Annotated in this window: 50 protein-coding genes (1 of these 50 only partly in view); 33 read left to right on the forward strand and 17 right to left on the reverse strand. The window is 61.5% G+C overall.

Features of this window, described 5'->3' with window-relative positions:
• Nucleotides 1–268: 268 nt before the first annotated feature.
• The gene (locus ACIGDJ_RS19960; protein ID WP_024011478.1) at nucleotides 269–1,762 is read right to left on the reverse strand and encodes a CoA-acylating methylmalonate-semialdehyde dehydrogenase; all 1,494 of its coding nucleotides are present in this window, start codon (nucleotides 1,760–1,762) and stop codon (nucleotides 269–271) included.
• Nucleotides 1,763–1,838: 76 nt separating this feature from the next.
• Nucleotides 1,839–3,188: an aspartate aminotransferase family protein gene (locus ACIGDJ_RS19965; RefSeq protein WP_397479430.1), complete on the reverse strand. Its 1,350-nt coding sequence runs from the start codon at nucleotides 3,186–3,188 to the stop codon at nucleotides 1,839–1,841.
• A 137-nt stretch (nucleotides 3,189–3,325) separates the two neighbouring features.
• Between ACIGDJ_RS19965 and ACIGDJ_RS19970 the strand changes: the two genes are divergently transcribed.
• From ACIGDJ_RS19970 to ACIGDJ_RS20010, 9 genes are all read left to right on the forward strand, one after another.
• On the forward strand, nucleotides 3,326–4,246 hold the full coding sequence (locus tag ACIGDJ_RS19970) for a LysR family transcriptional regulator (RefSeq protein ID WP_056787796.1): 921 nt from the start codon (nucleotides 3,326–3,328) through the stop codon (nucleotides 4,244–4,246).
• Between the two features lie 126 nt (nucleotides 4,247–4,372).
• Nucleotides 4,373–5,755: a uracil-xanthine permease family protein gene (locus ACIGDJ_RS19975; protein WP_397479429.1), complete on the forward strand. Its 1,383-nt coding sequence runs from the start codon at nucleotides 4,373–4,375 to the stop codon at nucleotides 5,753–5,755.
• A gap of 88 nt (nucleotides 5,756–5,843) precedes the next feature.
• Nucleotides 5,844–6,494: a TetR/AcrR family transcriptional regulator gene (locus ACIGDJ_RS19980; protein WP_024011475.1), complete on the forward strand. Its 651-nt coding sequence runs from the start codon at nucleotides 5,844–5,846 to the stop codon at nucleotides 6,492–6,494.
• Between the two features lie 7 nt (nucleotides 6,495–6,501).
• Nucleotides 6,502–7,083 (forward strand): IMPACT family protein, encoded by a 582-nt coding sequence (locus ACIGDJ_RS19985; protein WP_397479428.1) that lies wholly within the window; start codon nucleotides 6,502–6,504, stop codon nucleotides 7,081–7,083.
• A gap of 597 nt (nucleotides 7,084–7,680) precedes the next feature.
• The gene (locus ACIGDJ_RS19990; RefSeq protein ID WP_101158210.1) at nucleotides 7,681–9,228 is read left to right on the forward strand and encodes an ABC transporter ATP-binding protein; all 1,548 of its coding nucleotides are present in this window, start codon (nucleotides 7,681–7,683) and stop codon (nucleotides 9,226–9,228) included.
• A gap of 13 nt (nucleotides 9,229–9,241) precedes the next feature.
• Nucleotides 9,242–10,348 carry an ABC transporter permease gene (locus ACIGDJ_RS19995; RefSeq protein ID WP_397479427.1) on the forward strand — a complete coding sequence of 369 codons (1,107 nt, stop codon included), beginning with the start codon at nucleotides 9,242–9,244 and terminating at the stop codon, nucleotides 10,346–10,348.
• Nucleotides 10,348–11,274 carry an ABC transporter permease gene (locus ACIGDJ_RS20000; RefSeq protein WP_397479426.1) on the forward strand — a complete coding sequence of 309 codons (927 nt, stop codon included), beginning with the start codon at nucleotides 10,348–10,350 and terminating at the stop codon, nucleotides 11,272–11,274. The genes ACIGDJ_RS19995 and ACIGDJ_RS20000 overlap by 1 nt, the downstream gene beginning before the upstream one ends.
• Before the next feature lie 148 nt (nucleotides 11,275–11,422).
• Entirely contained in the window at nucleotides 11,423–12,109 is a 687-nt protein-coding gene (locus ACIGDJ_RS20005; RefSeq protein ID WP_101158216.1) for an SDR family oxidoreductase, read from the forward strand.
• Nucleotides 12,110–12,354: 245 nt separating this feature from the next.
• Nucleotides 12,355–13,713: an 8-oxoguanine deaminase gene (locus tag ACIGDJ_RS20010; RefSeq protein WP_101158218.1), complete on the forward strand. Its 1,359-nt coding sequence runs from the start codon at nucleotides 12,355–12,357 to the stop codon at nucleotides 13,711–13,713.
• Nucleotides 13,714–13,749: 36 nt separating this feature from the next.
• Here the strand turns inward: ACIGDJ_RS20010 and ACIGDJ_RS20015 are convergent, their stop codons facing one another.
• Nucleotides 13,750–14,841: a calcium:proton antiporter gene (locus tag ACIGDJ_RS20015; RefSeq protein WP_397479425.1), complete on the reverse strand. Its 1,092-nt coding sequence runs from the start codon at nucleotides 14,839–14,841 to the stop codon at nucleotides 13,750–13,752.
• Between the two features lie 273 nt (nucleotides 14,842–15,114).
• Here ACIGDJ_RS20015 and ACIGDJ_RS20020 point away from each other — a divergent pair, with 273 nt between their 5' ends.
• The 3 genes from ACIGDJ_RS20020 to ACIGDJ_RS20030 all read left to right on the forward strand — a co-directional run bounded on the left by ACIGDJ_RS20020 (nucleotide 15,115) and on the right by ACIGDJ_RS20030 (nucleotide 18,344).
• Nucleotides 15,115–16,188, forward strand: coding sequence for a BMP family ABC transporter substrate-binding protein (locus tag ACIGDJ_RS20020; protein ID WP_397479424.1), 1,074 nt, complete (start codon nucleotides 15,115–15,117; stop codon nucleotides 16,186–16,188).
• 156 nt (nucleotides 16,189–16,344) lie between these two features.
• Nucleotides 16,345–17,310 carry a 2-oxoglutarate and iron-dependent oxygenase domain-containing protein gene (locus tag ACIGDJ_RS20025; RefSeq protein WP_101158357.1) on the forward strand — a complete coding sequence of 322 codons (966 nt, stop codon included), beginning with the start codon at nucleotides 16,345–16,347 and terminating at the stop codon, nucleotides 17,308–17,310.
• Nucleotides 17,311–17,390: 80 nt separating this feature from the next.
• A complete protein-coding gene (locus ACIGDJ_RS20030; RefSeq protein WP_065615564.1) occupies nucleotides 17,391–18,344 on the forward strand; it encodes an adenosine deaminase in 954 nt (317 codons plus the stop codon).
• Between the two features lie 121 nt (nucleotides 18,345–18,465).
• Here the strand turns inward: ACIGDJ_RS20030 and ACIGDJ_RS20035 are convergent, their stop codons facing one another.
• From ACIGDJ_RS20035 to ACIGDJ_RS20045, 3 genes are all read right to left on the reverse strand, one after another.
• Nucleotides 18,466–19,848 carry an MFS transporter gene (locus ACIGDJ_RS20035; RefSeq protein WP_397479423.1) on the reverse strand — a complete coding sequence of 461 codons (1,383 nt, stop codon included), beginning with the start codon at nucleotides 19,846–19,848 and terminating at the stop codon, nucleotides 18,466–18,468.
• A gap of 126 nt (nucleotides 19,849–19,974) precedes the next feature.
• On the reverse strand, nucleotides 19,975–20,709 hold the full coding sequence (locus ACIGDJ_RS20040) for a helix-turn-helix transcriptional regulator (protein ID WP_101158225.1): 735 nt from the start codon (nucleotides 20,707–20,709) through the stop codon (nucleotides 19,975–19,977).
• Nucleotides 20,710–21,032: 323 nt separating this feature from the next.
• Nucleotides 21,033–21,956 (reverse strand): LysR family transcriptional regulator, encoded by a 924-nt coding sequence (locus ACIGDJ_RS20045; RefSeq protein ID WP_101158227.1) that lies wholly within the window; start codon nucleotides 21,954–21,956, stop codon nucleotides 21,033–21,035.
• A gap of 119 nt (nucleotides 21,957–22,075) precedes the next feature.
• Here ACIGDJ_RS20045 and ACIGDJ_RS20050 point away from each other — a divergent pair, with 119 nt between their 5' ends.
• The 3 genes from ACIGDJ_RS20050 (at nucleotide 22,076) to ACIGDJ_RS20060 (ending at nucleotide 23,740) form a co-directional block, all read left to right on the forward strand.
• Nucleotides 22,076–22,369, forward strand: a complete 294-nt coding sequence (locus ACIGDJ_RS20050; protein WP_101158228.1) for a putative quinol monooxygenase — start codon at nucleotides 22,076–22,078, stop codon at nucleotides 22,367–22,369.
• Between the two features lie 32 nt (nucleotides 22,370–22,401).
• Nucleotides 22,402–23,415, forward strand: a complete 1,014-nt coding sequence (locus ACIGDJ_RS20055; RefSeq protein ID WP_397479422.1) for a zinc-binding alcohol dehydrogenase family protein — start codon at nucleotides 22,402–22,404, stop codon at nucleotides 23,413–23,415.
• 151 nt (nucleotides 23,416–23,566) lie between these two features.
• A complete protein-coding gene (locus tag ACIGDJ_RS20060) occupies nucleotides 23,567–23,740 on the forward strand; it encodes a hypothetical protein (RefSeq protein WP_178081170.1) in 174 nt (57 codons plus the stop codon).
• Between the two features lie 17 nt (nucleotides 23,741–23,757).
• Here ACIGDJ_RS20060 and ACIGDJ_RS20065 read toward each other — a convergent pair whose 3' ends face one another.
• On the reverse strand, nucleotides 23,758–24,954 hold the full coding sequence (locus tag ACIGDJ_RS20065) for a multidrug effflux MFS transporter (RefSeq protein WP_397479421.1): 1,197 nt from the start codon (nucleotides 24,952–24,954) through the stop codon (nucleotides 23,758–23,760).
• Nucleotides 24,955–25,041: 87 nt separating this feature from the next.
• Entirely contained in the window at nucleotides 25,042–25,239 is a 198-nt protein-coding gene (locus tag ACIGDJ_RS20070) for a cation transporter (RefSeq protein WP_101158234.1), read from the reverse strand.
• A gap of 148 nt (nucleotides 25,240–25,387) precedes the next feature.
• Between ACIGDJ_RS20070 and ACIGDJ_RS20075 the strand changes: the two genes are divergently transcribed.
• From ACIGDJ_RS20075 to cueR, 3 genes are all read left to right on the forward strand, one after another.
• Nucleotides 25,388–25,771, forward strand: a complete 384-nt coding sequence (locus tag ACIGDJ_RS20075; RefSeq protein WP_101158236.1) for a hypothetical protein — start codon at nucleotides 25,388–25,390, stop codon at nucleotides 25,769–25,771.
• A 196-nt stretch (nucleotides 25,772–25,967) separates the two neighbouring features.
• Nucleotides 25,968–28,361 carry a copper resistance metal-translocating P1-type ATPase CueA gene (cueA, locus tag ACIGDJ_RS20080; RefSeq protein ID WP_397479420.1) on the forward strand — a complete coding sequence of 798 codons (2,394 nt, stop codon included), beginning with the start codon at nucleotides 25,968–25,970 and terminating at the stop codon, nucleotides 28,359–28,361.
• Entirely contained in the window at nucleotides 28,358–28,771 is a 414-nt protein-coding gene (gene cueR / locus ACIGDJ_RS20085; protein WP_101158240.1) for a Cu(I)-responsive transcriptional regulator, read from the forward strand. Before cueA ends, cueR begins: the two co-directional genes overlap by 4 nt.
• Here cueR and ACIGDJ_RS20090 read toward each other — a convergent pair.
• The 3 genes from ACIGDJ_RS20090 to ACIGDJ_RS20100 all read right to left on the reverse strand — a co-directional run bounded on the left by ACIGDJ_RS20090 (nucleotide 28,725) and on the right by ACIGDJ_RS20100 (nucleotide 32,566).
• Nucleotides 28,725–29,933 carry an MFS transporter gene (locus ACIGDJ_RS20090; RefSeq protein WP_397479419.1) on the reverse strand — a complete coding sequence of 403 codons (1,209 nt, stop codon included), beginning with the start codon at nucleotides 29,931–29,933 and terminating at the stop codon, nucleotides 28,725–28,727. The two genes, cueR and ACIGDJ_RS20090, sit on opposite strands and share 47 nt — an antisense overlap.
• A 181-nt stretch (nucleotides 29,934–30,114) precedes the next feature.
• Nucleotides 30,115–31,011, reverse strand: coding sequence for a PA4780 family RIO1-like protein kinase (locus ACIGDJ_RS20095; RefSeq protein WP_016771829.1), 897 nt, complete (start codon nucleotides 31,009–31,011; stop codon nucleotides 30,115–30,117).
• A 277-nt stretch (nucleotides 31,012–31,288) separates the two neighbouring features.
• A complete protein-coding gene (locus tag ACIGDJ_RS20100; RefSeq protein WP_397479418.1) occupies nucleotides 31,289–32,566 on the reverse strand; it encodes an acetyl-CoA C-acetyltransferase in 1,278 nt (425 codons plus the stop codon).
• Nucleotides 32,567–32,803: 237 nt separating this feature from the next.
• Here ACIGDJ_RS20100 and ACIGDJ_RS20105 point away from each other — a divergent pair, with 237 nt between their 5' ends.
• The 5 genes from ACIGDJ_RS20105 to ACIGDJ_RS20125 all read left to right on the forward strand — a co-directional run bounded on the left by ACIGDJ_RS20105 (nucleotide 32,804) and on the right by ACIGDJ_RS20125 (nucleotide 39,512).
• On the forward strand, nucleotides 32,804–34,156 hold the full coding sequence (locus ACIGDJ_RS20105; RefSeq protein ID WP_397479417.1) for a 3-oxoacyl-ACP reductase: 1,353 nt from the start codon (nucleotides 32,804–32,806) through the stop codon (nucleotides 34,154–34,156).
• Between the two features lie 2 nt (nucleotides 34,157–34,158).
• Nucleotides 34,159–35,013: a MaoC family dehydratase gene (locus ACIGDJ_RS20110; RefSeq protein ID WP_397479416.1), complete on the forward strand. Its 855-nt coding sequence runs from the start codon at nucleotides 34,159–34,161 to the stop codon at nucleotides 35,011–35,013.
• Between the two features lie 303 nt (nucleotides 35,014–35,316).
• Nucleotides 35,317–36,924 carry a collagen-like triple helix repeat-containing protein gene (locus ACIGDJ_RS20115; protein WP_397479415.1) on the forward strand — a complete coding sequence of 536 codons (1,608 nt, stop codon included), beginning with the start codon at nucleotides 35,317–35,319 and terminating at the stop codon, nucleotides 36,922–36,924.
• A 132-nt stretch (nucleotides 36,925–37,056) separates the two neighbouring features.
• Complete coding sequence (locus ACIGDJ_RS20120) at nucleotides 37,057–38,727, forward strand: ShlB/FhaC/HecB family hemolysin secretion/activation protein (protein WP_397479414.1); 1,671 nt, start codon at nucleotides 37,057–37,059, stop codon at nucleotides 38,725–38,727.
• 437 nt (nucleotides 38,728–39,164) lie between these two features.
• Nucleotides 39,165–39,512, forward strand: coding sequence for a DUF6124 family protein (locus ACIGDJ_RS20125; protein WP_101158261.1), 348 nt, complete (start codon nucleotides 39,165–39,167; stop codon nucleotides 39,510–39,512).
• 496 nt (nucleotides 39,513–40,008) lie between these two features.
• Here ACIGDJ_RS20125 and ACIGDJ_RS20130 read toward each other — a convergent pair whose 3' ends face one another.
• Nucleotides 40,009–40,416, reverse strand: a complete 408-nt coding sequence (locus ACIGDJ_RS20130) for a response regulator (protein ID WP_101158263.1) — start codon at nucleotides 40,414–40,416, stop codon at nucleotides 40,009–40,011.
• An 80-nt stretch (nucleotides 40,417–40,496) separates the two neighbouring features.
• Nucleotides 40,497–40,697, reverse strand: coding sequence for a Flp family type IVb pilin (locus ACIGDJ_RS20135; protein WP_178081171.1), 201 nt, complete (start codon nucleotides 40,695–40,697; stop codon nucleotides 40,497–40,499).
• A gap of 328 nt (nucleotides 40,698–41,025) precedes the next feature.
• Between ACIGDJ_RS20135 and cpaB the strand changes: the two genes are divergently transcribed.
• The 8 genes from cpaB to ACIGDJ_RS20175 are packed head-to-tail and all read left to right on the forward strand — an operon-like array spanning nucleotide 41,026 to nucleotide 48,474.
• Nucleotides 41,026–41,967, forward strand: a complete 942-nt coding sequence (gene cpaB, locus ACIGDJ_RS20140; protein WP_397479413.1) for a Flp pilus assembly protein CpaB — start codon at nucleotides 41,026–41,028, stop codon at nucleotides 41,965–41,967.
• A gap of 20 nt (nucleotides 41,968–41,987) precedes the next feature.
• Nucleotides 41,988–43,205: a type II and III secretion system protein family protein gene (locus ACIGDJ_RS20145; protein ID WP_312997324.1), complete on the forward strand. Its 1,218-nt coding sequence runs from the start codon at nucleotides 41,988–41,990 to the stop codon at nucleotides 43,203–43,205.
• Nucleotides 43,202–44,392, forward strand: coding sequence for a CpaE family protein (locus ACIGDJ_RS20150; RefSeq protein ID WP_397479412.1), 1,191 nt, complete (start codon nucleotides 43,202–43,204; stop codon nucleotides 44,390–44,392). The genes ACIGDJ_RS20145 and ACIGDJ_RS20150 overlap by 4 nt, the downstream gene beginning before the upstream one ends.
• Complete coding sequence (locus ACIGDJ_RS20155) at nucleotides 44,389–45,657, forward strand: CpaF family protein (protein WP_101158271.1); 1,269 nt, start codon at nucleotides 44,389–44,391, stop codon at nucleotides 45,655–45,657. The genes ACIGDJ_RS20150 and ACIGDJ_RS20155 overlap by 4 nt, the downstream gene beginning before the upstream one ends.
• A 17-nt stretch (nucleotides 45,658–45,674) precedes the next feature.
• Nucleotides 45,675–46,559 carry a type II secretion system F family protein gene (locus ACIGDJ_RS20160; protein ID WP_397479411.1) on the forward strand — a complete coding sequence of 295 codons (885 nt, stop codon included), beginning with the start codon at nucleotides 45,675–45,677 and terminating at the stop codon, nucleotides 46,557–46,559.
• A 1-nt stretch (nucleotide 46,560) separates the two neighbouring features.
• Complete coding sequence (locus tag ACIGDJ_RS20165; RefSeq protein WP_397479410.1) at nucleotides 46,561–47,445, forward strand: type II secretion system F family protein; 885 nt, start codon at nucleotides 46,561–46,563, stop codon at nucleotides 47,443–47,445.
• Between the two features lie 23 nt (nucleotides 47,446–47,468).
• Nucleotides 47,469–48,191 carry a tetratricopeptide repeat protein gene (locus tag ACIGDJ_RS20170; RefSeq protein ID WP_397479409.1) on the forward strand — a complete coding sequence of 241 codons (723 nt, stop codon included), beginning with the start codon at nucleotides 47,469–47,471 and terminating at the stop codon, nucleotides 48,189–48,191.
• Between the two features lie 10 nt (nucleotides 48,192–48,201).
• Complete coding sequence (locus ACIGDJ_RS20175; RefSeq protein WP_101158279.1) at nucleotides 48,202–48,474, forward strand: DUF3613 domain-containing protein; 273 nt, start codon at nucleotides 48,202–48,204, stop codon at nucleotides 48,472–48,474.
• A gap of 105 nt (nucleotides 48,475–48,579) precedes the next feature.
• Here ACIGDJ_RS20175 and ACIGDJ_RS20180 read toward each other — a convergent pair whose 3' ends face one another.
• The 3 genes from ACIGDJ_RS20180 to ACIGDJ_RS20190 all read right to left on the reverse strand — a co-directional run bounded on the left by ACIGDJ_RS20180 (nucleotide 48,580) and on the right by ACIGDJ_RS20190 (nucleotide 51,157).
• A complete protein-coding gene (locus tag ACIGDJ_RS20180; RefSeq protein ID WP_397479408.1) occupies nucleotides 48,580–48,942 on the reverse strand; it encodes a DUF6124 family protein in 363 nt (120 codons plus the stop codon).
• A gap of 858 nt (nucleotides 48,943–49,800) precedes the next feature.
• Entirely contained in the window at nucleotides 49,801–50,568 is a 768-nt protein-coding gene (locus ACIGDJ_RS20185; protein WP_397479407.1) for a response regulator, read from the reverse strand.
• Nucleotides 50,569–50,686: 118 nt separating this feature from the next.
• A complete protein-coding gene (locus ACIGDJ_RS20190; protein WP_101158283.1) occupies nucleotides 50,687–51,157 on the reverse strand; it encodes a prepilin peptidase in 471 nt (156 codons plus the stop codon).
• 74 nt (nucleotides 51,158–51,231) lie between these two features.
• Between ACIGDJ_RS20190 and ACIGDJ_RS20195 the strand changes: the two genes are divergently transcribed.
• Nucleotides 51,232–51,678 carry a TadE/TadG family type IV pilus assembly protein gene (locus tag ACIGDJ_RS20195; protein ID WP_101158285.1) on the forward strand — a complete coding sequence of 149 codons (447 nt, stop codon included), beginning with the start codon at nucleotides 51,232–51,234 and terminating at the stop codon, nucleotides 51,676–51,678.
• Nucleotides 51,675–54,437 carry an ATP-binding protein gene (locus tag ACIGDJ_RS20200; protein ID WP_397479406.1) on the forward strand — a complete coding sequence of 921 codons (2,763 nt, stop codon included), beginning with the start codon at nucleotides 51,675–51,677 and terminating at the stop codon, nucleotides 54,435–54,437. The genes ACIGDJ_RS20195 and ACIGDJ_RS20200 overlap by 4 nt, the downstream gene beginning before the upstream one ends.
• Here the strand turns inward: ACIGDJ_RS20200 and ACIGDJ_RS20205 are convergent.
• Nucleotides 54,422–56,388 carry the 3' portion of a pilus assembly protein TadG-related protein gene (locus tag ACIGDJ_RS20205; protein WP_397479405.1) on the reverse strand. Its footprint extends 31 nt past the window's final position, so 1,967 of the gene's 1,998 nt are visible here — the last part of the coding sequence; its start codon lies beyond the right edge, outside the window — the gene reads right to left on this strand; its stop codon occupies nucleotides 54,422–54,424. The two genes, ACIGDJ_RS20200 and ACIGDJ_RS20205, sit on opposite strands and share 16 nt — an antisense overlap.

A 56,388-nucleotide genomic window follows, 5' to 3' on the forward strand; every position in this document is an offset into this window, starting at 1 on the left:
CGAGAAGATCGAACCGTTAAAAGAGCCAAACATCACCGCTCTTTCAACTCCTTCCAGGCTTCGATGATCTGAAGCAAGCCGCTGTCGAAAACTGCATAACTCTTTGAATCTCAAGGAGTTTTCCGTTTCGACTGCGCCGGAAGTGGGGCGAATTATAGACCTCTGGAATCTGCCGTCAACACCTATTTTCATATTTCTGTCATATCGGTCAAAAAGCCCCGAAAACACGAAGGCCGACCCTATAGGTCGGCCTCCTGCACCCTGCTCCTTATAAGCTAGGGAATGCGAACTGCGAAGCTTCATGACTCGCACGTTGTGGCCAGCGCTGAGTGATCGCCTTGCGCCGAGTATAGAAACGCACCCCATCCGGGCCATACGCATGCAGGTCGCCAAACAGCGAACGCTTCCAACCGCCGAAGCTGTGATAAGCCACCGGCACAGGCAGCGGCACGTTGACGCCAACCATGCCGACTTCGATCTCGTCGCAGAACAGACGCGCCGCTTCGCCATCACGAGTGAAGATGCAGGTGCCGTTGCCGTATTCGTGATCGTTGATCAGTTGCATCGCCTCTTCCAGGCTGTTCACTCGCACCACGCACAGCACCGGGCCGAAGATCTCTTCTTTATAGATGCGCATCTCCGGGGTGACGTTGTCGAACAGGCAGCCACCGAGGAAGAAGCCCTCTTCGTGACCGGCCACACTCAGACCACGACCATCGACCACCAGGGTCGCGCCCGCCGCCACACCGTCATCGACATAACCGCTGACCTTGTCACGCGCCTGCCCGGTAACCAACGGACCCATGTCCAGACCGCACGACGTGCCTGCGCCGATTTTCAGCGCTTTGATCTGTGGAACCAGTTTCGCCACCAGCGCGTCCGCGACCTGATCGCCAACACACACGGCAACGGAGATCGCCATGCAGCGTTCGCCGCAGGAACCGTACGCCGCGCCCATCAATGCACTGACCGCGTTGTCCAGATCAGCATCGGGCATCAGCACCGCGTGGTTCTTCGCGCCGCCCAGTGCCTGAACGCGTTTGCCGCGCTTGGTGCCTTCGGCGTAGATGTATTCGGCAATCGGCGTCGAGCCCACGAAGCTCAGCGCTTTGACTTCCGGCGCTTCGATCAGCGCGTCCACCGCAGTCTTGTCACCATGGACCACGCTCATCACGCCTTTCGGCAAGCCCGCTTCCAACAGCAACTGAGCGATCAGTAGCGTCGAGCTTGGATCGCGCTCGGATGGCTTGAGGATGAAGCAGTTGCCGCAGACGATCGCCAGCGGGTACATCCACAGCGGCACCATCGCCGGGAAGTTGAACGGGGTGATACCGGCAACAATCCCCAACGGCTGAAAGTCCGACCAGGCGTCGATGTTCGGGCCGACGTTGCGGCTGTACTCGCCCTTGAGGATTTCCGGGGCGGCGCAGGCGAACTCTACGTTCTCGATACCGCGCTTCAATTCACCGGCGGCGTCTTCCAGGGTCTTGCCGTGCTCTTCGCTGATCAACTGCGAGATGCGTGCTTCGTTCTGCTCCAGCAGTTGCTTGAAACGGAACATGACCTGGGCGCGTTTGGCCGGCGGCGTGTTGCGCCAGGCTGGGAACGCGGCCTTGGCGGCATCGATGGCTTTCTGAATAGTTGCTTGACTGGCCAATGGCAGTTTATGGATCGCCTGGCCGGTAGACGGGTTGAACACATCCACTGCGCGACCGGTTTCGGTCACCAGTTCTCCATTGATCAAATGCGGGATAACGCTCATCGAACACTCCTGAATTCTGGTCCGCAGGCGCCGCAACAGGCGCCCGCATTTTTGTACATATATAAAGAGAGAAAAATCAGTCGAGCTTGTTCAGCACTTCGCCGACCGCGTCGAACAGGCGATCAAGGTCTTGCTGCTTGCTGTTGAAGGTTGGGCCGAACTGCAGGGTGTCGCCGCCGAAGCGCACGTAGAACCCGGCTTTCCACAAGGCCATGCCCGCTTCGAACGGACGCACGATGGCATCACCGTCGCGCCCGGCAATCTGGATCGCGCCGGCCAGACCGTAGTTGCGGATATCGATGACGTTCTTCGAGCCTTTCAGACCGTGCAGTGCGTTTTCGAAATGCGGCGCGACTTCCGCGACGCTCTGCACCAGGTTTTCCTTTTGCAGCAGGTCGAGTGCTGCAAGGCCGGCGGCACAGGCCACCGGGTGCGCCGAATAGGTGTAGCCATGGGGGAATTCCACGGCGTACTCCGGCGTCGGCTGGTTCATGAAGGTCTGATAAATCTCGGAACTGGCAATCACCGCGCCCATCGGAATCGCGCCGTTGGTGACTTGCTTGGCGATGCACATCAGGTCCGGGGTCACGCCGAAGCTGTCGGCACCGAACATCGAACCGGTGCGACCGAAGCCGGTGATTACTTCGTCGAACACCAGCAGGATGTTGTGCTGATCGCAGATCTCGCGCAGACGCTTGAGGTAACCCTGCGGTGGAACCAGTACTCCGGCAGACCCGGCCATCGGCTCAACGAACACGGCAGCGATGTTGGAGGCGTCGTGCAACTCGATCAACTTCAGCAGCTCATCGGCCAACGCGATACCGCCCTGCTCCGGCATGCCACGGGAAAAGGCATTGCTCGCCAGCAACGTGTGCGGCAGGTGATCGACATCCATCATCGCCTGACCGAACAGCTTGCGGTTGCCGTTCACGCCGCCGAGGCTGGTGCCGGCGATGTTCACGCCGTGGTAGCCACGAGCACGGCCGATCATCTTGGTCTTGGTCGCCTGGCCCTTCAGGCGCCAATAAGCACGGACCATTTTCACCGCAGTATCGGCGCACTCGGAACCAGAGTCGGTGAAGAACACGTGGTTCAGATTGCCAGGCGTCAGTTCGGTGATTTTCTCTGCCAACTGGAACGACAACGGATGGCCGTACTGGAAGCCTGGCGAGTAATCGAGAGTGCCCAGTTGTTTCGAAACGGCTTCCTGAATTTCCTTGCGGGTGTGCCCGGCGCCGCAGGTCCACAAACCGGACAGCGAATCGTAGATCTTGCGGCCCTTGTCGTCGAACAGCCAGCTGCCTTCTGCGCCGACAATCAGCCGCGGGTCGCGCTGAAAGTTGCGGTTGGCGGTGTACGGCATCCAGTGCGCATCCAGCTTCAATTGGCTGGCCAGTGGCGACGGCGCGTTTTCAGGCATGTTCATCGGGCAAAACCTCGCAGGGCATAAGCGTCAGGGAGATGGAAAGCGTTGTTGCGGCTAAGTTGCCATGGCGATAAAGTCGGTGAAATCCAACTCTTCTAACCTTCAGTTAGATCAATGCTAAACAAAGAGAACAAAAAATGAGCAGCCGCCGCGCCGATCCGCTGGCCCAGGTCAGTGATTTTGATATTCGCCTGCTGCGGATTTTTCGCAGCGTCGTGGAGTGTGGCGGCTTCTCCGCAGCGGAGACCGTGCTCGGTATCGGGCGTTCGGCGATCAGCCAGCAGATGAGCGATCTGGAGCAGCGCCTCGGATTGCGCTTGTGCCAGCGTGGGCGGGCCGGGTTTTCGCTGACCGAGGAAGGTCGTGAGGTGTATCAATCAGCGCTGCAATTATTGAGCGCGCTGGAAAGTTTCCGCACTGAGGTAAACGGTCTGCATCAACACCTGCGCGGCGAGTTGATCATCGGCCTGACCGACAATCTGGTCACCCTGCCCCACATGCGCATCACCCACGCCCTCGCGCAGTTGAAAGAGCGTGGGCCGGACGTGCAGATTCAGATTCGCATGATCGCGCCAAACGAAGTTGAACAAGGTGTACTCGATGGGCGCTTGCATGTGGGTGTGGTGCCGCAGGCCAGTGCATTGTCGGGTCTGGAGTATCAGCCGTTGTACAGCGAGCGTTCGCTGCTGTACTGCGCCGTTGGTCATCCGCTGTTTTATGTCGATGACAAACAGCTCGATGATCAACGCCTCGACAGTCAGGACGCGATTGCACCGACCTTTCGTTTGCCGGCGGAGATTCAGGCGCATTATCAGGCGCTCAACTGCACCGCCAGCGCGTCGGATCGCGAGGGCATGGCGTTTCTGATTCTGACCGGGCGTTATATCGGCTATTTGCCGGATCATTACGCCAGCCTTTGGGTGCAGCAAGGACGGTTGCGGGCGCTCAAGGCCGGCACGCGCTTTTACGATTTGAGTCTGGCATCGGTCACGCGCAAGGGCCGGCGCCCTCATTTGGTGCTGGAAAGCTTTTTGGAGAGTCTGGCGGCGACGCGCTGAACGCGAGATCAAAAGATCGCAGCCTTCGGCAGCTCCTACTTCTGACGGTCGTTATTCACGAAAGCTGAGCAAGTGGACAGGTTTTTGCAGAGAAGGCGTAACTCGATCCTTCAAGAAGCCAAAGCCATGCAGCCAGACTCCGATTCGTTCAGTGAACTGATCTACGGCCTCAACGACCGTCCCAAACCTCCCGCCGCGATCCTCGCCGCGTTGCAACACGTGCTCGCCAGTTTCGTCGGCATCATCACCCCGCCGCTGGTGATCGGCTCCGCGCTCGGGCTGACCGCGCATCTACCGTACCTGATCAGCATGGCGCTGATGGTCTCGGGCGTCGGCACCTTTATCCAGGCGCGGCGGCCGTTCGGCATTGGCGCGGGGATGATCTGTCTGCAAGGCACCAGTTTCGCGTTTCTCGGTGCGGTGCTGTCGGCCGGGTTTCTGGTCAAGCAGCGCGGCGGCAGCCCGGAAGATATTCTGGCGATGATTTTCGGCGTGTGCTTTTTCGGCGCAATCGTGCAGATCGTGCTCAGCCGCTTCATCGGTCAGTTGCGCCGAGTGGTGACACCGCTGGTGACCGGCATCGTCATCACGCTGATCGGCATCAGCCTGATCAAGGTCGGCATCACCGATCTGGGTGGCGGCTTCAACGCGCCGGACTTCGGCGCGCCGGGCAATCTGGCCTTGGGCGTGTTCGTGCTGCTGACAATCATTCTGCTCAACCGCTCGAATACGCCGTGGGTACGGCTGTCGGCGATCATTATCGGTTTGCTGCTGGGTAGTCTGGCGGCGTGGTTCAGCGGGAAATTCGTCCCGCAGCCGCTGCCTGACTTGCCGCTGGTGAGTTTTCCTACGCCGTTCAAGTTTGGTTTCAACTTCGACTGGACGGCTTTCCTGCCGGTCGCGCTGATTTATCTGATCAGCACCATCGAAACCGTCGGCGACCTCACCGCCAATTGCATGCTCGCCCGCCAACCGATCTACGGCCCTTCTTATATAAGTCGCTTGCGCGGTGGCGTGCTTGGCGATGGCGTGAGCTGCATGATCGCGGCGACCTTCAGCGCGTTCCCTAATACGACGTTCGCGCAGAACAACGGCGTGATCCAGCTGACCGGCGTTGCCAGCCGCTACGTCGGCCTCTACATCGGCGCGATTCTGTTCTGCCTCGGCCTGTTCCCGATGATCGGCGCGGTGTTGCAACAGATCCCAAAACCGGTGCTAGGCGGTGCGACGCTGGTGATGTTCGGCGCCGTCGCGGCGGCCGGAGTGCGCATCCTTGCGCAGTCGCCGCTGGACCGGCGCAGCATGTTGATCATCGCCACTTCGTTCGGCCTCGGCATCGCCGCGCAACCGAACCTGCTGCACCTGCTGCCGAAACTGGTGCAGAACCTGTTCGACTCGGCGATCACCAGCGGCGGGCTGACAGCAATCTTCCTCTGTCTGTTGTTGCCCGAAGGCAAAACCGCAGCAGCGCAAAACCCCGCATCATTGAACAAGATCGAACAGGCGTAACTGTTTTTCTGCGCAAGGACTTGTCGGATGCCTGTGGGTGCGCTATCAACGCAACTGGTTGCACCCACAGACAATCCCGGAAGTGCCTATGACCTTTGAAGTCCCAGCCCACGGCGGCAAACCCGCCAGCCGCATTCGTCAGAAGAACGAAGAGACCATCCTCAAAGCCGCTGAAGACGAGTTCGCCCGTCACGGGTTCAAAGGCACCAGCATGAACACCATCGCGCAGAATGCCGGACTGCCCAAGGCCAACCTGCATTACTACTTCACCAACAAACTCGGTTTGTATGTGGCAGTGCTGAGCAACATCATCGAGTTGTGGGACAGCACCTTCAACACCCTCACCGCCGAGGATGATCCGGCCGAAGCGCTGACCCGCTACATCCGCGCGAAGATGGAATTTTCCCGGCGCCAGCCACAGGCCTCGCGAATCTTCGCCATGGAAGTGATCAGCGGCGGCGAATGCCTGAGCGAATACTTCAATCAGGATTACCGCGCCTGGTTCACCGGGCGTGCTGCGGTGTTTCAGGCGTGGATCGATGCGGGCAAAATGGACCCGGTCGATCCGGTGCACCTGATCTTCCTACTGTGGGGCAGCACCCAGCATTACGCCGACTTCGCCACGCAGATCTGCCGCGTCACCGGGCGCAGCAAGTTGACCAAGCAGGACATGGAAGACGCCGGCAACAACCTGATCCGCATCATTCTCAAAGGCTGCGGCCTCACTCCTTCTCTATAAGACGTTTATGCCTTTCACACTCAGCGGTTTTTGCGAGTACCGCGAAGAGATTCGCAAAAGCCGTTTCATCACTCTGGCGACGCCGATCAGCAGCCCCGCCGATGCGCAGGCGTTTTTCGAGCAGCACAGCGATTTGAATGCCACGCACAATTGCTGGGCGTGGAAACTCGGCGCGCAATACCGCAGCACTGACGACGGCGAGCCCGGCGGCACTGCCGGGCGCCCGATTCTGGCGGCGATCGAAGCGCAGGATTGCGATCAGGTCGCGGTGCTGGTGATTCGCTGGTACGGCGGCATTCAACTGGGCACCGGCGGCTTGGCCAGGGCCTACGGCGGCGGCGCCAATAAATGCCTGCAAGCGGCGGAAAAAGTCGAGCTGATCAGCCGGGTGCCGCTGAGTTGCGCCTGTGGCTTCGCCGAACTGGCGCTGGTGAAGCTGCGCGTGGCGGATCTGGGTGGGTTGGTGGTGGAGGAAAACTTCACGGCAAATGGCGTGGAGTTGAAGTTGGCGGTGGGGGAAGCGCAGATCGACGTCTTGCAAACGCAACTTGCTGATCTGAGCCGTGGACGGATTTTGTTGCAGCGATAAATTCAAGATCAATAGATCGCAGCGTTCGGCAGCTCCTACAGTTGAAATGCGTTCCCCTGCAGGAGCTGCCGAAGGCTGCGATCTTTTAGGGCATCCCCGATTGGCAAGTTGCCCACACCTGCTGTGCACCCGCTTGTGGATAACCTGAGCACATACCGCTGTAACCCTTCTGTCATGCGGCTTTGCGCGATTTGTTCACTTTTCGTTCAAATGACCCGACGAAACGGAAATTCGTCGCAAAAACAAGAAGTTAACTGCGTATATCACCAATAGAACAAAGCATTACAGTGCTTATGCCCGACCTCAACGCTTGCGCACAATTACTGTGGAGCAATCTGTGGATAAGCCGTTCATGACCGCCGCAGTCGCTGGATCTGCCTAGCCCCCAAGTGATTGCTCGTTTTTTAACCAACTGCTCACGGGCAAAACTGGAGCCGGATCAACGGCGTTGCGCTGAAATGGTGCTCGATCATGAAACAAATCGAGCGCCGATGCGCTGCAATCAGCGTTTGGCAACGGGTTGGGCCGGCGTTCCTGACTCAATGGCCAGGAAATTGCTTTATCCACAGGCACAACTCCGAGCCAGTCGAGCCTGTCATGTCCATCGCCTCTTCACCACCGCGCCTGCAACTGCGCCAGATCAGCAAACGCTACCCCGGATGTCTGGCCAACGATGACATCGACCTGAACATCGCGCCGGGTGAAATCCACGCTTTGCTCGGTGAAAACGGCGCGGGCAAAAGTACGTTGATGAAGATCATTTACGGTGTCACCCAGTGCGATAGCGGTGAAATGCTATGGCAGGGTCAACGCGTGCATATCCGCAATCCGGCGCAGGCGCGGCAGTTGGGCATTGGCATGGTGTTCCAGCATTTCTCGTTGTTCGAAACCCTTAGCGTGGCGCAGAACATCGCGCTGGCGATGGGTGCGAAAGCCGGAACGCCGAAGCAACTGGAGCCGAAGATTCGCGAAGTATCCCGCCGTTATGGCATGGCACTGGAGCCGGAGCGACTTGTTCACAGCCTGTCGATCGGCGAGCGCCAGCGCGTGGAAATCATTCGTTGCCTGATGCAAGACATCCGCCTGCTGATTCTCGACGAGCCGACCTCGGTGCTGACGCCGCAAGAGGCTGACGAGTTGTTCATTACCCTGCGGCACTTGGCTGCCGAGGGCTGCAGCATTCTGTTTATCAGCCACAAACTCGGCGAAGTGCGCGCCTTGTGCCACAACGCCACGGTGCTGCGCGGCGGTCGGGTAGCGGGGCATTGCGTGCCGGCCCAGTGTTCGGATCAGCAACTGGCGCAACTGATGGTCGGCGAAGCGGCGGCATTGATTGGCGAGTATCGGAAAGTCAGCGGTGGCGCGGCGTTTCTGCAGGTGAGCGGTTTGAGTTGGCACAACCCGGATCCTTTTGGCTGCTCGCTGCATGACATCAATGTGCAAGTGCGCAGCGGTGAAATCGTTGGCATCGCTGGCGTCGCCGGCAATGGCCAGGATGAGTTGCTCGCCCTGCTCAGCGGCGAACAGCCCTTGCCTGGTGCGCAATCGGCGAGCATTCGCTTCGCTGAGCGAAACGTTGCTCATCTGCGCCCGGATGCGCGACGCAAACTGGGCCTGGCCTTCGTGCCGGCCGAACGACTCGGCCACGGTGCGGTGCCGGAGTTGAGTCTGGCCGATAACGCCCTGCTCAGTGCATTCCAGCAAGGACTGGTCAGCAGCGGGCTGATTCAACGCGGCAAAGTCGAGGCGCTGGCGCGGCAGATCATCCAGCGTTTCGGCGTTAAAACACCAGGCACGCAAACCGCTGCGCGCAGCCTGTCGGGCGGCAATCTGCAGAAATTCATTCTCGGCCGGGAAATTCTGCAGCAACCGAAACTGCTGATCGCCGCGCACCCGACCTGGGGCGTCGACGTTGGCGCAGCCGCGACCATCCATAGCGCCTTGATTGCCCTGCGTGATGCCGGCGCGGCGATCCTGGTGATTTCCGAAGACCTTGATGAATTGTTCCAGATCAGCGATCGCCTCGGTGCGCTGTGCGGCGGGCGTCTGTCGGCACTGCAAGCAACGTGCGCGACACAACTGAGCGATGTCGGCGCGTGGATGGCCGGCCAGTTCGATCACTCACCTTGCGCCGCCTCGGTTTAACGGAGTTCCAACCATGCTGCTTTCTCTCGAACCTCGTGGCCAGCAATCGCGCGTGATGCTGTGGTGCTCGCCCTTATTGGCGGCGGTGCTGACCCTCGGCTGCGGCTCGCTGTTGTTCGTCGCGCTGGGCCACGACCCACTGCAAACCTTGCACACCCTGCTGATCGCACCGGTCAGCGATTTGTATGGCGTGTCTGAATTGCTGGTCAAAGCGCTGCCGATTCTGCTCTGCGCACTCGGTCTGGCGGTGGCTTATCAGGCGCGGATATGGAACATCGGAGCCGAAGGTCAACTGCTGCTCGGCGCATTGGCCGGCAGTGCTTTGGCGGTGAATATTATCGATGTGCAAAGTCGCTGGGCGCTGGTGCTGATCCTGTTGACCGGCACCTTCGCCGGCGCCGCGTGGGCCGGACTCACCGCATGGCTGCGAACGCGCTTCAACGCCAACGAAATCCTCACCAGCATCATGCTTAATTACATCGCGTTGAACCTGCTGCTGTTTTGCGTGCATGGCCCATTGAAAGATCCTGCGGGCTTCAATTTCCCCGAGTCGGCGATGTTCGGCGACGCCAGTCGCTTGCCACTGCTGCTGGAGGACGGCCGCGTGCACGCTGGGGTGTATTTCGCCCTGCTCGCGCTAGTGGCGGTGTGGGTGCTGTTGCAGAAAAGCTTTATCGGTTTCCAGATCAAAGTGCTGGGTCTGGACAAGCGTGCGGCAGGCTTCGTCGGCTTTCGCGAGAAACGCCTGATCTGGCTGGTGCTGTTGATCAGCGGTGGCCTGGCCGGGCTCGCCGGGGTCTGCGAAGTGACCGGACCGATTGGCCAACTGGTGCCGCAGGTGTCGCCAGGTTATGGCTACGCGGCCATTACCGTGGCGTTTCTCGGACGGTTGAATCCGATCGGCATTCTGTTCTCCAGTCTGCTGATGGCGCTGCTGTACATCGGCGGCGAGAGCGCGCAGATGTCGCTCAATCTGCCGCAGGCAATCACTCAATTATTTCAAGGCATGATGCTGTTTTTCCTGCTCGCCTGCGACGTGCTGATTCTCTATCGGCCACGCCTGAAACGGCGCTGGACCCGGCGCGCCTCGACCACTGCCGTAACCGCCGGAGCGCTGTGATGGATATCGATCTGCTGAGCAACATTTTCTACGCCATGGTCCGCTGCGGCACGCCGCTGTTGCTGGTGGCATTGGGTGAACTGATCTGCGAGAAAAGCGGCGTCCTCAATCTTGGCCAGGAAGGCATGATGCTGTTCGGCGCGGTGATCGGTTTTATCGTCGCCCTCAACAGCGGCAACCTGTGGCTGGGCGTGCTGTTGGCGATGCTCGCCGGCATGCTGCTGTCGTCGCTGTTTGCCTTGGTCGCGCTGGTGTTCAACGCCAACCAGGTGGCAACCGGGTTGGCGTTGACGATTTTCGGTGTCGGGCTTTCGACCTTTGTCGGCTCGGCTTGGGTCGGTAAGCCGCTGGCGGGTTTCGAGCCATTGGCGATTCCCTATTTGAGTGAAATTCCGCTGCTGGGGCGGATGCTGTTTGCCCAAGATCTGCTGGTGTATCTGTCGTTCGCGCTGTTTGCGCTGGTGGCGTGGGTGATCATCAAAAGTCGTGTCGGGTTGATAATTCAGGCAGTCGGCGAGAACCCGGATGCAGCGAGCGCAATGGGCGTGCCGGTGTTGACCGTGCGCACATTGGCGGTGCTGTTTGGCGGGGCGATGTCCGGGTTGGCGGGGGCGTATCTGTCGCTGGCCTATACGCCGATGTGGGCAGAAAACATGACCGCCGGCCGCGGCTGGATCGCCCTGGCGCTGGTGGTGTTTGCCAGCTGGCGCGTATGGCGATTGTTGCTCGGCGCGTATCTGTTCGGCCTTGCCAGCATCCTGCATTTGGTGGCGCAGGGATTGGGGTTGGCGATTCCTTCGAGCCTGCTGGCGATGCTGCCGTATGTGGCAACGATCGTAGTGCTGGTGTTGCTGTCCCGCGATGCCGTGCGCACACGACTGTATGCGCCGGTGTCGTTGGGGCAGCCTTGGCAATCGGGGCATTAAGAGGTGAATTCGCTGGCCTCTTCGCGAGCAAGCACGGCAAGGGCTGGGGTATGCTCCGGTCGCTGCCTCTTTTGCGCCGGACGTTGCAACTTCGGCGCGGGCAGGTCGGTCCACTGAATCCTGAACGTTGACTATCAAGGTACCCATCATGTCTCAGGCAAAAAACGCACTGATCATCGGCGCCTCCCGGGGCCTGGGCCTCGGTCTGGTGAAGACCCTGCTGGCCGACGGCTGGCAAGTCACTGCTACCGTGCGCAATCCTGCCAATGCCGATGCGCTTCAAGCATTAGGCAAAGTGCGCATCGAGAAGCTCGACATGGACGACCAGCAAGCGGTGATCGCTCTGAGCCAGAAACTCAAGGGCGAAACCTTCGATCTGTTGTTCGTCAACGCCGGGGTCAAAGGCCCGGAAGTACAGACGCCGGGCGGCGCGACCCTGGCCGAAGTCGGACAGCTGTTTTTCACCAACGCAGTGGCGCCGATCAATCTGGCCCAGCGTTTCGTCGGGCAGATCCGCGACGGCAGCGGCGTGCTGGCGTTCATGAGTTCGGTGCTCGGCAGCGTGACCATGCCCGACGCGCCGGAACTGGCACTGTACAAGGCGAGCAAGGCGGCGCTGAATTCCATGACCAACAGTTTCGTCACGCAACTGGGCGAGCAGAAACTGACCGTGCTGTCGTTGCACCCGGGCTGGGTGAAGACCGACATGGGTGGCGAAGGCGCCGATCTCGACGTCGACACCAGCACCCGCGGGCTGATCGATCAGGTCAATGCGTTTACCGGCAAGGGCGGGCATCACTTCGTCAACTACAAAGGTGAAACGATTCCCTGGTAAGCACTGAAGATCCCCTGCAGGAGTTGCCCAAGGCTGGGATCTTTTGAATCTGAAAAACAAGATCAAAAGATCGCAGCCTTCGGCAGCTCCTACACAGGGATCGTGGTGAATGGTCGGGTGGCGCTTGCCCGGCGCTGCGATTTGTTTGAAACTGCGCGCCTCGTCCTCGCGACGACCCTGGATCAGCAGACAGGGCAACACTGAGCTGGCAACCCTGAACCCGATTTTCAGAGGAGCCGGCCACAATGCCTGCGACCCGTACCTGGTTAAAAAATCCCCTCGCCATTTTCACCTCCAACGAGCTTGATGCCCGTGGCGGTCTAGTCGTGCAAGACGGTGTCATCGTCGAAGTGCTCGCTGCCGGTCAGCAGCCGTCGGCGCCGTGCAATGAAGTGTTCGAAGCCCGCGAGCATGTGATCCTGCCGGGCCTGATCAACACTCACCATCACTTCTATCAAACCCTGACCCGCGCCTGGGCGCCGGTGGTCAATCAGCCGCTGTTCCCGTGGCTGAAAACCCTGTACCCGGTATGGGCGCGGCTGACCCCGGAAAAACTCGCCCTCGCCACCAAAGTGGCGCTGGCCGAATTGCTGCTCTCAGGTTGCACCACCGCTGCCGACCATCACTATCTGTTCCCGGACGGTCTGGAAAACGCCATCGACGTGCAGGTCGAAACGGTGCGTGAACTGGGTATGCGCGCCATGCTCACGCGCGGCTCGATGAGCCTTGGCGAGAAGGACGGCGGCCTGCCTCCGCAACAAACGGTGCAGGAAGGTCAGGTGATCCTTGATGACAGCCAGCGGCTGATTCACGAGTACCACGAGCGTGGCGACGGCGCGCAGATCCAGATCGCTCTGGCGCCGTGTTCACCGTTTTCGGTGACTCCGCAAATCATGTCGGCCAGCGCTGATCTGGCGAACACGCTGGATGTGCGTCTGCACACCCACCTCGCAGAAACCCTCGATGAAGAGGACTTCTGCCTGCAGCGTTTCGGTCTGCGCACCGTCGACTATCTGGACAGCGTCGGCTGGCTCGGCCCGCGTACCTGGCTGGCCCACGGCATCCATTTCAACCCCGACGAAATCGCCCGCCTCGGCCAGGCCGGTACCGGCATCTGCCACTGCCCAAGCTCGAACATGCGTCTGGCGTCCGGCATCTGCCCGAGCATTGAGCTGACCGACGCCGGCGCGCTGTTCGGTCTTGGCGTCGACGGTTCGGCCTCCAACGATGCCTCGAACATGATCCTCGAAGCACGTCAGGCCCTGTACATCCAGCGCCTGCGTTACGGTGCCGAAAAAATCACCCCGGAGCGCGTGCTGGGCTGGGCGACCAAGGGTTCGGCGAGCCTGCTCGGTCGTACCGATATCGGCGAAATCGCGGTCGGCAAACAGGCGGATCTGGCGTTGTTCAAGCTTGATGAACTGCGCTTCTCCGGTAGCCACGATCCGATTTCGGCACTGCTGCTCTGCGGCGCCGATCGGGCCGATCGGGTGATGATCGGTGGCAAGTGGCGTGTGGTTGATGGACAGGTTGAAGGGTTGGACCTGAAAGGTCTGATTGCCGATCACAGCCAGGCGGCTCGGCAGTTGATTGCCGGAAGCTGATCCAAGCCCGCTCCCACAGTTGGTTTTGTGCTGGGCTTAAAGGCCCAGCATGGACAGCATGATAAACGTGGCGAACAGCACAAAGTGCGTCATCCCCTCAATGGCGTTGGTCTCGCCGTCATTGAGGTTGATCGCGCTGACGATCAGGGTGATGAAGATCATCACTGTCTGCACCGGGGTCATTGCCATTTGAAACGGCTGGCCGGTGTACAACGCCATCGCTTCCATCACTGGCACGGTGAGAATCACCGTCGACAGTGATGCGCCCATCGCGATGTTGACCACCGATTGCATGCGATTGGCCAAGGCTGCACGCAATGCGGTCAAAATCTCCGGCGCCGCCGAAATCGCCGCCACCAGAATCGCCGTGATCACTGGCGGCGCGCCCGTCCCTTCCAAGCCAACATCCAGTGTCTTGGACATCACCTCGGCCAGTGCGCCGATGATCACCACCCCCGACACCAGAATGCCGATCGACAGCGCCAGGCTGACCGGCTTCGGCTCCTGCTCGACCGTCGCCTTCTTGCGCCGTTTGTCCGGGTAGCTGTAGCTGAAAAAGTAACTGTGCGGGCCGACCTGCATGCGCAGGAACAGCGCGTAGAGCACCATCATCGCGCCAATGGTAAAGGCCGAATACATCTTCCAGTTGGCCTCGGGAATGAACTCCGGCACCACCATCGACACGCCCATCGCCGTCAGAATCATCACGCTGTAGCTGCGCGCCGAGTCGTCGTTGTAGGACTGCTCGCCGTGTTTGATCCCGCCCATCAAAGCGGCGAGGCCGAGGATGCCGTTGATGTCGAGCATCACCGCTGAATAAATCGTGTCGCGCACCAGCGTTGCCGAGGCCTCGTTGCTCATCATGATCGCCAGGATCACCACTTCGACGAGCACCGCCGAGAGCGTGAGGATCATCGTGCCGTAGGGGTCGCCAACCTTTTCCGCGAGCAGTTCGGCGTGATGAGCGACACGCATCGAGGCGGCGACGATGAAGGCGATCAGCAGCAGACCGCCGACCAACCCGACAATCTGGCCGCTGTGCAGCAGCCAGTGTTCCAGTGGATAAGCGACGCACGCGGCAAGGACTGCCAGCAGCAGGAATCTTTCTTGTTTGAGGATCGAGAGCATGACGGGCCTTTTGCCGAAAAGAGCTGATGAAGCTACTGACTGCCGGGCGGCGCTAACGTTTCGTTACATCTTTGCGCACCAACCCATGGCAAGCGCACGCTGACTTGCACTGCGTTGGTTCCAACGCTGAAAAGATCGCAGCCTTCGGCAGCTCCTACAGGTTCGCATTTCCATGTAGGAGCTGCCGAAGGCTGCGATCTTTTTGTTTGTTGTCCTGTTGGTCAGCAATTTGCATTGGCCCTGAGCACACACAACAAAATGGAGTTCGGGTTCATGCCAATACGTCCGCTGCACAAATTGCTGTATGCCGCCATCGGTCTGGGAATCAGCCTGAGCGCCAGCGCTGCCGATCCGCTGAAGGTCGGTTTCGTCTACATCGGCCCGATCGGTGACCACGGCTGGACGTATCAGCACGAACAGGGGCGCAAGGCGCTGGCGGAGAAATTCGGCACGAAGATCACCACCAACTACGTGGAAAACGTCGCCGAGGGCGCCGACGCCGAGCGGGTGATCCGCAACATGGCCAAGGACAAATATGACCTGATCTTCACCACGTCTTTCGGCTACATGAACCCGACAGTGAAAGTCGCCAGGCAATTTCCCAAGGTGACGTTCGAGCACGCCACCGGCTACAAGCAGGACAAGAACCTCGGCACTTACCTGGCCCGCACTTACGAGGGGCGCTACGTCAGCGGATTTCTCGCGGCGAAGATGACCAAAACCAGGAAGATCGGCTACGTCGCCTCGTTCCCGATTCCGGAAGTAATCCGCGACATCAACGCCATCCAGCTGGCCTTGAACAAGTACAACCCTGGCACCGAAATCAAAGTGGTGTGGGTCAACTCCTGGTTCGACCCGGGGAAGGAAGCCGATGCCGCCAACGCGCTGATCGATCAGGGCGTCGACGTGGTGTTCCAGCACACCGACAGCCCGGCGCCGATTCAGGCTGCCGAACGGCGGGGGGTGTATGCCGTGGGTTACGCCTCGGACATGGCCCACTTTGGCCCGAAAGCGGTGCTGACCTCGATCGTCAATGACTGGGCGCCGCACTACATTCAGGCGACGCAGAGCGTGATCGACCACACCTGGAAACCCCAGGATTACTGGGGCGGGCTGAAGGAAGGCACTGTGGAACTGCCGATCAGCGACCTGGTGCCAGCGCCGGTGAAAGCCGAGGCCGAGCAGTTGATCGCTGACATCAAGAGCGGCACGTTGCAGCCGTTCACCGGGCCGATCAAGGATCAGGCAGGCACAGAGAAAATCCCGGCCGGCGTGAGCGCCACCAACGCGGAACTGGCGTCGATGAATTATTACGTTGAGGGCATGAAGGCAGAGATGCCTAAGTAACTTTCAAAAATTACACCGCCCCTGTGGGAGCTGGCTTGCCAGCGATGAGGCCTTCACATTCAACATCATTGTTGCCAGTTGGATCGCCATCGCTGGCAAGCCAGCTCCCACGGTTTTTTCGGTGTTCTCATGTTTGCGTTTCTTCAGGACCAGTGCATGAACAGTCTCCCCATCATCGACATCAGCCCGCTCTACAGCGCCGACGAGAATGCCTGGCCCGCCGTGGCCGGGCAGATCGACCAAGCCTGCCGCGAGTGGGGCTTTTTCTATATCAAGGGCCATCCGATCTCGGCGCAACGCATCGACGCCCTGCTCGATCACGCCCAGCGCTTCTTCGCCCTGCCTGCGGCACAAAAACTCGAAATCGACATCACCCAAACCCGCCACCATCGCGGCTACGGAGCGATTGCCACCGAGCAATTGGACCCGGACAAACCCAGTGATCTGAAAGAAACCTTCGACATGGGCCTGCACTTGCCGGCCGAGCATCCCGAGGTGCTCGCAGAAAAACCTTTGCGAGGCCCCAATCGTCATCCGGCGCAACCCGGCTGGGCAGCGCTGATGGAGCAGCATTACCTCGACATGCAGGCGCTGGCGCAAACCCTGTTGCGGGCGATGACCCTAGCGCTGGGCATCGAGCGCGACTTCTTCGATACGCGATTTGTCGAGCCGGTCAGCGTGTTGCGCATGATCCATTATCCGCCGCGCCACACCGCCAGTTGCGCCGAGCAGCAAGGCGCCGGCGCCCACACCGATTACGGCTGCATCACCCTGCTTTATCAGGACAGCGCCGGCGGCCTGCAGGTGAAGAACGTCAAAGGTGAATGGATCGACGCGCCACCTATCGAGGGCACTTTTGTGGTCAACCTCGGCGACATGATGGCGCGCTGGAGCAACGACCGTTATCGCTCGACACCGCACCGGGTGATCAGCCCGCTGGGTGTCGACCGCTATTCAATGCCGTTCTTCGCCGAACCGCATCCGGACACGCGCATTGAATGCCTGCCTGGTTGTCAGGACGCACAGCACCCGGCGAAATATCCGACGACCACCTGCGCTGAGTTCCTGCTATCGCGCTTCGCCGATACCTACGCCTATCGCCGCGAACAAGCAGCGGTTTAATCAATCAGCTGGTCAGGTTTTGCCAATTGTTGCGGCCGGCCTCTGTAGAATGCCGGCATTGCACCTGATGAGAAAAAACCATGTACGACTGGCTCAACGCCCTGCCCAAAGCCGAACTGCACCTGCATCTGGAAGGTTCGCTGGAGCCTGAATTGCTGTTCGCCCTGGCCGAACGCAACAAGATCGCCCTGCCGTGGAGCGACGTCGAAACCCTGCGCAAGGCTTACGCCTTCAACAATCTGCAGGAATTCCTCGACCTGTATTACCAGGGCGCCGATGTGCTGCGCACTTCGCAGGATTTCTACGACCTGACCTGGGCCTACCTGCTGCGCTGCAAAGCACAGAACGTGATTCACACCGAACCGTTCTTCGATCCGCAGACCCACACCGACCGGGGAATCCCGTTCGAAGTAGTGCTCAACGGCATCGCCGCCGCGCTCAAGGATGGCGAGACGCAACTGGGCATCAGCAGCGGTTTGATCCTCAGCTTCCTGCGCCACCTCAGCGAAGACGAAGCACAGAAAACCCTCGATCAGGCGCTGCCGTTCCGTGATGCGTTTGTCGCGGTCGGCCTCGACAGTTCGGAGATGGGCCACCCGCCGAGCAAATTCAAACGCGTCTTCGATCGCGCCCGCGACGAAGGCTTCCTCACCGTCGCTCACGCCGGTGAAGAAGGCCCGCCGGAGTACATCTGGGAAGCCATCGACCTGCTGAAAATCCAGCGCATCGATCATGGCGTGCGCGCGATCGAAGACGAGCGCCTGATGCAGCGGATCATCGACGAGCAGATCCCCCTGACCGTATGCCCGCTGTCGAACACCAAGCTCTGCGTGTTCGATCATATGTCGCAGCACAACATCCTCGACATGCTCGAACGCGGCGTGAAGGTCACGGTGAACTCCGATGACCCGGCGTACTTCGGTGGTTACGTCACCGAGAACTTCCACGCACTGCACGAACATCTGGGGATGACCCAGGATCAGGCCAGGCGCCTGGCGCAGAACAGTCTGGATGCGCGGTTGGTAAAACCGTAAGTAACATCGCAAAACCAATGTGGGAGCGAGCTTGCTCGCGAATACGGTCTGTCATTCAACGAAGATGTTGTTTGATACACCGCTTTCGCAAGCAAGCTCGCTCCCACAGTTGGTTCAGGGTTCAGCCAATAACTTGTGCTTCGGTCAGCTCCTCCAGTGTTTTGCCCCGCGTCTCCATCCCGAACAGCCACACCACGCCCGCCGCTATCGCAAAGCATGCCGCGCCCAGCGCGAACACTCCGCCCTGCCCGGTAATCGGGAACACCAGCCCGGTCACCAGTGGCCCGAGCAATGAGCCAACGCGACCGATCGCCGAGGCGAACCCAGAGCCGGTTGCCCGTGCCGACGTCGGGTAAAGCTCCGGCGTGTAGGTGTAGAGCACCGCCCACATGCCGAACAGAAAGAATTGCATCAACAACCCGGTGCCAATCAGCAACGCCACGTTGCCGCCGAACACCGCGCTCTGCCCATACAAAAACGCCATCACCCCGCCGCCGAGCAAGGTGACGATACACACCGGTTTACGCCCCCAACTCTCGACCAGCCACGCCGCCATGAGGAAGCCGGGAATCCCGCCGAGCGAGATCAGCACCGTGTAGTACACCGACTGCGTCACGGCGAAACCCGATTGCTGCAGCAAGGCGCTGAGCCAGGAAGTCAGCCCGTAAAAGCCCAGCAATGCGAAGAACCACAGGCTCCAGATCATCGTCGTGCGCTGGCGATACTGCGGCGACCAGATCTGTTTCAGAGCCGAGAAAAAATTACCCGGCGGCGTCACCGTGCGTGGCAAACGAACAGGCTCCGGCAACGCCGCACCGCGCAGCGAAGCACGCACGCGCCTTTCGATGCCGTCCAACACCTTGTCCGCGTCGGCTTCGCGCCCGGCCTGTTCCAGCCAACGCGGCGACTCGGGAATGAAAAAGCGGATCGCCAGAACAAACACCGCCGGCACCGCCAGCACCAGAAAGATATCGCGCCAGCCAATCAGCGGCAGCAGGAAGTACGAGAGCACGCCCGCCGCGACAAAACCCAGCGGCCAGAAGCCGTCCATCAATGCGATGTAACGGCCACGGCGTTGCGCCGGAATCAGCTCCGACAGCATCGATTGGGCGATGGGAAACTCCATGCCCATGCCGATTCCCAGCAGGATGCGCAACAGCGTCAGCGTTTCCACGGTCTGCGCCGTCGAGCACAGGTAACTGGCCACACCCCACAACACGATGCTCCACTGAAAAACCGGTTTGCGCCCGAAGCGGTCGGCGAGCATTCCCGACAACGACGCCCCGAGCACCATGCCGAAGAAGCTCGAGCTGGCCAGCAGGCCGGCTTGCGCACTGCTCAGGCCGAACTCGGCTTTGATCGAGCCGAGCAGGAACGTCATCATCGCCAGATCCATGGAATCGAAGAAAAACGCCAGGGCAATGATGATGAAAATGACGCGGTGATAACCACTGAGCGGCAGCCGTTCCAGGCGCTCTGCCGCGCTAAAGCGTTGTGTATTCATGTTGCGCTCCCCATCCGGAAAATCCCCGGATCGAGTGTGCGTGATGGTCATTCAGAGGTCGTACTGGATGCGACCTGTTCACAGCCGTAGGCGACGTTGCGCTTCAGTTCATCCCGGAGCAGCGCTCTAGAACGCTGTTTCCAGCTCGGTTTCCTTGGCAAAGCGATGAATTTCGCACTGGCCGGTGGCGGTCAACTGCAAGGCACGCGAATCGTTGGGCAAGGTCAGCCAGCCGGACTGCATGAACAACTGCAGTAGCGCCGCGCCCAGTGAGCCGCCCATGTGCGGACGGCGCTCGCTCCAGTCCGGGCAGGCGCAAGCGACCTGCACGTTGCGGTGCGCCAGGGCCTGAATGAACACGCCGCGCTGGGCCAGTCGGGTTGAGCCCTTGTGCGTCACCACGACCCGTTGCTCGAGTTGTTCGATCCAGCCCGCATCGAGCAGGCGCTGATACAGGTCGGCTGCCAGAGTGCCGCCCAGATGATCGTCGCAGAACCGCGCGCGCAACAGCGAAGACGGCGCCGCCTGCGGCTTGACCATCGGCGTGGTGTGTTTCAGCGCGGCAGGCACTTGCCGTGGTGCGCTGGCAATGGTGGCGCTGGCCAGCGCCTCGATCGCCGCGCCCACCTCCGGCGCTGCCAGGCGGAAGAAGCGTTTGCGCCCACGCATTTCGATGTTCAACAGTCCACCTGCGGACAGTCGCCCCAGATGCGCACTGGCCGACGACGGCGAGAGCCCGGCCAGCAACGCCAGCTCCTCGGCTTGCCGCGCCGAGCCATCCATCAACGCCCACATCATTGCGCTGCGCTTGGGGTCGGCCAGCAATGTCGCGATCTGGCTGATGCACGGTGCATTTTCCATTTGTTCACTCCCTGTCGAATCGTATCGTCTACCGCTCGGAGACATCTTGGCCGCTAATGGCTGATCGGCCAACACGCGAAAACCGCCCTGGATCGGGGCAATGCTTGCCACCGACACCAGCTGCTCCGGCACACAACCTTGCAGCAGAGTTGCAACCGCCACCAAAAAGCCGGCAACGCGTTACGGGATCTGCGCGCCAGGTGTCAGTGCAAGCATGAGGCGGGCGCTAGTATAAGCGGGTTAAGCCAGACGTCCTGCGCCTGTACCTGCGCAGTTGGCGATTGTTCCTGACAGAAATTTCTCTATTTACCTGCGACTAATGATCAACTTTTGAGAAAGCCGGGAAACTGACTATTCAATTCGGCGCATCGGCTGGTGAGCATCTCTCTCAGCAGGTTCACCGGCTTACTCAATTGTGCGCGATGGGCGCACAACAGATTCAGCGGTGCGCGCTCGCACAGCAGTTCCGGCATCAGCACTTTCAGGCGCCCGGCCAGCACATCGGTGCCGACGTCGAGCCAGGATTTGTAGGCGATGCCGGCGCCCGCCAGTGCCCATAACCGCACGACGTCGGCATCATCGCTGAAGCGGTCGCCGCTGACGGTCAGGCTGACTTCGCGTTTGCCATCGTGAAAACTCCAATGGTCATGAACGCGACTGCCGAGCATGTAGAGCAGGCAATTGTGCTGAGCCAGTTGCTCGAGCTGACGCGGCTCGCCATGCCGGGCCAGATAATCGGGGGATGCGCACAGCACGCGGCGATTGTGCGGGGCGATGGGCAAGGCGATCAGGCTGGAATCTTCCGGCTCGCCATAGCGCAGAGCAATGTCTACCGGTTGCCGGAACAAATCGGCGATCCGGTCGCCAAGCAACAACCGCACCGTCAGTTTCGGGTGCTCTCGCTGAAATGCGTCGAGCCACGGCAGCAGCAGATTGCGCCCGAAGTCCGACGGCGCCGACAGCTGCAGGATCCCGCTGACCTGATCCTGACCGCTGGCGAGCAGACGACGCCCTTCGTCGAGATTGCTCAGGGCGGCGCGGGCATATTCGAGGAAGCCTTCGCCCTCGGCGGTCAGGCGCAGGCTGCGGGTCGATCGCGCGAGCAGCCGCGCACCGAGTTGTTGCTCGATGCGCTTCAACGCCGCGCTGGCCACGGCTGCGGACATGTCCATCACCCGTGCCGCCGCCGACAGGCTACCCAGGTCCGCAGCACGGACAAACAACTGCAAGTCATCAAAACGCAGCATGCGCAGCACCGATTATCAAAAAAACATTGAAGGAGACTGCTCTTTTAGCCGGTTTTATCGTGCAGAGAAATAGCCAATGATGGCCCCCATCGATTTCGTCCCGACTTTGGAGTCCACGCATGTCCCAGCCCTTTACCGCTGTCGCCACACTGACCGCCAAAACCGGCCAGCAGGACGTTCTCGAACAGGCCCTGCGCGCCCTCGTCGAACCGAGCCGCGCCGAGCCAGGTTGTGGGCAGTACGACCTGCACCGCGACCTCGCCGATCCGCAGGTTTTTTATGTGATCGAACAGTGGGCCAGTGACGAGATTCTTGAGGCGCATAACGCCAGCGCGCATTTTCTGAATTTTCAGACCAGCGCCGGCCACGCCATCGAACACTTTCAGCTCAAGCGCCTAGGCGCGATTGCCTGATTTCTTCTTCTATTAACTGTACAGAGCCACTTATGAAAGCCATCGCCTATTACGCGTCCCTGCCGATCAGCGACGCCAAATCCCTGCAGGACATCGAACTGCCAGAACCGCTTGCCGGTCCGCGCGATCTGCTGGTGGAGGTCAAAGCCATCTCGGTCAACCCGGTCGACACCAAAGTGCGGCAGAACGCGGCGCCGGAAAACGGTGCGGCGAAAGTGCTGGGCTGGGACGTTGCCGGTGTGGTCAAGGCCATCGGCAGCGACGTCACCCTGTTCAAGGCGGGCGACAAGGTTTTCTACGCCGGATCGATTGCCCGGGCCGGTGGCAACAGCGAGCTGCACGTTGTCGATGAGCGCATCGTCGGCCACATGCCCAAGTCCCTTGGTTTCGCCGAAGCCGCCGCGCTGCCGCTGACCGCGATCACCGCATGGGAATTGCTTTTCGAGCGCCTGCAAGTCAGCGAAGGCAGCACCGATCAAGGCCAAAGCCTGCTGATCGTCGGCGCGGCGGGCGGAGTCGGCTCGATCCTCACCCAATTGGCCAAGCAGTTGACCGGCCTGAAAGTGATCGGCACCGCCTCCCGCGCGCAAACCCGCGACTGGGTCAGCGAACTGGGTGCCGACCTGGTCATCGATCACAGCCAGCCGCTGAGCGAAGAACTCAAGCGCGCCGGAATCGACAGCGTGACCCATGTTGCCAGCCTGACCCAGACTGATCAGCATTTGCCGCAACTGGTCGAAGCCCTCGCGCCGCAAGGCAAACTGGCACTGATCGATGATCCGAAGTCGCTCGATATCAGCCTGCTCAAGCGCAAGAGCCTGTCGCTGCACTGGGAATTCATGTACACCCGTTCGCTGTTCGAAACGCCGGACATGATCGAACAGCACAAGCTGCTCAACCGCGTCGCCGAGCTGATTGACGCGGGCATTTTGAAGACCACTCTGGGCGAGCACTTCGGCGTGATCAACGCGGCCAACTTGCGTCGCGCCCATGAATTGCTGGAAAGCGGCAAGGCCAAGGGGAAAATTGTTTTAGAAGGTTTCTAAAAACACAAAACCTCGCAGTCGCTGCTCTGCCAGAGCGGCTGCGAGGTTTTTTGCCGTCAGTCAGTTGCTTGACCCTTGTCACAATTGCGCGGGAATCGGGGTCTACAATCGAAGCCTCTGCGATACATCTTTTACGCAAGGGAGGTCAGCAATGAAAATCCTGATAAAAGAAGTGGCAAAGTCTCAATGGCAAGTGCGCCTGGACCAGCACGTCGTGACCTTTCGCAGCGAAGCCGAGGCTCTGGCCTTCACGCGTACCCTCGAAGCGCGACTCTGCGCGCCCCACCAGATCCCCGAACCCAGCCAGCAGCGCGCTGCCGGCTGAGTTTTTTTAACGGGTCTTTAACCCTGGGCTTGCGCCAGCGCCCGGCCATTCTGCAGACGCCGGGTGAGCAGCGCGACGCCCACCACCAACAAACCGCACAAGCTGATGACCATGGCCATCGGCACGGCGCTGCCATCGTGCAACGCCCCCACCAATGCTGCGGCGCCGGCGGCGATGCTGAATTGCAGGCAACCGAGCATCGCCGACGCACTGCCGGCGCGGGCGCCCTGACCGTTCATCGCGCAAGCCGAGGCGTTGGGAATGATGCATCCGAGGCTGGCAATGCAGATGAAGAGCGGAATCAGCAACGGCCAAAGCGCTTCCGGGCGCATTGCGCTGACCGCCAGCAACGTCAGCCCGGCGAGGAAATACACCCACACCGCGCGCACCAGCAGAAACGCCGGGCCACGTTTGGCCAGCAGACGCGCATTGACCTGCGCCACCAGAATAAAGCCCGCCGCGTTGGTGCCGAATAGCCAGCCGAAATGCTCGGCCGGTACGCCGTAGCGCTTGATGAACACAAACGGTGAACCGGCGATATAGGCAAACATCCCGGCGATGGCGATGCCGCCGGTCAGGGCATGGCCGAGGTAGACCGAGTCCTTGACCAGTCGCGCGTACTGGCGCAACGCGCCGGACAACGGCTGGCGTGGCACGTGGGCCGGCATGCTTTCGGGCAGACCCAATGCCACCGCCAGACCTGCCGCCGCACTGAAACCGGTCAGAACCAGAAAAATCGACTGCCACCCCGTGGTGTTGACGAGCAGCCCACCCAGCATCGGCGCCAGAATCGGCGCCAGGCCCATCACCAGCATCAACTGGGAAAACACCTTCGCCGACCCCACCGCGTCGCACTTGTCGGCCACCACCGCACGGGAAATCACCATGCCTGCGCAGCCACCGAGTGCCTGGACGAATCGCGCGCCGATCAGCCATTCCAGACTCGGCGCGTAGGCGCAGGCCAATGACGCCAGCGTGAACAGGGCAACGCCGCTGAGTAGCGGAAGCCGCCGGCCAAAACGATCGGAGATCGGCCCGTAAGCCAGTTGGCCCAAAGACAAACCGAGGAAGTACGCTGCCAGCGTCAGCTGGACATGCTGCTCATCGGTGCCGAACGCCAGCGCCATGGCGGGAAACGCAGGTAAGTAGAAGTCGATCGCCAAGGGACCGAAAGCGCTCAAGGCGCCGAGTATCAAAATCGTGCGGAAATTCATCAGGCATCCAGGTGGGCAAGTCGCAGCCCGACAGTCTAGCCGCGCCCGGACGCCTTGAACATTCCGATAGCTCGCTAACGATCAATTTCAGACGAGCTTCACTTCATAACCCTCTTCGCGAATCGCTTCGATCACCTGATCGGCACTCAGCGCGCTTTCGACCCCAACTTCCCTGGCTGCCAGATCGACGCGCACACTGGCTGCCGGGTCCATGGCCTGCACCGCTTGAGTAATGGCTTTGACGCAATGACCGCAGGACATGCCTTGAACATTGAACACTTGCATGGGAAGACTCCTTTGAGTGAGATTGCCGGCAGTTTCGAGCTTGCCACGATGGCAAGGTCAAGTTCTGCGAGAAACTGCCGGGCTGGCATTCGGCGCCGCGCTCGGCCAAGCTGCGTGCATCAATGACTGAAATTCAGGAGATTCAGCCATGCGCTGGTCAGCTTTGAGCCTGTTTGGCTTGCTCAGCCTCTTCGCCGCCGCCCCGCAGGTGCAAGCCGCCGGTGAGGATTACGCGGTACTGATCATTTCCCGCGAACGCCTTGAAGTTGCGACCTCGTGCGAGATCGGCGTGTACATCCAGGACCAGCTCTCGGCGCGCCTGTTTCAGGAGCAGAGCACTTCCTTCAACTTGCCACCGGGCAAGGTCTCGCTGCGCTTGAAACTGCTGCCGGGCCAGGCGCCGGGCTGCAATCCCGGCATGCTCGCGCCGGGTTCGCAGGAAATTGTGCTGCATGCAGGAGATGTATTGAAGTTTCGCCTGGCGATGAATGCCGAAGGCGTGTACCTGAAACCTGCAGGCCTCGGTTACTGACCGAACTTGCGATCTGTGGAGCGGGCTTGCTCGCGAATGCGGCGGGTCATCAAACGATGATGGCGACTGATACGCCGCCTTCGCGAGCAAGCCCGCTCCCACATTCTGGCACTGCGTCATATCGCGAAACTGGTGCTTGACCTTGCCCGCATGGCAAGGTTGATCCTGTAGGCATTCACTACAGGGAGCGCGACCGATGTCCGAATCCACCACTTTCGATCTGCCGATTGCCGGCATGACCTGCGCCAGTTGCGCCGGGCGTGTCGAGCGGGCCTTGCGCAAGGTCAGCGGCGCCAGTGCCGTCAGTGTCAACCTGGCCACCGAACAGGCCCGGGTACAGGCGCCCGGTGACAGCCTGCCGGCGCTGATGCAGGCCGTGGAGCGCGCCGGCTACAGCGTGCCCAGGCAAACCGTCGAACTGAGCATCGACGGCATGACCTGCGCGTCCTGCGTCGGTCGCGTCGAACGTGCCCTGAACAAAGTCGCCGGCGTGAACAGCGTCAGCGTCAATCTGGCCAACGAACGTGCGCACATCGAATTGCTCGGCCAGGTCGATACGCAAACCCTGCTCGACGCGGTGAGCAAGGCCGGTTACTCGGCCAGCGTCTGGCAAGCCGAAGCGCCGCAATCCAATGACCAGCAAAAACGCCTGCACCGCGAGCGCTGGGCATTGATCTGCGCGATCGCCCTCGCTCTGCCGCTGGTGTTGCCGATGTTCCTGCAGCCGTTCGGTATTCACTGGATGCTCCCGGCCTGGGCGCAATTCGCCCTCGCCACACCCGTGCAATTCATCTTCGGCGCACGCTTTTATGTCGCGGCGTGGAAAGCCGTGCGCGCCGGCGCCGGCAACATGGACCTGCTCGTCGCCCTGGGCACCAGCGCCGGTTATGGCCTGAGCGTGTATGAATGGGCCAGCGCCGCCGGACGCATGCCGCACTTGTATTTCGAAGCCTCGGCCGTGGTCATAGCGCTGGTGCTGCTCGGCAAATATCTTGAGAGCCGCGCCAAACGCCAGACCGCCAGCGCCATCCGTGCGCTCGAAGCACTGCGGCCGGAGCGGGCGATTCAAGTCATCGACGGGCGTGAGCAGGACGTTGCCATCAGCGCCCTGCGCCTTGACGATCTGGTGCTGGTCAAACCCGGCGAACGCTTCCCGGTGGATGGCGAAGTCGTCGAAGGTCAGAGCCACGCCGACGAAGCGCTGATCAGCGGCGAAAGCCTGCCGGTGCCGAAACAACCGGGCGACAAGGTCACCGGCGGCGCGATCAACGGCGAGGGTCGCTTGCTGGTGCGCACCCAGGCGCTCGGTGCGGAAACCGTGCTGGCGCGGATCATTCGTTTGGTCGAAGACGCACAAGCGGCAAAAGCGCCGATTCAGAAATTGGTCGACAAGGTCAGCCTGGTTTTCGTGCCGACCGTGTTGCTGATCGCTTTGGCCACGCTGATCGGCTGGTGGTTGTATGGTGCGCCGCTGGAAACTGCGGTGATCAATGCCGTCGCCGTGCTGGTGATCGCCTGCCCGTGCGCCCTCGGCCTCGCCACCCCGACCGCGATCATGGCCGGCACTGGGGTGGCGGCGCGTCATGGGATTCTGATCAAGGACGCCGAAGCGCTGGAGCGCGCCCATGAAGTCAGCAGTGTGGTGTTCGATAAAACCGGCACCCTGACCTCGGGCACGCCGCGAATTGCTCACTTCAGTGCAGTCGACGGCGACGAAGAAAACCTGCTGACACTGGCCGGCGCGTTGCAGCGCGGCAGCGAGCATCCGCTGGCCAAAGCCGTGCTGGATGCAGCCGCCGAGCGTGGCTTGAACGTGCCCGATATCAGCGCCAGCCAGTCGCTGACCGGACGCGGAATTGCCGGCACGCTAGATGGCCGGCATCTGGCGCTGGGCAATCGGCGGATGCTCGACGAAAGCGGTCTGCGCGCCGGTAATTTGAGCGCATCCGCCGAGGCCTGGGAAAGCGAAGGTCGCACATTGTCGTGGTTGATCGAACAAAGCCCTGAGCCGCAAGTGCTTGGCCTGTTCGCCTTCGGTGACACGCTGAAACCCGGCGCATTGCAAGCGGTGCAACAACTCGCCGCGCGGGATATCCAGAGCCACCTGCTGACCGGCGACAACCGCGGCAGCGCACGCGTGGTGGCCGAGGCCTTGGGCATCCGCAATGTTCACGCCGAAGTGCTGCCTGCCGACAAGGCCGCGACGGTGGCCGAGCTGAAGAAAACCGGCGTGGTCGCCATGATCGGTGACGGCATCAACGACGCCCCGGCTCTCGCCGCTGCAGACATCGGCATCGCCATGGGTGGCGGCACCGATGTCGCCATGCACGCTGCCGGCATCACTCTGATGCGCGGCGATCCGCGACTGGTGCCGGCGGCGCTGGAGATCAGCCGCAAGACCTACGCGAAGATTCGTCAGAACCTGTTCTGGGCCTTCGTCTACAACCTGATCGGCATTCCGCTGGCGGTGTTCGGCTTCCTCAATCCGGTGCTGGCTGGTGCGGCGATGGCATTGTCGAGCGTCAGCGTGGTGAGCAATGCGCTACTGTTGAAAACCTGGAAACCCAAGGACCTGGAGGAACACCGATGAACATCGGCCAAGCGGCCCGACAAAGTGGCCTGAGCGCAAAAATGATTCGCTATTACGAGTCGATCGGCCTGCTCAAAGCGGCCAATCGCACCGACAGCGGCTATCGCGTGTACGGCAGCGATGACCTGCACACACTGGCATTCATCAAACGTTCGCGGGATCTGGGCTTCTCTCTGGAGGAAGTCGGCAAGCTGTTGACCCTCTGGCAGGATCGCCAGCGTGCCAGCGCCGACGTTAAGGCCCTGGCGCGCCAGCACATCGATGAGCTGAACCAGAAGATCCGCGAGCTCGGTGAGCTGCGCGACACCCTGCAGGATCTGGTCGAGCACTGCAGTGGCGACCATCGCCCGGACTGCCCGATCCTCAAGGAATTGGCGTCGGGCTGCGCCGCGCAACCCGCTCGCGCCTGATCCGCAACAGCGTCACAACGCCCAGGGCGCACAAGGGAATGCCGTGAAACAGCATGACCACGGCACCCGGCGTCCACCACGCATAGAAGGGCGCGGCGACGAGCATGCCGATGCCGAAACCGGTCATCTGCAGCAAGGTCAGCACGCTGAAAATCGGCAAGCGTAACGCCGCAGGCTCTCGTTGCAGACGAGACATCAGACTGACTTCGGACACCCCGTCACCGAGCCCGGCCGGCAAGGCGAACAGCAGCAGCCCCAAGAGACTGTGCTGCTGGAACATCAGAATGAAACCGCACGACATCAACGCCACGCCGCAGAAAAACCGGCGCTCGAGATGGCTGTTGTCCGAGCCTTTCAGGTGGCTGGCGATGCGCGCGCCGAGCAGTTTGCCGCTGGCCCAGACCGCCAGCGCGAGGCCCAGAGTCGTGCTCGCCGCATCGGGTGTGAGGAGTTTCGAAATGATCGGGAAACCGACGTTATGCGCCGCACTGCCCAAGGTATCCGCCATGGTGACTGCGAGCATCGCCGCCACCACCGGCGCCGAGCGCAGGCCCTGCCGGAGCGCAAACCATTCGCCGCGTTCGGGCTGTTCGCTGATTTGTGCCGGTGCGAAACGCAGCGGCACGATCAGCAGCGCGGCGAGCAAATAGGTCAGCGCGTTGAGGGCAAAGACTGTTTCGAAACCAAAAGCGGCCACCAGCAACCCCGACACCAGACTGCCGCCAACCATTGCCGCTGAAGAGGCGGAGGTTATCCAGGCATTCGCCTTGAGCAGTTGCGCCGATTCGATCAAGCGTGGCAACTGGCTGTTGAGGCCGATGGCGAACATTGAATTGCCCAGGCCAAGGCCGAAGGCGATGACTGGCAACAGCCAGGTTTGCTGACTCGCCGGGGTGACAAGCAGCAGTGCCAGCAGCACGGCGCGTAGCAGGTCGAAAGCGATCAGCGGCGCGCGGCCCTGCCAGCGTCGGTAAAACCGTGTGCCGATCAGGCTGGCAAAAATTCCGCCACCGACGCGACTGGCAAGAAAGACGCCGACGCTCATGGCGCTGTTGCTCAGCAAATAGACGTAAGTGGCCAGTGCGACCATGTTGAGGAAGGCGCCGAAATCGGAGATCAGCCGGGCGCTTACGATCAGATGGGTGTTGCGTGGGGTGCTCACATACGGTCCTTGTAGGAGCTGCCGAAGGCTCGGGCCGCGTTCGGACGTTCTTTTGATCTTGCCCTTTAAAAGCAACAACAAAGATCGCAGCCTTCGGCAGCTCCTACAAGGGGCATGCTCGCTATTGCGCAATAGCGCAGGCACAAAAAACCCGGCCGAAGCCGGGTTTTCCATCAAGCGATCACTGCATCCACGGCGGTGGAGGCGGTTCTTCGGGTTTGCCTTTCGGCGCGTCGTCCGCCGCGCGAATGGCTTGCTTGCGTTCCTCGTCGAGGCGCGCCGCTTCGATCTCTCGCAGCACCCCGCCGACATCGGCCAGGTCTTCCGGATCGTCGAACTCGCCGGTCAGCACACTGTTCGGGTGCAAGGTGCCGGCTTCGTACAATGCCCACATTTCCTTGGCGTACTTGGTCTTCTTCAATTCCGGCGCGAAACGGCCGAAGTACGAAGCCATGTTGCCAACGTCACGTTCGAGCATGCTGAACGCATGGTTGTTGCCCGCAGCGTCGACTGCCTGGGGCAGGTCGATGATGACCGGGCCGGTCGGTGTCAGCAGCACGTTGAACTCGGAGAGGTCACCGTGCACCAGACCGGTACACAACATCAGCACGATCTGCGAGATCAGGAACGCGTGATATTCGCGCGCCTGATCCGGCTCAAGTACCACATCGTTCAGACGCGGCGCGGCGTCGCCGAATTCGTCGGCCACCAGCTCCATCAACAGCACGCCGTCGAGGAAGTCATAGGGTTTGGGCACTCGCACACCGGCGCCGGCCAAGCGGAACAGCGCCGCCACTTCGGCGTTCTGCCAGGCGTCTTCGGTCTCTTTGCGACCGAACTTGGACCCCTTCGCCATGGCCCGCGCCTGACGACTGTTGCGAACCTTGCGGCCTTCCTGATATTCGGCCGCCTGGCGGAAACTGCGTTTGTTAGCCTCCTTGTAGACCTTGGCGCAACGTAACTGATTGCCGCAGCGCACTACATAAACAGCTGCCTCTTTGCCACTCATCAGTGGACGCAGCACTTCGTCGACCAGACCGTCCTCGATCAGGGGTTCAATGCGTTTTGGAGTCTTCATCAGCTTTTATTGTGGGTCCTTTATTACCAAACACGCGAATGTCACTCGTTATACGGCAATCCTCGCCCGACGGGGAGGGGTTGCCGACCTGTGAACCTTGAGGATGCACACACTGTGCCGGTTAAATCGCGGTCACACCGCAGCGACCGCTGGGAATCATAGCCGAGACCGTGGCATTGATCGGTACCAGCCGGCAAGGGCATTTGCGACAGAATCTGACATGCACATGCATCGAGGATCTTGTGGGGGCAAGCTCGCCTCCACATTGGAATACGGCTCAGCGTTCGATGATGACGGTGACGCCCTGCCCGCCCGCCGCGCAAATCGAGATCAACCCTCGCCCCCGACCCGCCGCCTCCAGCAGCTTGGCCAGATTCGCCACAATTCGCCCGCCCGTCGCAGCAAATGGATGCCCCGCCGCCAGCGAACTGCCCTTGACGTTGAGCCGGCTGCGGTCTATCGAACCCAGCGGTGCGTCCAGTCCCAGTCGAGTCTTGCAATACTCCGCATCTTCCCAAGCCTTGAGCGTGCACAGTACCTGCGCGGCGAACGCTTCGTGAATTTCGTAGTAATCGAAATCCTGCAACGTCAGCCCATTGCGCGCCAGCAAGCGTGGCACGGCATACACCGGGGCCATCAGCAGGCCCTCGGTGCCATTGACGAAATCCACCGCCGCCGCTTCGCCGTCGCGCAAGTAGGCAAGGATCGGCAAGCCGCGCTCTTTGGCCCATTCTTCACTGCCGAGCAAGACCAGCGAAGCTCCATCGGTGAGCGGCGTGGAGTTGCCTGCCGTCAGGGTGCCCCTGGCGCTTTTTTCGAACGCCGGTTTCAGCGTGGCGAGTTTTTCCAGGGTCAGGTCCGGGCGCAGGTTGTTGTCGCGGGTCAGGCCGAGGAATGGCGTCATCAGATCGTTGTGCCAGCCTTCGCTGTAGGAAGCGGCAAGTTTATGGTGACTTTCGAGGGCGAGTTGATCCTGTGCTTCGCGGGGAATATTCCAGGTCTGCGCCATCAATTCACAGTGCTCGCCCATCGACAGGCCAGTGCGCGGCTCGCCGTTGCGCGGGAATTCGGGGATCAAATGCTGGGGGCGCAACTGCAGAAGGGTTTTCAGTTTGTCGCCGGTGCTCTTGGCGCGGTTGGCCTGCAGAAGGACCCTGCGCAGGCCTTCGCTGACGCTGATCGGCGCGTCCGAGGTGGTGTCGACACCGCCAGCGATGCCGCAGTCGATCTGACCGAGGGCAATCTTGTTGGCCACCAGCAATGCCGCTTCCAGACCGGTGCCGCAGGCTTGCTGAATGTCATAGGCGGGCGTCGCCGCAGACAAGCGCGAGCCAAGCACGCATTCGCGGGTCAGGTTCATATCCCGTGACAATTTAAGCACCGCGCCCGCCACCACCTCGCCGATGCGCTGGCCGTGCAGGTTGTAGCGTTCGATCAGGCCTTCGAGGGCGGCGGTGAGCATCGCCTGATTGCTGGCCGTGGCGTACGGTCCGTTGGAGCGGGCGAAGGGGATACGGTTACCGCCGATGATCGCGACGCGGCGCAGCTGGGTCATGAATAACTCCTGTGGACTTTGCGGATTCACATGGAACCCTGTGGGAGCTGGCTTGCCAGCGATGGGGGCGGCATTCCCAACCCTTCAGCGGCTGACACTCCGCCATCGCGGGCAAGCCCGCTACCACAGGGTCAGTGGTCTACTCTGCTAAACCAGCGTAGGCCTTATTGCACCGATCGAACGATTGATTGCCGCAGGCAGTCCACACTTTGAACCCCAACTTCTGGAGAGCGTTCCATGTCTGACCGCTATATCGACTTCGCCAACTCATCCTTCGGCCATCGTCTGGTCGGGGCCTTGGGCCTGCCGTCGCCGGTGCGGCTGGAACGCTGGCAAGCCGGGCGTCTGCGGCCGATCGAGGGCGCCTTGCTGCTCGGTGGCGGGCCGCTGGCCGAACGGATCGGCGTGTTTGCCAACCGCTTGACCGATGCGATCTACAGCTACGGCACCGAGCCCTCGCTGGCCACCGCGTGGATCCCCGGCCACGGGCCGAAACTCAAAGCGGTGGTGTTCGACGCCAGCGAACTGCAGCACACCGACCAGCTCAAACAACTGCGCGAATTTTTCCAGCCATTGATGAAGAATCTCGACCACAGCGCGCACCTGGTGATCCTCGGTCGCGCGCCGGAGACCCTGAGCGATCCGTTCGCTTGCAGTGCACAACGGGCGCTTGAAGGATTCTCGCGTTCACTGGCCAAGGAGCTGCGCAGCGGAGGCACGTTGCAGCTGATTTACGTCGGCGACGGTGCCGAAGATCAACTGGAAGGCCCGCTGCGATTCTTCCTCTCGCCGAAAAGTGCTTTCGTTTCCGGCCAGGTGATTCGCCTGACCGCGTGCGCCACGCCAGTCACCGACTGGACCCGACCGCTGGCCGGGCGCAAGGCGTTGGTCACCGGTGCTGCACGCGGCATTGGCGCGTCGATCGCCGAAACCCTGGCCCGTGACGGCGCCGAGGTGATTCTGCTCGATGTGCCACCGGCCAAAACCGACCTCGAAGCCCTCGCCGCCCGCCTCGGTGGCCGCGCAATCACTCTTGATATCTGCGCCGATGACGCCGCCGCGCAATTGATCGAACACCTGCCCGAGGGCCTCGACATCCTGGTGCACAACGCCGGCATTACGCGCGACAAAACCCTGGCCAACATGACCCCGGAGTTCTGGGACGCGGTGCTGGCCGTCAACCTGAATGCGCCGCAAGTGCTGACCAAAGCCCTGCTCGACAGCGGCACCCTGCGCGACAACGCACGGGTGGTTCTGCTCGCCTCGATCAGCGGCATCGCCGGCAATCGCGGGCAGACCAACTACGCGGCGAGCAAGGCCGGCCTGATCGGTCTGGCGCAAGCCTGGGCGCCGACACTGCTCGAACGCGGCATCAGCATCAACGCTGTTGCCCCGGGTTTTATCGAGACGCAAATGACTGCGCACATTCCATTCGGCCTGCGCGAGGCCGGGCGCCGCATGAGTTCGCTAGGCCAGGGCGGCTTGGCGCAAGACGTCGCCGAAGCTGTAGCGTGGCTGGCGCAACCGGGTACAGGTGCGTTCACCGGCCAAGCGCTACGAGTCTGTGGGCAAAGCGTTCTGGGGGCATGAGCATGAGCATCGAATGGCACACGCTGGATCGTGAACCGAGTCTGCCGGGGCTTTATTCGCGCGCAGCGACGCGACGCAAAATCACCGGCACGCAACTGCCGGACAGCGGCCTGCGCTGCTGGGTCGATATCGACGGCAAGCGGCTGGCGGCTTATCGCAAGGTCTGCGGGTTCGTCGATGACGGCCTGCTGCCGCCGACCTATCCACACATCCTCGCCTTCGCCTTGCAGATGCAATTGCTCACGGCCAGGGATTTTCCTTTCCCGCTGCTGGGGCTGATTCACCTGAGCAACCGCATCCGTGTGCTGCGGCCAATGGGCGCGATCAGTCGCGCGCAAGTCAGCGTGCGGGTGCACAACCTGCAGCCACATGCCAAAGGCGCGACATTCGATCTGCTCACCACCCTGGACGATCAACTCGGGCCGTTGTGGGAAGCCGAAAGCCGCATGCTCTGTCGCGGCGTGAAACTCGAGGGCGAGGCGCTGGCTGAGGACTGGCAGCCGTCTCGGGATTTGCTGGAAGTGGCGCGCTGGACGGCGCCGGCCGATATCGGTCGCCAATATGCGAAAGTTTCCGGCGACTACAACCCGATTCACCTGAGTGCAGCGAGTGCAAAACTGTTCGGTTTTCCCACGGCGATCGCCCATGGTTTGTGGAACAAGGCGCGCACGCTGGCGGCACTTTCCGATCACCTGCCCAAAGCCAATCTGGAAGTCGCCGTGCATTTTCGCAAACCGGTGCGCCTGCCCAGTGACGTGACATTACTGGCGAGTGCGGCGGGCTCCAGCGGTGAATTGCGCCTGGTCGGCGCCGGCGACCTGGAACATATGGTCGCTCAATGGCAACCGATTGCTTGATCCGCGGCGCGGGGAGAACCCGTCAATTGTGTGTATATCACTTACGTTTTCCCCCGCCCTGCCGGCGCGTTCATAAAAAACCGAGCCTTGAATTTCAAGGCTTTTTTTTGCGCGTTTATCACCTGGGTATTAGTCCTTCGGCATAGCGCCGAGCCCGCTATAAAAACGGGTTAATACCAACTTGAGAATGGTGAAAAACCTGCCCTCCACTGAGATTACAGCCACGGACGAGGCATCGACGACGACAGATCGGCGGGCCATCGAAGGCAACGTAACGTTGTGACAGGTGCAGGAATCTCAATCATGAAAACTCAAGTGATGTGGTCCAAATCGGCAATTGCGCTGGCATTGATTCTTTCTGTAGGGCTCGTCGGCTGCAGCAGCGGTGGTGGCGGACATCGCAGCAGCTCGGGCAGCTCGACGGCGGACGGCACAGCGGGCACCGATGGCAGCGGTGGCGCGGGTGGCGCGGATGGCGGAACCGGCGGCGATACGGCCGGCACTGGCGGCACTGGTGGCACCGGCGGCGATACCGCAGGCACTGGTGGAACCGGCGGCACTGGCGGCACTGGCGGAACAGGCGGCGGCACCGATCCGAGCAATCCAACCAACCCGACCGACCCCACCAACCCGACCAATCCCGCTGCACCTTCGCTGGTAACCACAACACTTGTTCAGGACGTCGGCAAAACCGTCAGCGGTGTCGGCGATGGCGTCGGCCAGATCGGCGATTCGCTGAGCACTGTTCCGGTCGCTGGCGGCATCGTGCAAAGCGTGGCCAACACCACCGGCAACGTGGTCAGCACCTTGGGCGATGGCGTCACTGATGGCATCGGCAAACTGGCCACTGACCCCAACGGCCTGACCACCACCGTGGCCTCGGTTGGCGGTGTGGTTTCCGATGTTGGCAACGGCGTGTCGGACCTCAGCGTCAAACTGAACACTGCGACCCGTAGCGTTCCCGTCGTTGGCGGTGTAGTCACCCGGGTGGCGCCGCTGGTCGATGGCATCGGCGAAAAAGTCACCATGCTCGGCGACACCCTCAACACCTCACTGACCAGCGGACCGACCAGCCAGTTGACCAACAAGGTCGGCAGCGGCCTGGTGCCGGTGATCGCCATGGTTGAAAGCACCACCGACAAACTCGGCGTTGCCACCGGCCTGGGTGATCCGCTCAAAGGGGCAATTGCGACAGTCGGTGGCACTGTGAACAGCCTCGGCGGCAAGCTCACCGATGCCGGCAACGGCAATGCCCTGACCAACACCCTCGGCGGCGCCCTGAGCAACACCGGCACGGCGGTCGGCAAAGCGGGCGGCCTGGTGTCCAATGGCACTGGCTCGGGTAATGGCGGCATCGGTGGCATCGGTGGCGGGCTGGGCGGCACCGGTCTGCTGCAAACCGTGGGCGGCGCCGTGGTCAACGTCGGCAGCGGTCTGAATGCCGGCAGCACCAGCGGCGTGGTCAGTGCCGGCGGCGTCACCGCTGGCGGGCTGGGCAACACGATAGCTTCGCTCAACACCGTACTTGGAGGCTCGGGCACGCCGATCACGGCAACCACTTCGCCGCTGGCCAGCGTCGGCACCGCAGTCGGTGCAGGCCTCAATCCGGTCACCAGCGCCGTCACCACTGTGACTCAACAGGTGGGTGCCGCTACCGGTCTCGGCACTCCGGTTGCCGGTATCACCAGTCAAGTCGGCGCTGCGGTCGGCAATCTCGGCGGGGCGATTGCCGCCACCAACAACCCGGTCACCACAGCGGTCGGCGGTCTGGTCAGCAATGTCGGCGGCACAGTGGCGGCAGTGGGTGGTCTGGTCAACGGTGGCACTGCTACCAGCGGCGGCACGGCAACCGGTGGTCTGGGCGGTGTACTCGGCGGCCTGACCGGTGCGTTGAGCGGCACTCAACGCTGAATTGCACCTGGCCGATTCGACGGCCTTACCTACAGCGCCTACGCTTGGTTGAGGGCGGAAGATTCCCACGAGTCTTCCGCTTTTTCTTAGGAAAAATCAGCCTCGTGCTGTGTCCTGACCATGGAGTGTCCTATGCGCGTCCTGGCATCCCTGCTGTGCCTGAGCCTCAGTTCCGTTGCCCTCGCCGACACCTTGCCCAGCTTTCTCAACAGTAACGAAACCACGCGCAACCTGCCCGTACCCAACCTGCCCGCCGACGCCTATCGCCCGAGCGCGGCACCGCTGCAAGTGCCCGACCCGGGCGCGACCGCCGCACAGCCACTGCTGATGGAAACCAGGGTCAACCTCAAGACCGTGCAGATCGAAGGCGGCACGATCTATCCGCTCAACGAACTCGCGCAAATCTACAAGCCTCTGATCGGCCGCCAGGCCAGCCTTGCCGAACTGATCGAAGCCACGCGCAACATCACCCGCCGCTATCAGCAGGATGGCTATCTGTTGTCGTACGCGTTCCTGCCGCAACAGAACTTCGATGACGGCGTGGCCCGCGTGGTGCTGGTCGAGGGCTACGTGCGCGATATCCAGATGCAGGGCGACATTGGCCAGGTCAAAGGCCAGCTCGACAAACTCGCCGCGAAAATCCAGGCCGAACGCCCGCTGACGCGCAAGACCTTCGAGCGCTACACCACGCTGATGAGCCGCATTCCCGGGGTAACCATTCAAGCGCAAGTGCCACCGCCGGGCACCACCGATGGCGCGACCACTCTGGTTGCCCAGGCCAGTCGCAAACCGTTCACCAGTACCCTGAGCACCACCGAAGACAACCGCAACGGCCCGCAGGCGTTGCTCGGTGTCAGCAGCAATTCGCAAACCTCGATGGGCGAACAGTTGAGCCTCAGCGGCCTGTTCCCGCCGGGCGACGACAAAGAACATTACTACCGTCTCGACTACAGTCAGTTCCTCGACACCGAGGGCACGCAACTCAACGTTTCGGCCTCGCGTTACCGCGCCGACCCGAACACCGAAGTGCTGGTGGGCGGTGGCGGACGCCTGAGTACCCATCGCGAGAACGATCGCTATTCGATCGGCTTCAGCACGCCCCTGATCGCCTCCGCCAACGAACTGCTGACCGCCGGCTCGCGCCTGTATGCGGTCGACGACAAGACGCGCTATGACGGCATCAACTTTCCCTTCAGCACCGAACTGCGCACCGACGTCCGCGCCCTCGCCTTCGAAGGCGACTGGCGCAAAGCCGACGCCCGCCAACTGCGCATCCTCAGCGCCGGCGTTTACCAGGGCTTCGACAGCCTCGGCGCGCACACCAACTACGACGACATCGACCTGGATTTCTTCCGCGTCAGATTGTCCGGCGTGCAGAGCGACAAGTTTCTCGACAACTGGCAAGGCGTGCTCTCGGCGGCGCTGTACTGGAGCGACGACACCTTGCCCGACAGCGAACGCGCCGTGTTCGGCGGGCAGAACTTCGGCCGTGGCTACCCCGACGACCAGGCCTCGGGCGACAAGGGTTGGGGCGTCGCTTACGAGGTCAACTACAGCTTCAACCGCGACGGCAACTGGGTGCGCATCCTGCAACCCTACGTCGTCGTCGACCGCTCGCGCAGCTGGTTCAACCAACTGCCGGTGCAGGCCAACAACCTGTCATCGACAGCCCTCGGGCTGCGCTTTGGTGATGCCAGGTATTACAACGTGGCCCTGGAAGTGGCGAAGGCCATGTCCGATGAAGCGCTGGACACGTTCAATCGCAAGCCGCGGTACAGCATCAGTTTCAGTTATCAGTTGTGAGAAGCGGCGGCGTGTCAGTCGGGAGTCTTTCAACTGACACACCGTCTACGCGAAATGGTTCGGCTATTCGATCGATCTATCGCACCGCTTAAACTAGCCGTTTAAACACACGCCCCGTTACCTAGCAACAGCCCACAAATCCTTGCGCCATTGCCTACGGCTACGCCAGAATCCGCCGGCTTGTGCGCCTGGGGCGCGGGTTCTATCGTTTGCCTGCCACTGCTCATCAGTGGTCGGGTTTAGTCGCCCGCTTGTCCACGCCGCACAGGTCCCTGTCAGCCAGGTATTGCATACCTGCACTTGATGGTGGCTGTGCGCAGGGCGCCTCCGGGCGCGCCGATTTCGTGGCTCATCGGTCGACTAACCTGCGTGCAGCTGCCTCCCTTTCGTTTAGTCGCGAACGGGTTGCGGCCCTACTCCATCAGGAGACTGAGCCCGTGAAAAAGATAACGCCCGATCCACCCGTTGCCGATCCGCTCCTCGAAGCGCAAAAGCTCAAGGAAGCCGCCGACCGCGCCATCGATTACTACCTCAACCCCCGCCTCATCAAAGACCCCGCCGCACCGCGCAAACCCAGCACCCTGTTCCTCGTCGACCCGGCTGCGGATAACGAAACCCTGTTGGTACATGCCTGCGAATCACTGGCCTCGGCGAGCATCATGGCCAGCGACCTCGCCGGATTTATCGATGGACCGCAGCGCAGCTCCCTGTTGGGGATACAGCAAGTGATCATGCTGGGCGAACTGGCGGTCAACCGCGTACTGGACAGGCTGGTGCCTGAGTGACGGGAGGGAAAAGCAGTTGCAGGTGGTGAGTCATAGAGAGATGTAGTGGCGGGCAGGCCGCCTTCGCGAGCAAGCCCGCTCCCACAGAAAAGTAAAAGCTAAAGATCGCAGCCTTCGGCAGCTCCTACACGATGAGCGTTAGCTCGAGTAAAGCTTTTGATCTTGATCCACCGGCGACGTCGGAAGGCTGAGTGGAGGGATTGATCCGGGCGGGGGAGCGCAGCGACCGTCTGGCGCAGCCAGACACAGCGCAAGGAGGTGCAGCGAAGCAAACCGTAGCCGCTGCGCCCGGATCGATCCCGCAGCGAAGGAACCCGAGCCTGCGAGGGCCGAACGTAGGAGCAAGCGTTTTTTTGCTTACTTTTTTACTGGGCCGGCATTCCGGGCGTTTGTAAAAAAAGTAAGTCGCCGTAAGGGCGAAACCGCCAGCCGCAACACCCGCAGGAACGGATATTCACCCACCCCCAAGAACACGGTCGGCCCAAAGGCCGCCGAGTCACACGACCTCGACCCGAGGCTTGGGAAACAGATTATCGAGAGTCTCCAACAACCTCACGTGATATATCGGCTTGCGAAACAGATCCAGCACCTGCAACCGCAACATATCGCTGACATCCTCCATATCCGCATGCCCCGACATCACAATCACCGGCAAATGCTCCCGCGACGTATGCTCACGCAACCGCCTGATCAACGACATGCCCGACTCCTCCGGCATGCGCAGATCAGTAATCACCAAAGCAATATCCGGATGCCGGGTCAGATGATGCAATGCCAGCTTCACCGACGTCGCGGTATGACAGGCAAACCCCTCCCCCTCCAGCAACTCTGCCAACTCCAGCAACGCGTCTTCTTCATCATCAACCAGAAGCAGTTGTTGGCGGGACGACGAAGACGCGTTCATGGGCAATACCTGAATGCTGAAGAATTAATCCAGTGTAGTGCGATATCAGCCAGGTGCAGTGTTCACACGTCCGCAACGCCCTAAGGAGTCGCAGCCGGAAGTGCATTCAGAATGCTGTCGAATATCGCCAGGATCCGTTCCCCGATCGGCGTTATGAATGCCACAACCACCACCGCCACCATCGCCACCACAATCGCATACTCGATCGCCGAAGCCCCCTCTTCGCTGCGGGCAAACGCGCGAGCCCTGGCGATCACATAATCCAGATTCAGACCCAACATAGCTCCACTCCTTCGCGCCTCTGGCGCCGACATCACCACCGCGGCAAGGTTCCACCGTGCCACTTGAGCATTGTCAACAAACCCCCGCGCAACAACTGTAAGAACGCATTAATCACAAAGCATTAATCCCTGCGTGTCTCGGCCCTTTGCAGCAGTCAATTGGGCAGGACCCAGACTTTGGTGGGTTATTTGCCTGTCATTAATGGCGCTTTTGCTTGGATCAGCTAGCTTGGAAATAGCGAAATAGTTGCATGTTCATAACTGCCGAAGCAGTCCGCCTTTCGCAAGCAAATGCAGTCGGTTGTGCAGCAGGAAAGGGAGAGCCGTCATGAACAGTCGCGTCACCATGGGCCTTGCCGCGTTGCTGTTGCTGGGGGCAGTTTTCGTCGGTTACTGGGGACTCGTGCTCAGCCGTCAGCCGGCCCCGGTCGTCGACGTGCCCGTGGCATCAGCGGTCAGCGTTGAACAGACTGTCGCGATTGCCGAAGACCAGACCCGCCAACCGGTGGTGGTGCTGCTGCATGACGTGCCGCCGTTCACGCCGTTGACCGCCGCCGACGTGACCGTGGAAAAACTGCGCAGCGCACCGGCCGGCAGCCTGGCCACTGTCGAACAGGCAGTGGGCCGCACGCCATGGCGCCACCTCAGCGCCGGCACGTGGCTCAATGACGAAAGCTTCCAGGCCGGCGGTGCGCTGGCGCGAATGATCCGCCGCGATGAACGCGCGCTGACCGTGGCCGTCGATGAAGTGATCGGTGCTGCCGGGCAATTGCTGCCGGGCGATTACGTCGATGTGCTGCTGTACCTGCGCGAGGATGCAAGCAACCTGCAGCAGTCGGCGCAGATCGCCATTCCGGCTCTGCGCGTGCTCGGCATTGGCGATCAGTACGGCCTGACCAATGACGGCCAACCGGCTTCGCCCAGCCTCAGTGCCGAAGAAAAAATCAAACAGGATCAACGCCGCATCGCCGCGCGCACCGTGGTGCTGGCGGTGCCGGAACAACTGCTCAGTCGTCTGATGCTGGCAACCCAGGTCGGCACGTTACGCCTCGCGGTGCGCAGCAGCGAAGAACAACGGCTGGCCAAATATTGGGCCGGCGAAACGCAATCGCCCGTGCACCTGGATCGCGCCAACAGCCAGCTCTTCCAGTTCACCCAACTCGCCCTGGGCAGTGCCCAGCGAGCACCTGCCACCGCGAGTGCCGGCGCGGCGCCGAGGCCTGCGGTGGAAATCATTCGCGGCAATCAGATCAGCCAACAAACCCCATGACTGCGCAAGGATTCACGTGCATGCAGAGTCGACTCAGACCGACCTTGAAACCGGCGCTCCGGGCATTGCTGTTGTTGGGATTGTCGATGGACACCGCTGTCGCGGCGGTGGGCAACTGCGCGGCACTGGCGCGCCTGCCCTCGGTGATCGAGATCGGTGAAGGCTTCCAGCAGGACATGCAATCCCCGGTGGCGATAACGCGGCTGGCGGTCGGCGATCCGAAAATTGCCGACGTGCATGCCAACGGCAGTACGTCCTTTCTGCTCACGGGCGTCGGCCCCGGCGCGACCAGCCTGATGGTCTGGACGGCCTGCTCGGCGCAGCCTCAGCAAGCCATAGTCTTCGTCCAGGGTGCGGCGACCACGGCGCTGACCAGCAGCGTGCCGTCGGACGATCCGACCCTGCCTTCGCAGGTGCAGACCGACATTCGTTTCGTCGAAGTCAGCCGCACCAAACTCAAGGAAGCCACCGCGTCGCTGATCGGCACGCGCGGCAACTTTCTGTTCGGTTCGCCCGGCACACTGCCGCCGATTGACGGCGTGCCGCAGCCGCGCTTGCCGGTGGATAACTCGCTGTTCAACTTCTCCTGGGTCGGCGGCAAGACCATGGCGATCATCAATGCGCTGGAAACCAGCGGCTTTGCTTACACCCTGGCCCGGCCGAGCCTGGTGGCGTTGAACGGGCAGAGTGCGAGCTTCCTGGCCGGTGGTGAAATCCCGATTCCGGTGCCCAGTTCCGGCAGCGACAGCGTGTCGATCGAGTACAAGGAATTCGGCATCCGCCTGACGCTGACGCCAACCATCATCGGCCGCGACCGCATTGCCCTGAAGGTCGCCCCGGAGGTCAGCGAACTGGACTTCACCAATGCGGTGAACATCGCCGGCACCACCGTCCCGGCGCTGACCATCCGCCGTACCGACACCAGCGTGTCGCTGGGCGATGGCGAAAGCTTTGTCATCAGCGGTTTGATCAGTACCACCAACAGTTCGCAGGTGAACAAGTTTCCCGGACTGGGCGACATTCCCGTGCTCGGAGCTTTTTTCAAGGGTTCGCAGATCAAGCGCGAAGAGCGCGAGCTGCTGATGATCGTCACCCCGCATCTGGTCCAGCCACTGGCGGCAGACGCGCGGCTGCCGTCGTTGCCGGGAGAGAAATTGCGCAACTACGACCCGAATTTCTATCGCATGTTCTTCCTCGAGAACGGCAACTTCGACAAGCGCAGCGGGTTGTCGCAATGAACCAGAATCTCAGTCAGACCTTCCTCGCCATCACCCGCAACAGCACCGATCTGCAATGGCTGCAAAGCGCCCTTGCGCCGCTCGGCCAAGTGGTCAGCGCCGGGGCCGGCAGCCTCGATGAACTGCTCGCACTGGTCGACGTGACGTTCGCCAATCTGGTGTTCGTCGGCCTCGATCGCGAGCACGTCGTGGCGCAAAGTGCGCTGATCGAAGGTGCGCTCGAAGCCAAGCCGATGCTGGCAATCGTCGCCCTGGGCGACGGCATGGACAATCAACTGGTGCTCAATGCGATGCGTGCCGGCGCGCGGGATTTTGTCGCCTATGGCTCGCGGTCCAGCGAAGTCGCCGGACTGGTACGGCGCCTGAGCAAACGCCTGCCGGCGGTCACCCCGAACACGCAGCTCGGTGGTCTTACTGTGCTGTATGGAGTGCAAGGTGCGTCGGACGGCGCCTTGATCGCCAATCACATGGCCATGGTGGTGCAGAAAAGCGGCCAGCAGACCCTGCTGCTCGATCTCGGTCTACCGCGTGGCGACAGTCTGGCGCTGCTGGGTCTGGAGAGCTCGTTCCACTTCGGCGATGCCCTGCGTCACCTGCGCCGCCTCGACACCACGCTGATCGACAGCGCCTTCACCAGCGCCGAACACGGCCTGCGCATTCTCGCCTACGCCGACACTGATGAGCCGCTGGAAACCACCAGCGCCGCCGAGCTGTACATGTTGCTCAGCGCTTTGCGTCAGCACTTTCAGCACATCGTCGTGAACCTCACCGGGCAGGCCGACAGTGAGGCGCTGCGCACTTTCGTCAGCCATTGCGACAAGCTGCTGTGGTACACCGACCAGAACGTACTCAACTGTCGACGCAACCTCGCCGTGCTTAACCTCTGGCGCGAGAAAGGCATGAAGCTTGAGCACGGGCGCCTGTTGGTTGATCGTTATTTGAACAACGTCGCGCCGGATTCGGAAACCTTGGGCAAGACCTTCAATCTGGAAGTCATCGCCGTGCTGGCCTTCAGTCCCGACGTGCGCCTGAATGCAAAGAACCAGGGCGTCAGCCTGTTCGAACTGGCGCCCCGGGAAAAACTCACCCAGAGCCTGCGCGCCCTCGGCGAGCGTCTGGCCAAGCGTTCCGAAGGCCTGAGCAAACCGAAAGTCACCTGGTTCGATCGTCTGCGAGGCCACTCATGAGCGCAGAAAAACTCTTTGGCGCGACGCCACGCGGAGCGATCGGCAACAGCGATCACGAAGGCCTGAAACTGGTCCTGCACCGCTACATCATCGACGCCATCGAGGAGTCGGGGAAAAACCTGCTCGAAGGTTCACGCCAGCAACTGGCGCAATTCGTCACCGACAAGGTCGCCGAATACATCGCGCGTCTGCACCTGGCGATCTCACGCTACGAGATGGAGCGCCTGGGCGAAGAAATCGTCGATGAGCTCACCGGTTTCGGCCCGCTGGAAGTGCTGCTGCGCGACCCATCGGTGACGGAGATTCTGGTCAACGGCCCGCACCGGGTGTTCATCGAGCGCGACGGCGTACTGCATCAGAGCGATCTGCGTTTCATCGATGCGCATCACGTCGAGCGGGTCATGCAGCGCATTCTCGCGCCGCTCGGTCGCCGCCTCGACGAGTCCTCGCCGATGGTCGATGCGCGCCTGCCAGATGGCAGCCGGGTCAATGCAATCATCCCGCCGATAGCCCTCGACGGGCCGTGCCTGTCGATCCGCAAGTTCCGCAAGGACATGCTCAACAGCACTGATCTGATGGCGATGCAGACCATCGATCTGGCGATTTTCGAATTTCTGCAGAACGCCGTAGGCAAGCGCTGCAACGTCCTGATCAGCGGCGGCACCGGCACCGGCAAGACCACGCTGCTGAACATCCTCAGCCAGTTGATCAACCCCCACGAACGGCTGGTGACCATCGAAGACGTCGCCGAACTGCAACTCGGCCATCCGCACGTGGTGCGCCTGGAAACCCGTCCGCCCAACGCCGAAGGCCACGGCGAGGTCAAGGCCAGCGACCTGATTCGCAACGCCCTGCGCATGCGTCCTGACCGGATCATTCTCGGCGAGATCCGTGGCGTCGAAGTGGTCGACGTGCTCACCGCCATGAACACCGGCCACGACGGTTCAATGAGCACCGTGCACGCCAACAATGCGCAGGATGCGTTGCTGCGCCTGGAGACGCTGGTCGGCCTGACCGGACGCTCGATTGCCGAACGCACCTTGCGCCAGATGATCTGCGCCGCCCTCGACGTGATCATTCAACTGACGCGCATGCCCGATGGCCGGCGCTGCGTCAGCGAAGTGGTGGAAGTGGTCGGGATTCGCGAGGACGTCTACGTCACCAACACCCTGTTCCGCCTCGACCGCCGCACGGGTTTCGGCTTCCTGCGCGAGGCGATCAACCCGGCCGGCGACAAACTGCGCCATGACGCTCACCTGGGCTGACGGCGAGGAGCACGCAGATGCTGCGACCGACCATTCTTATCGCTGTCTGCCTGGTACTGCTGGGGCTGTCGATCCATCTGTTCCTGCAAGGTCTGCACAAGACCGCGACGGAAAAAGTCCTCAACCGACTGGCCGCCGGGCAACCGCAACTGGCCGTGGAACAGACGAAATGGGTCGGGCTGGAACGCATGTTTCTGCGTGCCGGACTGGGCCGACCGAGCGAGCGTTTCGGCGTGTGGCTGAGCCTGTGGGCAGCGGCCATGGGCCTGGGGTTTCTGCTCGCCAGCTGGATCGGTTTGCTGATCATGCTGATCGCCCCGCCCGTGGCGTTGCGGCTGTACATCGCCATTCGCTACCAACGGCGGATTCGCCGCATGATCGAGCAGTTGCCGCAACTGCTCGACCACACCGTGCGCAGTCTCAAGTCCGGGCGCACGCTCAGCGATGCGGTGATGGGGGGCATCGAGGCCAGCGAGGATCCATTGAAAACCGCCATGGGCCGGGTGCAGCGCAACGTGCAACTGGGCGTGAACCTGCCGGACGCGGTCAGCGATTTTGCCGAACTTTACGAGCAGGACGAACTGCGCATGTTCGCCCTCGGCCTGAAGGTCAATCACCGCTACGGCGGCAACGCCAGTGAGCTGCTGGAGAACCTGATCAAGCTGATCCGCGAGCGCGACCAGGGCGCTCGACAGCTGCGAGCGCTAACCGGGGAAACGCGCATGACCGCTTGGGTGCTCGGTCTGCTGCCATTGCTTCTGATGAGCTACTTCATGCTGACCAACCCCGGCTACATGCTCGGCATGTGGAATGACGAAAGCGGCCAGACCATGTTGCTTAGCGCCGCCGCGTTGCAGGTGCTCGGCAGTCTGGCGCTGTGGCGCATGCTGCGGAGCGTTTGAGATGGTCTGGCTCGCGGCGTTGCTGTTTCTGCTCGGTTCGCTGTTATTGCTGGGCAATCACCTGCTCACCGAGCGCCGCCGCGTGCGCCAGGTGCACCTGCGCCTGCACGGTCAACGGGTGCGGGAAAACCGTTTCGACCATTGGCTGCGCGCAATGGGGAACAGTCGCTTTGGCCGGCGCTCGGTGAGCATCGACAGCGAAACCCAGACCTTGCTCGGTCGCCTCGGCTGGCGCCGTGCCAACGAACGCGCGTTGTTCGCCGCGTGCCAGATCGGCACGCCGCTGCTCGCCCTGGGGTTGGCGATCTTTCTGCAGGAAGTGTTTTTCCCACAGACCAGCCATCGCTGGATGGCGCCGATGTTCGCTGCGGGCGGCGGCTATCTCTTGCCCAAACGTCTGCTCGCCTACGCCGCCGCCCGTCGGCAGAAAACCATCGCCGTGGAAATCTCCACGTTCATTCCGCTGCTGCGCATCCTCTTCGAATCCGGCATGGCCGTGGAACAAGCGCTGCGCGTGCTCAGCGTCGAAGCGCAGAAACTGCTGCCGGAACTGACGCGCGAACTGCGCCTGATCCTCAACCGCGTCGACTCGGGTCTGGAACTGGGGCAGGAGCTGAACAAGACGGCGGTGATGCTCGCCGTGGACGAGTTTACCGACACCTGCGTGATCCTCCAGCAACTGATCCACCAGGGCGGCGGCGCGATGAAATCGTTGCTGGCGCTCAAGCAACTGCTGGATGACCGTCGCCTGACCCGGCTGCAGGAATACATCTCGAAAATGTCGGCGAAGATGTCGGTGGTGATGATGCTGTTTCTGTTTCCTGCCCTGCTGATCGTTTTGGCCGGCCCGGGCTTCACCGCCATCGCCCGCGCGTTCGCAAACTGACCTTGGCTCAAGGAGAGCGCTTGATGAAAGTACTGATAGTCATGGCAAGTCTGCTGCTGCTCAGCGGCTGCGCCACCGACGGCCAGGCACCGTGGACCTCGCTGCTGTCGCCGTCCAGCTGCAGCAAGCTGACCTCGGAACAGGAACTGTCGCTGAACCTCGCCGATGATCTGGCCAGCGACGGCAAGCTCCACGCCAGCCTGGCCAACCTGCAAAGCCTGCCGGACAACCTCAGCGAAGTGCGCCTGCGCAAAGCCAAGGTCTATCGCCTGCTCGGTCGCAGCGAAGCCGAGCCGCTCTACCGCAGCCTGCTCGGCGGCTGCCTCACCGCCCAGGCCGAACATGGCCTGGGCCAGGTCTACGCCGCCCGTGGCGACAACGGCCAGGCCCAGGCCCACCTGCAACGCGCCGCCCGTCTGGCGCCCACCGACGAGAAAATCCGCAACGACCTCGGCGTCGTGTACCTCAACCAGCTGCGCCTCAACGAAGCGAAATTCGAATTCCTCACCGCCATTGAACTGAGCCAGAACAATCAGTTGGCGACGCTGAACATGGTCACTTTGCTGCTCTACCAGAACGACTGGCCACAGGCCGCCGAAATCGTCAGCCGCTCGAAACTGACCCCGGAACAATTCACCGAAGCGCAGCAACGCGCGGAGAAACTCAAAGCGCCAGCCAGCGCCAAAACCCCATCAGGCGACCGCGTCGCCGCCTTCATCGACCCGCTACCGCCGACGCTCGAATAAGGAGACAGCCATGAACATTCGCCAAGGCCTGTGCTACCTGACCCTGCTCACACTGCCCCTCAGCGCCCACGCCATCGACACCGGCCCCGCCTCGGCCCAGCAACAGGAAACCGAAGGCTGGCTGGTCCTGCAAAGCCGCAACAAAGCCGCCTCAGCAAAACCCCAAAGCGCCACCGCCACCGAACGCGAACTGGCGATGCAGCGCTGGCTGAAGAAATACCGGTACGAGATTCCGGATTTTTATGATCCGGATGCGGGCGGGAAGATCGAGGGCAAGAATTAGTTTGTTGGTGCCCTTGAAGGCCCCTTCGCGAGCAGGCTCGCTCCCACAGTCGACCGCGTGCTTTTTGTGGCAGCGAGCCTGCTCGCGAAGAACGATAACGCGGTTTCAGCGCTGCGGATCAACCCGATCCAGCGCCCGATTTACCGCCAATTCCGCCAGCATGACGATCTGCTGAATGGCCAACGCCGTGCTGCGCTGAAAACCGCTCAACTCGCCAGCGAAATTACTCGCCATGGCACTCGCTGACGCCAGCGACTCACAGGCATGCGCCAACAGGCTTTCGGTATCGACATTGGGCGCCACCATGAACAGCGTGCTGGGCGGATGCGGTTTTGCGGGTTCGGGGCAGAGATAGAAATCGAGCGCGCGTTTTATCGCTTCGCGGTTTTTCACAAGATCGTCGGCGCGCATGGCGTCTTCGAGCGGGGTGGTGGGGGATGGGGGTGGGTCTGGGATCAGTTTGTCCATGAGAACTCCTACTTGGCTGTGACGCCCTCTTCTGTCGTTTCCACACGACAAAAGGTGGCAGCTGTACGCAGGGTGGAAAACCGATAAGTAGGCAACCGGCCAGACCAAAGTCTGCCCACGCACAGCCGCCGCGACACAGTTTGCAGACGAACGAACCCGCCGACAACGTTTACGGTAGCGATGCAAAGCAACTACTTGAATGTCAGGTTTCCACACCTGGCCGCTGAGTTGTCAGCGACAGCCAGAGACTAGTGACCCGACGTCCGACGGACAACCTGAAAACCTTGTGGGAAGGTTCTGGTTATTTTGAAACAGATTTAAACGACTTCGAGTTATCGGCGGACCGACTGGCCTCATCGCGAGCAGGCTCACTCTCTACAGAACAGCAAAAGCAAAAGCAAAGATCGCAGCCTTCGGCAGCTCCTACAGTTGGATCACGTACCAATTAAGAACAGGTCGGCTGTCAGGCCGCCTTCGCGAGCAGGCTCGCTCCCACAGAAAGCAAAAGCAGCGCAGCTGCCCGCGGCGAAGCCGCACCACTCAACAATGAGCGCAAGCTCGAGTAGCTTTTGATCTTGATCTGGGAGCCCGTCGGCAGGCTGAGTGGAGGGATTGATCCGGGCGTGGGAGCGCAGCGACCGTACGACGCAGTCGTACACAGCGGAAGGAGGTGCAGCGAAGCAAACCGGAGCCGCTGCGCCAGGATCGATCCCGGAGCGAAGGAACCCCGAGCCCCAGCGAGCGGGCCGAACGTCAGGGCGAAGACCTTTTGGTTCCTTTTGGGGCGTTTGCCAAAAGGGACTCGCCGTAAGGGCGAAACCCTAAGAAGCCGTTACCGCAGCAACGGATATTCACCGATTAATGAGCCGTAACGCGCTGCCGCCCCGCCGAACTACCAGGAGAAAGCGCCAAAGCCAACTGCGTCCGATTATGCATATGCGTCAACCGCAACACCTGCGACACATACAGCTTCACCGTGTTCTCGGTAATCCCCAACTCACAGGCAATCTGATAATTGGTCTGCCCCTTGCCCACCAACCGCGCCACGTCCAACTGCCGCGGCGACAACTGACTGAACACCGCCGGCATCTCGGCAGACTCAGGCTCACCATCACTCACCTGCGGCGCGGGCGAACGCCGCACCTTGTCCAGATCCTGATAAAGGTCATCAATGGACTCGGACAAGAACTGCAACTTCTGATTCAAGTGCCCAAGGTGCAAGTTCTTCTGCCGCTCCTGCAAAGCCAATTCCTGACGCTGCACCCCTTCGAGCAACTCACCCAGATCGATCGGCTTCTGATAGTAATCGGCAATCCCCGCACGCAACGCCTTGATCACATCCTGCTTGTCGGCGCGCCCGGTGAGCATGATCGCCTCGAACACCCGCTGCTTGCCGGCCAGCCGCTGCAACGCCTGGATCAACTCGATGCCATCCATGTCCGGCATGTGCAAATCACTCAGCACCAGACCGATGTCCGGGTCCGCTCTGAACAGCTCAATCGCTTCAAGACTCGAATCGCACGGCACGCAACGGTAGCCACTGCTCTCAAGAAACTCACACAGTTCTTCGACGATCAGCGGCTGATCATCGACCACGAGGATTTTTACTGCATTAGGCTTGTTCACGAACCACTCCATTGCTCGGGCCAACGCTGACGATTCCTGCACTTTGGTGGCGTATTCGCCTGAATTGAAAGTAGACCCACTTTCCGGCTATGTACATAGGACTAGTGGCAGCCCGCAGCTAGCTGATCCAGTGCAGCGAAAGCACCACTCCAATCAGCACGAACGGCGCAAATGGCAGCTTTTTTGACTTATCCGGGGTGAGATGGCGCACATGCCCTCTAAGCCCTTGACCCATATGAGGCCAGAGTTTTGGCGCGAGCAGCAGCCAGAGCACGCTGGCCACGCCCGCGCCGATAAACGCACCGAGAACAAATACGCCGTTCGTCGCAAGGCCCAGGGCTGTCATTAATTTCACATCACCAGCGCCCATGCGACCCAGCAAGTGACCGGGCAATGTCAGCAGCAAAGCGATCAGGCAGGCCCACCCGCCCTGCTGTGCGTCGGCGCCCAGCCAAGTCGTGCCAGTCGCCAACAACCAGACCAACGCAAGCGCGCCGACGCCTAACGTCAAAGCATTGGAAATTCGCCGGTGCCGGGCATCTTGCGCGGCGCAGATCGCCAACCAGATCAGAACCAGAGAAATCTGCATCCGCTAAAGCCGTCCGTTTTGGCTGAATGATTCTATGCTGATACTACGCAGTGACTGTCAGGGTAGACGCACGCATGAAAAACGGCTTTCGCAGGTCGCAAAAAGGTGCGGTGGCGATCGAGTTCGCCTTGGTGTTCATCATCTTTTTCGCAGTGTTTTACGGGCTGGTCAGCTACGGCCTGCCCTTCGTGATGATGCAATCGTTCAACCAGGCCACTGCCGAAGCGGTGCGCCGCAGTGTTGCGGTCGACCCGACCACGCCGAACTATTCGACGGCAGTGGTCAATACCGCGAATGCCGCGCTGACCCAGCAATTGCGGTGGCTGCCCTCGGCACTCAATCTGGTGGTCGGAACGGACACCAGTTCGGTGTACGACGCGGGTAGCGGCACCCTGACCGTCAGCGTCAACTACCCGGTGAGCAAGCTCAACCAGATCATGCCGTTTCTGGTGCTGCCCGGGATCGGCACGGTGCCCAATCTGCCCACCCACCTCACTGCCCGCTCGAGCCTGCAATTTTGACCGCCGGCGATAAGCTCTTCGGGCGTTTGCTCAAGCGTGCGCACAGCGCTGTTCTGGAGCTGCCGGACCGACTCGGCGCGCCGCCCACCGGGCTGCATTTGTATCTGAATGGCGACGGCGAGGTGTTACAGATCGCTGGCCCGCTGCGGCATTTGCTTGCCCAGCACAAACCCCAAGGTCAGCCGCTGCCGCTCAGCGCCTATCTGCTGCCGCATAGCCTGTTGAGCGTGGAAGGTCAGCCGCGAGACTGGCAAGGGCAATTGCTTGATCTGGATTTCACCGGCCTGTATGAGCAGCCGCTGCACCTGCGCGGCTGGGTGCAGCCGCTGGAGGATGGCTGGCGACTGCAACTGCTCGACATCGCCGACCTGCTGCTCGAACGTCAGCAATCGCGCGACCGCGACGCCTGCCAGACCCTTGCCGCGCAGATCAGTGATCATCTGCGCACGTGCAGCCTGACGCGCTTGTCGACAGTGCTCGGCGAACAGTTGCAGGCCATCGCCCAGCGCTGGCATATCCCCTGTCTCGCCGTGGCGCTGCTGGATGAACAGGCACAGGGCTGGCAGATTCACCAGCAGTTTCGTGGCCACGACGCTCCGCAACTGTGGGCGGACGGCCAGCCGCTGGGTACGCCGCTGGACAGCCTCAACGGCAGTGCGCCGCAACGTCTTGCGGGCCAGCAGGGCCGTTATGAACACTCGCGATTACAGGCCACATTCGGCAACGCCAACGGTTTCGCAGTGCCCTACAGCAATGACCAGGGCGTGGTCGCGTGGCTGCTTTGCGGGTTTTATACGGTCGACAGCGTGGCACCATGGCTGACCGATCGCGACTGGCTGACCTTGGTCGGCGCGCTGGCCGGGCCGCTGCTCAGCCGCTTGCGCGAGCAGCGCCATGGGCAATCGATGGAGCGCCTGGACTCGCTGCAAAACCTGCTCGGCGCCGGCTGGTGGGAAATCAATGCCGACGAGCACATGGTAGTGGCGCCGTCGCTGGCTTCGGCACTCGGCCTCAGCACTTGCACGCTGGCGGTGGAGGACTGGCTGTTGCTGTTCCATCCTGCCGACCGCGACGAGTTGCGCAGCCGCTTGCGCGCCCTGCAATGGCAGGGCGAAGCGCTGACTCTGAGCGCGCGCCTGCACCGCGCGGATGTCGGCGCAGCAGCGACGTGGTACCGGATTCAGGGCCAGGTCAGCGGCACCGGTGAACAGCGGCGTCTGATCGGATTCATGCTCGATATCAGCGATATCCAGAATCAACAACAGCGCGCTGCAGCCGCTCACGCGCGGCTGGATAATCTGATCGCCAGTTCGCCGGCGGTGATCTACGTGCAGCGTTATGAAGAAGGCGCGCTGATCCCAGCGTTCTTCAGCGCCAGCCTGCAACCCTTGCTCGGCTGGACGCTGGAAGATTGCGATGCAGCAACACTGGTCGAGCGCGTCCATCGCGACGACCGTGAACTGTATTTCCAGCGCAACCGCCAGTTGCTGCGCGAGGGCTCGGTGCGTGCGCGTTATCGTCTGCGCGACAGCCGTGGCGACTATCACTGGTTGCTCGATGAAGCAAAACTGCTGCGCAACGATCTCGGTCTGCCGATCGAGGCGGTCGGCCTGTGGCTTGATGTCACCGACGCGACGCTGGCCGCCGAAAAGGTTCGGCAGAGCGAGGAGCGCTACCGGATTCTGGTCGAGGATTCGCCGGCGATGATTTGCCGCTATCGCCCGGACCTGACGCTGATTTTTGGCAACCGACCCTTGGCGACCTATCTGGAATGCGCGCCGGAACAACTGCGCGGCATTGATCTGGCTGGCTGGATGTCCGAGGAACAACGCGGCGCGTTTGTTCAGCGCCTGAACCAGCTGACCCCGAAACATCCGGTGAGCACCGCCGAAATCAGCCTGCAATTGCCCGGACGCGAACACGCCTGGTGGGTCTGGTCGGATCGCGGCGTATTCGACGAGCGCGGCCAACTGGTCGAAGTACAAGCCGTGGGCCGCGACAACACCGAGGTGCGCCGCTCGCAACAGCAACTTACGCAAAGCGCCAAAATGGCCACCCTCGGTGAAATGGCCACCGGCCTCGCCCACGAGATCAATCAGCCGCTGAACGTTATGCGCATGGCCATCGTCAACGTGCTCAAGCGCCTCGACAACGGTGACGTGCAGGTCGATTACCTGACCGACAAACTCAAGCGCATCGATGCTCAGGTTCAACGCGCAGCGAAGGTGGTCGACCATATGCGCGTGTTCGGTCGGCGTTCGGAAATCGAACAACAGCTGTTCAACCCGGCTCAAGCCATCGAAGGCACTCTGTCGCTGCTGGCCGAAGGCATGCGCGGCAAAGGTGTCGATCTGCGTATCCGCGAGAGCGCTTTGCAGGCGCAGGTGCGTGGTTACGTCGATCAGCTGGAACAGGTGCTGATCAACCTGATGGTCAATGCCCGCGACGCCCTGCTCGGCAAGCGCGAGAGCGACTCGGGGTTCAAGCCATGGATTTCAATCTACGCCGAGCGTGACGATGAAAGCGTGCGACTGTGGGTCGAGGACAACGGCGGAGGCATCGATCCGCGTTTGCTGGAGCGGATCTTCGAACCGTTTTTCACCACCAAACCGATCGGCGTCGGCACCGGTCTGGGCCTGTCGGTGAGCTACGGCATCATCGCCAACATGGGCGGGCAATTGAGCGTGCGCAACTCCACGGAGGGCGCACGGTTCTGCATCGAATTGCCGATTGCCACGGATGATCAGATCACCAGATAAGCCTTGCCGGTCTGCCCGCAGGTCATGTTGGCGCCCACCTCGGTGTTCATCAGATTGATGCCCAGGCCTTTGAGCAGATTGTTCAACAACGGGTCGAGCAAGGGACTGATCAAACCGGTGACCACTGGCAACAAGCGGTTGCTGACGTCGCTGATCAACGAAGCCACACCGGTGACGACAGCGCCCAGCGGGTTGCTGCCCACGGGTTTGTAGACGATCAGGTTGATGCCCGACAGGGTGTTCGCCAGGCTGCCGACGATGTTGCTGGTCGGCGCGGCCGGTAGCACGCTGGGTGGCAGTTTCAGATTGGCCGGGGTGGCGAAGGGTGTGGTGCTGGAGAACAGCAGATTCTGCGTGGTCTGCGCGACGCTGGTGTCGAGTTTGATGGCGATGCCGCCCGCGCCGTATTGCACGTGGGAGGCGGCATTGCAACTGCCGATGCCGAGAATCCTGTGGCAGGTGATGATGCCGAGATCGACCAGCGGCAGCGGCGCCACCGTTGGTTCGGCGACTGAAGAGAACGCCGCGACAGGATCGATCTTGCCGAGTTTGAGATCTGCCAGAGAGGTCGTGGTGGCGGCAGTCAGGCTTTTGCTGCCGCTGTCGTCGGTCGGGCAGCGGTAATCGGTGACATAGCTTTTCGCCCCGCCGGCATCCAGCGCGATGTCGATCTGCGGTGAGGGCAGCAGCTTCGGATCGAGCTGTTGGCAACCGGCGCCCAACAGGCAGAACACTGAATTGAGCGTGTCCACCAGGTTCAGGCTCAGCAATGCATTGAGTGTCGGCGTCAAGGTACCGACCAGACCGGCGACGGCATTCGTCAGCCCGCTCACCCCGCCAAGCAATGGCAAGTTGACCGACAGCAGCGTGCGAACCTGCGCCGTACGCACAAAAATCCGATCGGGTCCCAACGGGTTGGCCTTGGCCCGCGCCGGGTCGCCAATCGCCGAAAACTGTGGCGGCTCGATCACCTTCACCCGCACCGTGACACCGGCCAGCCCCAGCACATTGACCGGCAAGGTCGCCGCCACCGCGCTTTTGCTGTTGGCCAGTTGCACCACACCCTGCACCAGTTGCAGCAATTGCAGATTGGCATCCAGCCCCGCCGCCGTGGTGCCGGTTTGCAGTTGCAGAATCTCGCCGAGTCTGACCGGCGCCGCGTTGATCGCAGCGACCTGCAACTGGCCCAGCGCGGTGACCACTTGCGCAGTCGCGCCGTTGAGTTGCACCACCGTCGCTGCGGCCTGAATCAACTGCGTCACGGTCGCTTGGGTGTTGAGCAATTGCGTGTAGTTGCCGGCACCGACGTTGAGGTCGATGGCCAGTTGATCGAGGTATTTGAGCAGGTTGATATCGGTGTGCAGCAAGCCGTCCCAGCCCACCGCCGTGAGGTTGACGTTGCCGCCGAGCAGCCCGGAAAACAGCGGGTTGAGAATATTCGACTGCGCTGTGTCGATGCTGGCGAGGGTGCTGCGAATATTCAGCTGGGCGATGGTCGGCTGCGGTTTGGCGGCCACCGCCGAAGCAGTGAGCGTGGTATTGAGGCTGACCGGTGTCGCGCTGAACAGCGCCTGCACACCCCGGGCGAAACTGCTGGTGACCGTGCGGCTGGCGGCGACTTTGACGGCGGTTGATTGCGTCGTATCGACGGTAAAACTGCGCACACCGCCGGCAGCAGTGGCCAGCGTGCCGCAGGTGGTGGCGAGGCTGTTGTTCGCGTCGACGAGGTAGCCATTGCGTAGTGCACTTTGCCCGGCGTAAGTGGCGGCGGTCAGCCCGGGCAGGCAATTGCCGCCGCGACTGACCGCTTCGAGGGCGGCGGTATCCACCACCCGCTGCAGTTTGCGCTGTTCCATGTACAAGCGACCGCTGTCGACCACCAGCAACATCATCACCAGCGCCAGACTCAGGGTGGCAGCCGCCATCAAGCCGATTGCCCCGCGTTGCCGGG

The sequence above is a fragment of the Pseudomonas sp. NPDC079367 genome (assembly GCF_044542195.1).
Taxonomy (GTDB): Bacteria; Pseudomonadota; Gammaproteobacteria; order Pseudomonadales; family Pseudomonadaceae; genus Aquipseudomonas.

Excerpts from the sequence above, each read along its gene's own strand:
- ACIGDJ_RS20030 (WP_065615564.1), top strand. The coding sequence starts at position 17,391 with ATGTACGACTGGCTCAACGCCCTGCCCAAAGCCGAACTGCACCTGCAT.
- ACIGDJ_RS20060 (WP_178081170.1), top strand. The coding sequence starts at position 23,567 with ATGAAAATCCTGATAAAAGAAGTGGCAAAGTCTCAATGGCAAGTGCGC.
- cueR (WP_101158240.1), top strand. The coding sequence starts at position 28,358 with ATGAACATCGGCCAAGCGGCCCGACAAAGTGGCCTGAGCGCAAAAATG.
- ACIGDJ_RS20195 (WP_101158285.1), top strand. The coding sequence starts at position 51,232 with ATGAAAAACGGCTTTCGCAGGTCGCAAAAAGGTGCGGTGGCGATCGAG.
- ACIGDJ_RS20050 (WP_101158228.1), top strand. The coding sequence starts at position 22,076 with ATGTCCCAGCCCTTTACCGCTGTCGCCACACTGACCGCCAAAACCGGC.
- ACIGDJ_RS20010 (WP_101158218.1), top strand. The coding sequence starts at position 12,355 with ATGCCTGCGACCCGTACCTGGTTAAAAAATCCCCTCGCCATTTTCACC.
- ACIGDJ_RS20160 (WP_397479411.1), top strand. The coding sequence starts at position 45,675 with ATGCTGCGACCGACCATTCTTATCGCTGTCTGCCTGGTACTGCTGGGG.
- ACIGDJ_RS20040 (WP_101158225.1), bottom strand. The coding sequence starts at position 20,709 with ATGGAAAATGCACCGTGCATCAGCCAGATCGCGACATTGCTGGCCGAC.
- ACIGDJ_RS20135 (WP_178081171.1), bottom strand. The coding sequence starts at position 40,697 with ATGTTGGGTCTGAATCTGGATTATGTGATCGCCAGGGCTCGCGCGTTT.
- ACIGDJ_RS20095 (WP_016771829.1), bottom strand. The coding sequence starts at position 31,011 with ATGAAGACTCCAAAACGCATTGAACCCCTGATCGAGGACGGTCTGGTC.
- ACIGDJ_RS20065 (WP_397479421.1), bottom strand. The coding sequence starts at position 24,954 with ATGAATTTCCGCACGATTTTGATACTCGGCGCCTTGAGCGCTTTCGGT.
- ACIGDJ_RS20020 (WP_397479424.1), top strand. The coding sequence starts at position 15,115 with ATGCCAATACGTCCGCTGCACAAATTGCTGTATGCCGCCATCGGTCTG.
- ACIGDJ_RS20110 (WP_397479416.1), top strand. The coding sequence starts at position 34,159 with ATGAGCATCGAATGGCACACGCTGGATCGTGAACCGAGTCTGCCGGGG.
- ACIGDJ_RS19975 (WP_397479429.1), top strand. The coding sequence starts at position 4,373 with ATGCAGCCAGACTCCGATTCGTTCAGTGAACTGATCTACGGCCTCAAC.
- ACIGDJ_RS20120 (WP_397479414.1), top strand. The coding sequence starts at position 37,057 with ATGCGCGTCCTGGCATCCCTGCTGTGCCTGAGCCTCAGTTCCGTTGCC.
- ACIGDJ_RS20025 (WP_101158357.1), top strand. The coding sequence starts at position 16,345 with ATGAACAGTCTCCCCATCATCGACATCAGCCCGCTCTACAGCGCCGAC.
- cpaB (WP_397479413.1), top strand. The coding sequence starts at position 41,026 with ATGAACAGTCGCGTCACCATGGGCCTTGCCGCGTTGCTGTTGCTGGGG.
- ACIGDJ_RS20190 (WP_101158283.1), bottom strand. The coding sequence starts at position 51,157 with ATGCAGATTTCTCTGGTTCTGATCTGGTTGGCGATCTGCGCCGCGCAA.
- ACIGDJ_RS20150 (WP_397479412.1), top strand. The coding sequence starts at position 43,202 with ATGAACCAGAATCTCAGTCAGACCTTCCTCGCCATCACCCGCAACAGC.
- ACIGDJ_RS20045 (WP_101158227.1), bottom strand. The coding sequence starts at position 21,956 with ATGCTGCGTTTTGATGACTTGCAGTTGTTTGTCCGTGCTGCGGACCTG.
- ACIGDJ_RS19980 (WP_024011475.1), top strand. The coding sequence starts at position 5,844 with ATGACCTTTGAAGTCCCAGCCCACGGCGGCAAACCCGCCAGCCGCATT.
- ACIGDJ_RS20100 (WP_397479418.1), bottom strand. The coding sequence starts at position 32,566 with ATGACCCAGCTGCGCCGCGTCGCGATCATCGGCGGTAACCGTATCCCC.
- ACIGDJ_RS19985 (WP_397479428.1), top strand. The coding sequence starts at position 6,502 with ATGCCTTTCACACTCAGCGGTTTTTGCGAGTACCGCGAAGAGATTCGC.
- ACIGDJ_RS19995 (WP_397479427.1), top strand. The coding sequence starts at position 9,242 with ATGCTGCTTTCTCTCGAACCTCGTGGCCAGCAATCGCGCGTGATGCTG.
- ACIGDJ_RS20115 (WP_397479415.1), top strand. The coding sequence starts at position 35,317 with ATGAAAACTCAAGTGATGTGGTCCAAATCGGCAATTGCGCTGGCATTG.
- ACIGDJ_RS20105 (WP_397479417.1), top strand. The coding sequence starts at position 32,804 with ATGTCTGACCGCTATATCGACTTCGCCAACTCATCCTTCGGCCATCGT.
- ACIGDJ_RS20070 (WP_101158234.1), bottom strand. The coding sequence starts at position 25,239 with ATGCAAGTGTTCAATGTTCAAGGCATGTCCTGCGGTCATTGCGTCAAA.
- ACIGDJ_RS20055 (WP_397479422.1), top strand. The coding sequence starts at position 22,402 with ATGAAAGCCATCGCCTATTACGCGTCCCTGCCGATCAGCGACGCCAAA.
- ACIGDJ_RS20165 (WP_397479410.1), top strand. The coding sequence starts at position 46,561 with ATGGTCTGGCTCGCGGCGTTGCTGTTTCTGCTCGGTTCGCTGTTATTG.
- ACIGDJ_RS20005 (WP_101158216.1), top strand. The coding sequence starts at position 11,423 with ATGTCTCAGGCAAAAAACGCACTGATCATCGGCGCCTCCCGGGGCCTG.
- ACIGDJ_RS20180 (WP_397479408.1), bottom strand. The coding sequence starts at position 48,942 with ATGGACAAACTGATCCCAGACCCACCCCCATCCCCCACCACCCCGCTC.
- ACIGDJ_RS20130 (WP_101158263.1), bottom strand. The coding sequence starts at position 40,416 with ATGAACGCGTCTTCGTCGTCCCGCCAACAACTGCTTCTGGTTGATGAT.
- ACIGDJ_RS20035 (WP_397479423.1), bottom strand. The coding sequence starts at position 19,848 with ATGAATACACAACGCTTTAGCGCGGCAGAGCGCCTGGAACGGCTGCCG.
- ACIGDJ_RS19990 (WP_101158210.1), top strand. The coding sequence starts at position 7,681 with ATGTCCATCGCCTCTTCACCACCGCGCCTGCAACTGCGCCAGATCAGC.
- ACIGDJ_RS20015 (WP_397479425.1), bottom strand. The coding sequence starts at position 14,841 with ATGCTCTCGATCCTCAAACAAGAAAGATTCCTGCTGCTGGCAGTCCTT.
- ACIGDJ_RS20155 (WP_101158271.1), top strand. The coding sequence starts at position 44,389 with ATGAGCGCAGAAAAACTCTTTGGCGCGACGCCACGCGGAGCGATCGGC.
- cueA (WP_397479420.1), top strand. The coding sequence starts at position 25,968 with ATGTCCGAATCCACCACTTTCGATCTGCCGATTGCCGGCATGACCTGC.
- ACIGDJ_RS19965 (WP_397479430.1), bottom strand. The coding sequence starts at position 3,188 with ATGAACATGCCTGAAAACGCGCCGTCGCCACTGGCCAGCCAATTGAAG.
- ACIGDJ_RS20170 (WP_397479409.1), top strand. The coding sequence starts at position 47,469 with ATGAAAGTACTGATAGTCATGGCAAGTCTGCTGCTGCTCAGCGGCTGC.
- ACIGDJ_RS19970 (WP_056787796.1), top strand. The coding sequence starts at position 3,326 with ATGAGCAGCCGCCGCGCCGATCCGCTGGCCCAGGTCAGTGATTTTGAT.
- ACIGDJ_RS19960 (WP_024011478.1), bottom strand. The coding sequence starts at position 1,762 with ATGAGCGTTATCCCGCATTTGATCAATGGAGAACTGGTGACCGAAACC.
- ACIGDJ_RS20145 (WP_312997324.1), top strand. The coding sequence starts at position 41,988 with ATGCAGAGTCGACTCAGACCGACCTTGAAACCGGCGCTCCGGGCATTG.
- ACIGDJ_RS20175 (WP_101158279.1), top strand. The coding sequence starts at position 48,202 with ATGAACATTCGCCAAGGCCTGTGCTACCTGACCCTGCTCACACTGCCC.
- ACIGDJ_RS20000 (WP_397479426.1), top strand. The coding sequence starts at position 10,348 with ATGGATATCGATCTGCTGAGCAACATTTTCTACGCCATGGTCCGCTGC.
- ACIGDJ_RS20075 (WP_101158236.1), top strand. The coding sequence starts at position 25,388 with ATGCGCTGGTCAGCTTTGAGCCTGTTTGGCTTGCTCAGCCTCTTCGCC.